We start from the raw sequence: 57,671 nt of genomic DNA on the forward strand, positions 1-57,671 counted from the left end.
GGAGGCCCGCCACTGCTCGGCCGTGAGCGCCCAGAACAGGTGCCGGACCAGCTCGGGGTAGGCCTGCGCGTCCACCTTCGGGTGGTCGAAGTCCCGGGTGGGGTCGCGGCGCAGCCCGATCTTGTCCATGACCCGCCGCGAGGCGGTGTTGCCGACGGCGGTGAACGACACCACCTCCTGCAGCCCGACCTCCTCGAACCCGTGCCGGAGCGCCTCGCGGGCCGCCTCGGGGGCGTACCCCCGTCCCCAGGCCCCCCGGGCGAGGCGCCAGCCGACCTCGACCCCCGCCCCGGAGGGCAGGAAGTCGGCCGGCCACAGCCCGGTGTAGCCGATGAACTCACCGGTCTGCCGCACCTCCAGGGCCCACAGCCCGTAGCCCCGGTCCCGCCAGCATGCGCCGATCCGGTCGGCGAAGGCGTCCGAGCGCTCCCGGCTCATCGGCCCCTGCAGGTGGCGCACCACCTCGGGGTCGCGGTTGAGCGCGGCGAAGAGCTCCCGGTCGGCCTCGTCGAAAGCCCTCAGGACCAGACGCCGGGTATGCCGGACCGGCGCCCCCGACGGTGCGCTCACAGCTCGCCGAGGACGGCCGCCCGCAGGGTGTCCAGGCCGACGCCGCCGACGTCCAGCGCGCGGCGGTGGAAGGCCTTGAGGTCGAAGGCGTCACCCTCGCGCTCGCGCACCTCGTCGCGCAGCTCCAGCCACAGGCGCTCGCCGATCTTGTAGGCCGGTGCCTGACCCGGCCAGCCCAGGTAGCGGTCGAGCTCGAAGCGCACGAAGCCCTCGTCCATGTTGACGTGGTTGTTGAGGAACTCCCAGGCCTTGTCGTAGGTCCACGGCCCGCCCCCGACCTCCTCGGGCGCGTCGAAGCCGCAGTGCACCCCGATGTCGAGGACGACGCGGGCCGCCCGCAGCGACTGGGCGTCCAGCAGGCCCATCCGGTTGCCGGGGTCCTCCATGTAGCCCAGGTCGGCCATGAGCCACTCGCTGTAGAGCGCCCAGCCCTCGCCGTGCCCCGACGTCCACGACGCGAGCCGCCGCCACCGGTTGAGCAGCTCGGAGCGGTAGACGGTCTGCCCGATCTGCAGGTGGTGGCCCGGGACGCCCTCGTGGTAGACGGTCGTCAGCTCGCGCCAGGTGGAGAAGCGGGTCACGCCCTTGGGCACCGACCACCACATCCGGCCCGGGCGGGAGAAGTCCTCGGACGGGCCGGTGTAGTAGATGCCGCCGGTCTGGCTCGGCGCGATCATGCACTCGATGCGCTGCACCGGCCCCGGCACGTCGAAGTGCACGTCCGCCAGCTGGGCGACAGCCTCGTCGGCCTTCACCTGCATCCACTCCCGCAGCGCATCGGTGCCGTCGAGCTGGTAGGCGGGGTCCTCGTCCAGCAGCGCGACCGCCTCCTTGACGCTCGCCCCGGGGCGGACCTGCTCGGCCGTCTCCTCCATCATGCGGGTGATGCGGGCGAGCTCCTCCTGCCCCCAGCGGTAGGTCTCCTCCACGTCGATCGTGGCGCCGAGGAAGCTGCGCGAGCGCAGCGCGTAGAGCTCCCGGCCGCACGCGTCGGACTCCGGCGCCTGCGGCGCCAGCTCCTCCTCGAGGTATGCCGCGAGGGCGGCGAACGCCTGCTTGGCGCCGGTGACCGCGGTCCGCAGGTGGGTGCGCAGCTGCTCGGGCCGGTCCTGCGCCTCCCGGAGCAGGGCGTCGAAGGTGCTCGCCTCCTCCCCGGCCTGGTCACGGCACTGCTCGGCCACCGCCACGACCTGCCGGCGGGGCACCACCTGGCCGCGCTCGGCTGACCAGCGCAGCGCATCGATGTACTGCTGCACCGCGTTGGGGACGGCGTCGAGGCGGGCGACGACGTTGCCCCACTGCTCGTCGGTGTCCTTGCCCATGATGTCGAAGATGTCGCGGATCGCCTGGGGGCTGGAGGCGATGACGTTGAGGTCGACCGGGGCGCGGCCCTCGAGGACGAGGTCGGCCTGCTCGACCTCCAGGCCGAGCCGCTCGCGCAGCGCGGCGGCGGTGACCCGGTCGGTGTCGTCCTGGGGGACGAGGCGGTCCAGCTCGGCGAGGGTGCTCGCGGACTGGTCGCGCAGCGCCCGGATCCCCTCGACCGACAGGTCGTCCATCCGGTCGTCGAGCCCCGCGACGCCCAGGTAGGTGGCCTCCATCGGGCTCAGCGCCACGACGGCGTCCAGGTGGGCCTCGGCGAGGCGGTCGATCTCGGTCTGCGGGCGCGTCTGCTCGGTCACAGTGCGTCAACCTACCGCGAGGAGCACCGGCGGGCGCACGGCATACCGTGTGCGCATGACCCAGCGCGTGCGCTCCACCAACGTCGCCCGCCCCAAGCGCGACCCCAGCGGGAGGTACCGCCGCACCGGTATCGACAAGCGTCCGGTCACGGGGGTCGAGGTGTCGGCTCCGGGGCCGAGCTACGGCGACGGGTCCGGGGTCGCCGGTGACCACGTGGGGGACGTCAAGCACCACGGCGGCGCGCAGAAGGCCGTCTACGCCTTCGCGCGCGAGGAGCTGGACTGGTGGGAGGGCCACCTGGGCAGGGGACTGCCCGACGGCTGGTTCGGGGAGAACCTGACCACCGAGGGGCTGGACCTCGAGGCGCTCCTGCTGGGCCAGCGGCTGCGGGTGGGGCAGGAGGTGGTGCTGGAGGTGTCCGTGCCGCGCACGCCGTGCGCGACCTTCGCGGCCCACATGCAGGAACCGGCCTGGGCGCGGCGGTTCACCGAGCGGGGACGGTGCGGCGTCTACCTGCGGGTGGCCGTCCCGGGCCCGGTCGCTCCGGGCGACGTGGTCGAGCTGCTCTCGCCGCCGGAGCACGACGTCGACATGCGCACCGCCTTCGCCGCCGCCATGGGCGACGACGAGGCGGCGCGGCGCGTGGTGGCGGCCGCCTGCCTGCCGGCGATGTACCACGACAGGCTCGTCCAGCGGCTCGGGAGGCGGGCCCCGCTGACCTGACCGGCGCTGCTCAGCGGGGCAGGGCGGAGGCCCGCCAGCCTCCGGGTCCCACGCTGGGTCGGGGGCGGGCGAAGCGGGACCGGGCGGTCCACAGGGTGCGCCGCGCGGGCGCGGGCGCCGGCTCCCCGGAGGCCGCCGCCAGCACGACGGTGAGGGCGGCGAGCTGCTGGGGCGTGGGGTTGCCGCGCTCCACGCGGATCGTCGGGAGCGAGGGCGCGTCCTCGGCGGGGCTCACGTCGCTGCTCACAGCGGGATGTTCCCGTGCTTGCGGGGCGCCCGGGTAGAGCGCTTGGAGCGCAGGTGGCGCAGCGCCCGGGCGACCTGGACCCTCGTCTCGGCGGGCTCGATGACCGCGTCGACGTAGCCGCGCTCGGCCGCGACGTAGGGGTTGGCGAGGGTGTCCTCGTACTCCTGGATGCGGCGGGCCCGCTCGGCCTCGACGTCGCCTCCCGCGTCGGCCACGGCCTGCAGCTGCTTGCGGTAGAGGATGTTGGCCGCGCCCTGGGCGCCCATCACCGCGATCTGGGCGGTGGGCCAGGCCAGGTTGACGTCGGCACCGAGGTGCTTGGACCCCATGACGTCGTAGGCGCCGCCGTAGGCCTTGCGCGTGATGACGGTGACCAGCGGCACGGTCGCCTCGGCGTAGGCGTAGAGCAGCTTGGCGCCGCGGCGGATGATGCCGCCGAACTCCTGGTCGGTGCCGGGCAGGAAGCCCGGGACGTCGACGAAGGTCAGGATCGGGATGTTGAACGCGTCGCAGGTCCGCACGAACCGTGCCGCCTTCTCCGAGGCGTCGATGTCCAGGGTGCCGGCCAGCTGCATCGGCTGGTTGGCCACGACCCCGACCGAGCGCCCCTCGACCCGGCCGAAGCCGACGACGATGTTGGGGGCGAAGAGCTCCTGGACCTCCAGGAACTCCTCGTCGTCGAGGACCGCACGGATGACGGTGTGCATGTCGTAGGGCATGTTGGCCGAGTCGGGGACGAGCGTATCGAGCTCGCGGTCGGCCTCGCTGACCTCCTCGTCGGGCTCGACGGCGAAGTCCGGGGGGTCCTCGAGGTTGTTCTGCGGCAGGTAGGCCAGCAGCTCGCGCGCGTAGTCGAGCGCGTCGTCCTCGTCGCTGGCCATGTAGTGCGCCACCCCGGAGGTGGTGTTGTGGGTCCGGGCGCCGCCGAGCTCCTCGAAGGTCACGTCCTCCCCGGTGACGGTCTTGATGACGTCGGGGCCGGTGATGAACATGTGCGAGGTCTGGTCGACCATGACCACGAAGTCGGTGATCGCGGGGGAGTAGACCGCGCCGCCGGCGCACGGGCCCAGGACCAGGGAGATCTGCGGGACGACCCCCGAGGCGTGGACGTTGCGCCGGAAGATCTCGGCGTAGAGGCCGAGGGCGACCACGCCCTCCTGGATGCGCGCCCCGCCGGAGTCGTTGATGCCGATGACGGGGCAGCCGATCTTCATCGCCAGGTCCATGACCTTGACGATCTTCTCGCCGAACACCTCGCCCAGGGAGCCGCCGAAGACGGTGAAGTCCTGGGAGAAGACCGCGACCGGCCGACCGTCGACCGTGCCGTAGCCGGTGACGACGCCGTCGCCGTAGGGGCGGTTGCGCTCCTGCCCGAAGGAGGTGGAGCGGTGCCGGGCCAGGGCGTCCAGCTCGGTGAAGCTGCCCTCGTCCAGCAGCGCCTCGATGCGCTCCCGAGCGGTCTTCTTGCCCTTGGCGTGCTGCTTCTCCACGGCCTTGGCCGACCCCGCGTGCACGGCCTCCTCCACGCGTGCCCGGTGGTCGGCCAGGCGGCCGGCGGTCGTCCGGAGGTCGGGACCGGCGTCGCTGGCGGGGCTGTCGGCCTGCTGGTCGGCGCTGAGCGGTTCGGTCATGGATCCCAACTTAGCCTTGCCCCCATGGACATCCTGCGTTGGGCCGCGCCGGAGTGGCACGCCACGGTCGGCTCCACCAACACCGAGGCGCTCACCGACCCGCGCCCGGGCCGCGTCGTCGTCGCCGACCACCAGAGCGCCGGCATGGGCCGGCGAGGCCGTCGCTGGAGCTCGCCGCCCGGCACCGGTCTGGCGGTCAGCGCCGTCGTGCCCCCGGTGCCCCAGGAGCTCATGGGCTGGGTGCCGCTGGCGGCCGGGTTGGCCCTCGTGCAGGCCCTCGCCGACAGCCGCTGGCCCCTCGACGCCGCCCTGAAGTGGCCCAACGACGTCCTCGCGCCCCTGCGCGAAGGCGCCACCGCCCAGGCGCCGGTGCTGGAGACCGTCGGTCGGCGCTGGGGCAAGGTCGCCGGGGTCCTGGCCCAGGTCGCGGGCGACGGCGCCGTCGTGGTCGGGACCGGCGTCAACGTCGACCACGCCGCCGACCAGCTGCCCGTCCCGACCGCGACCTCCTGGCGCCTGGCCCGCGGGGGAGCACCCCTGCCCGCGGGGGCGCGCGAGGCGCTGCTCACGGCATACCTGCAGCACCTGGCCACCTGGCACGGCCGGCTCCTGGCCCAGCAGGTGCGGCCGCTGCGCACCGCCTACCGCGGCGTCTGCCTGACCCTCGGCCGGCCCGTGGTGGTGCACCGCCCCGACGGCGGCACGACCTCGGGCACCGCGGTCGACGTGGACGATGCGGGGGCGCTGATCGTCGGCGGCGCGGAGGGGCGCACCCTGCACCACGCCGGTGACGTCGAGCACCTGCGGCCCCAGTAACCTTCGCTGCATGGACGCACCCTCGATGCTGCAGGTCACCCGGCACGGCGACGGCGGGCACGTCGTGGAGCTGGCCCTGGACCGCCCGTCGGCGATGAACGCGATCAACGACCAGATCGCCCGCGAGATCACCGCGGTCACCGCCGACCTGGCCGCGGACCGCACGGTGCGCGCCGTCGTGGTGACGAGCACGCACGAGAAGGCGTTCTGCGTGGGGGCCGACCTCAAGGAGCGCAACACCTTCACGGATGCGCAGATGATGGACCACCGGCTGGTCACCCGGCAGGCCTACCGGGGGGTGCTCGACCTGCCCGTGCCCGTGGTCGCCGCGGTCGAGGGCTACGCCCTCGGCGGGGGTATGGAGATCGCGCTCTCCTGCGACCTGCTCGTGGCCGGGGAGCGGGCGACGCTCGGCCTGCCCGAGGTGGGGGTCGGCGTCATCCCCGGCGGCGGGGGGACCCAGCTGCTGACCCGGCGGGTGGGCTGGTCGCGGGCCGCCTCGATGATCTTCACCGCCCGGCGGCTCGGCGCCGCCGAGGCCCGCGAGCTGGGCGTCGTCGACGAGCTGGTCCCGGCCGGGACCGCCCGGGACCGGGCCCTGGAGCTCGGCGCGCAGATTGCGGCGAACTCCCCGGTGGCCGTGCGCAACGCCAAGAAGGCGATGCGTCTGGGCATGGGCACCGACCTGGCCTCCGGCCTGGAGATCGAGGACGGCTGCTGGCGGGCCACCGCGTTCAGCCAGGACCGCGCCGAGGGGGTCGCGGCCTTCGTGGACAAGCGCGTGCCAGACTGGCCCGGGCGCTGAGTGCCGCCCATACTGGCTGCCTGCCGACGAGGGAGGACGACATGACGAGGGTGCTCCTCGCGGAGGACGACCCCACGATCTCCGAGCCGCTGGCGCGAGCCCTGCGGCGCGAGGGTTATGTGGTGACCATCGCCGACGACGGGCGCGCGGCGCTCGCCGAGGCCGTCCGCGAGCCCGGGCACGACCTGCTGGTGCTCGACCTGGGCCTGCCCCAGCTCGACGGCCTGGACGTCTGCCGCTCGATGCGCGACGCCGGGGTCCGCACCCCGGTGCTCATGCTCACCGCACGCACCGACGAGATCGACACCGTCGTCGGCCTGGACGCCGGTGCCGACGACTATGTCACCAAGCCCTTCCGGCTCGGCGAGCTCCTCGCCCGGGTCCGCGCCCTGCTGCGGCGCGGGCCGGAGGCGCCGGCCAAGCGGGGCGGCGGCGCCCTGCGCATCGACGTGCAGGCCCGGCGGGTCTTCCTGCACGACGAGGAGATCCGGCTGACGACCAAGGAGTTCGACCTGCTGCGGGTCCTGATGCGCGAGGAGGGTCGGGTCGTCTCCCGCGACCTGCTCATGCGTGAGGTCTGGGACAGCTGGTTCGGCTCCACCAAGACCCTCGACATGCACGTGTCGGTGCTGCGCCGCAAGATCGGGGACGACGCGCACGACCCCCGCTACATCGTCACGGTGCGCGGGGTCGGCTTCCGCTTCCAGAACGACCCTGACGGGACGGACTGACCCCCGTTGCGCGCGGTCCTGCGGGAGCTCGCGGTCCGGATCGCCCTGGTCGTCGCCGCGACGGCACTGGTGGCCGGGGGGCTGGCCTCCTGGATCATCGTCGAGCTGCGCGGCGGCCCCTTCGAGGAGGCCCGGACCCCGCTGTGGGTCCTCGTCGCGACCGTCCTGGGAGCCTCCGTCCTCGTCGTCGCCGTGACGGTGCCCGTCGTGCGGTCGCTGGCGGACCGGACGGCCGAGACCGTCGCCGACCCGCTGCGCCGCCTGGCCCACCGCACCGACGAGATGGCCTCCGGTGGCTTCGCCCTCGACCCCCAGACCCGGCCCGGCCGGGTCGTGCTGCCCGAGCCGTGGCGGGCGGGCATCCGCGAGATCGACGCCGTCGCCCGGGAGATCGACCGCCACCACAGCACCTTCGCCAAGGCGCTGGTCTCCGAGCGCTCCTTCGCCGCCGACGCCTCGCACCAGCTGCGCACCCCGCTGGCCGCGCTGCTGCTGCGGCTGGAGGAGATCGCGCAGTCGCAGGACCCGGCCGAGGCGCGCGCCGAGGCCGAGATCGCCATCGGGCAGGTGGAGCGGCTCACCGGGGTCGTCGACGAGCTGCTGCGCCGCACCCGCGCCGGGCACGCCACCGGCGGCGCCCTGAGCGCGGTGGACCAGGTGCTGGCCGGCCTGGACGAGGAGTGGACGCCCTCCTTCACGGAGCGTGGCCGCTCCATCGAGCTGACCTGCGAGCGCGGCATCATCGTCGACGCCAGCGCCTCGGCGCTCTCGCAGGTGCTCAACACGCTCGTGGAGAACGCGCTCGTGCACGGTGACGGGCGGGTCGAGGTCCATGTCGCGCGCTCGGGCCCCTCGGCGGTCTTCCGGGTCAGCGACCAGGGCCCCGGCATCCCCCCGCACCTGGCCCGGACCGTCTTCGACCGCGCCGTGACGACCGGGCAGGGCACGGGCCTGGGGCTGGCCGTCGCGCGGGAGACCTCGGAGACGATCGGCGGCCGGCTGGAGCTGGTGCAGGTGCGCCCGCCGGTGTTCGCGCTCTACCTGCCGCTGGCCCAGACGCCCTGAGGCTCGCGGGGCTCGTCCAGCTCGTCGCGCTCCTCGGCCTCCAGCTCCCCGCGGAAGACGAACGTGCGGTAGGCCCAGAACCGGAAGAGCGTGCCGAGCACCAGCCCGACGCCGTTGCCGGCGATGTTGTCGGCCAGCTGGCTGTGCAGGTCCAGGACGTAGCGGGAGAAGCCCAGGCAGGCCAGCGCGATCGCCAGCCCCAGCGCGTTGAAGACGACGAACAGGCCCAGCTCGTGGGCGACCGCCGCGCGGCGCCGGTGCCGGAAGGTCCACAGCCGGTTGCCCAGCCAGGAGAAGACGGTCGCCACGCTCGCCGACACGACCTTGCCGGCCAGGGGCTGGCCCTCGAGCGGACCGTCGAGCACGCCGGGCAGCCCGAAGACGAGCAGGTTGTAGAGCAGGGTGTCGAGGACGAACGCCACGGCGCCGACCGTGCCGAACTTCGCGACCTCGCGCGACAGCGTGTCGTAGAGCAGCCGCAGGCGCCAGGCGATGCGCGCACGGGGCGGGGGCGGGGTCACGGCCGAGAGTCTACGGTCCGGCGCTGGGTAGGGTCTGGGTCGTGACCTCGACACCTCAGCCTCCCGCCCCGCTGCGTGCCGAGGGCGGCTTCCCGGTCGTCGGCATCGTCGGCGGCGGCCAGCTCGCCCGCATGTGCCAGCCCCCGGCCGTCGCCCTGTCGGTGACCCTGTCGGTGCTGGCCGAGTCGGAGACCGCCAGCGCGGCCCTGGTCGTGCCGCACAGCCCCGTCGGCGAGCACACCGAGCTCGAGGACGTGCGCGAGTTCGCCCGGCACTGCGACGTGGTGACCTTCGACCACGAGCACGTGCCGGCCGACGTCCTCGCCGCCCTGGAGGCCGAGGGTGTGGCCCTGCACCCCTCGCCGGCCGCCCTCGTCTTCGCCCAGGACAAGCTGGCGATGCGGCGCCGGCTGACCGAGATGGGCATCCCGTGCCCGCGCTGGGCGCAGGCCCGCACCCGCGAGGACGTCGAGACCTTCGGCCGCGGGGTGGGCTGGCCGCTGGTCGCCAAGACCCCGCGCGGCGGCTACGACGGCAAGGGGGTGCGGGTGTGCCGTGCGGCCGCCGAGCTCGACGACTGGCTCGCGGTCGTGGGAGAGCCCGGTGCCCTGGCCGACGGCATCCTGCTGGAGGAGGCGGTCGATTTCACCCGCGAGCTCGCGGCGCTGGTGGCGCGCAGCCCCTCCGGGCAGGCCGCGGCCTGGCCGATCGTGCACACCGTCCAGGAGGGCGGCATCAACACCGAGGTGCTCGCGCCGGCGCCCGACCTCGACGACGCGACGGCGCGGGCCGCGACCGAGGGTGCGCTGCGCATCGCCGGCGAGCTGGGCGTCACCGGCGTCCTCGCCGTCGAGATGTTCGAGGTGCGCGACCCGGCCACCGACGAGACGGCATACCTCGTCAACGAGCTGGCCATGCGCCCCCACAACAGCGGGCACTGGACCATCGAGGGCTCGGTCACCAGCCAGTTCGAGCAGCACCTGCGTGCGGTGCTCGACCTGCCGCTGGGCGACCCGTCGGCACGCGGCCCGTGGACCGTCATGGCCAATGTCCTGGGCGGGGACTACGAGGACCTCTACCCGACCTACCGGCACCTCATGGCCCGCGACCCCGGCCTGAAGATCCACCTCTACGGCAAGGGCGTGCGGCCGGGTCGCAAGCTGGGGCACGTCACCGTCTACGCGGGGCCCGGCGGGAGCGGCCCCGAGGAGCTGGAGGTGCTGCGCGAGAGGGCGCGGCACGCCGCGGACTACCTGCGAGGAGTGGTGACCGAGTGAGCGAGCACACGCAGGACCGGCCGCTGGTCGGCCTGGTCATGGGCAGCGACAGCGACTGGCCGGTGATGGAGGCCGCGGCGCAGGTGCTGGAGGAGTTCGACGTGCCCTTCGAGGCCGACGTCGTCTCCGCGCACCGGATGCCGGACGAGATGATCGCCTACGGCCGGCAGGCCGAGGAGCGCGGGCTGCGCGTCATCGTCGCCGGTGCCGGCGGCGCGGCCCACCTGCCCGGGATGCTGGCCTCGGTCACCGTCCTGCCGGTCGTCGGCGTGCCCGTGCCCCTGAAGCACCTGGACGGCATGGACTCGCTGCTGTCGATCGTGCAGATGCCCGCCGGGATCCCGGTGGCGACGGTCTCGGTGGCGGGATCCCGCAACGCCGGCCTGCTCGCGGTCCGGGTGCTGGCCGCCGGCGAGGGGGAGCGCGCCGCCGCCTGGCGCGAGCGGCTCGCCCGCTTCGCCGAGGACCTGCGCGACCAGGCCCACGCCAAGGGCGAGAGGCTGCGGGAGCGGCGGCAGGGCTGAGCGCCGCACCGCCAGGCTGTGCACGAGCCACTCCGGTGAGTGGCAGATGCACGCCGAGCGCCGGTATGCCGTGCACGAGCCACTCGGGTGAGTGCGTCGTGCACCCCGCCCGCCGCGACCGGGCCTGGCCGGGGCACTACGTTGGGGCCCATGCGCTTCGGACTCTTCGTGCCCCAGGGCTGGCGGCTGGACCTCGTCGGCATCGCTCCCGAGCAGCAGTGGGGGGTGATGCTCGACCTCGCCCAGCGCGCCGACGCCGAGGAGGGGTGGGAGTCGCTGTGGGTCTACGACCACTTCCACACCACGCCGGAGCCGACGCAGGAGGCCACGCACGAGGCCTGGACGCTCATGGCCGCCTTCGCCGCCGTGACCGGGCGCGTGCGGCTGGGGCAGATGTGCACGTGCATGAGCTACCGCGAGCCCACCTACCTGGCCAAGGTCGCCGCGACGGTCGACGTCATCTCCGGCGGCCGGGTCGAGATGGGCATCGGCGCGGGGTGGTACGAGCACGAGTGGCGCGCCTACGGCTACGGCTTCCCGGGTGCCGGTGAGCGCCTGGCCCGGCTGCGCGAGGGCGTGGAGATCTTCCGCCAGATGTGGACGACCGGCTCGGCCACCCTCGACGGCGAGCACTACCAGGTCGACGGCGCCCTGTGCTGGCCCCGGCCCCTCCAGGGGACCGCGTTCCCCGGGTCCGAGCGCAACGGCATACCGGTGTGGGTGGCCGGCGGGGGTGAGCGCAAGACGCTGCGGATCGCGGCCGAGCACGCCGACTACACCAACTTCGACGGCAGCCCCGAGGGCTTCGCCCACAAGTCGCAGGTGCTGCGCGGCCACTGCGAGGACCTCGGGCGCGACTTCGGCTCGATCGTGCGCAGCGCCAACTACAACGTCGTCATCGGCCGCGACGAGGCCGAGGTGGCTGACCGGCTCGCCGGCATCAAGGACCGGATGCTGCGCGGGGGCCTGACCGAGGACGCCGCGGAGCAGCAGATGCAGAGCCTGCGCCGCCAGCCCGCGGTGGGCACCCCGGAGCAGATCGTCGAGACCCTGCGCGGGCTCGAGGCAGCGGGTATGACGTACGCGATCACCTACTGGGCCGAGGCCGCCTACGACACCTCCGGGATCGAGCTCTTCGAGGACGAGGTGATGCCCGAGCTGGGCGGCTGACGCGTGCGTCAGGTGCGGTGCGGGAGCCGCCCGGAGCACCAGTAGGCTGCTGGGTATGAGCGACTTCGACCTGTTCCGGATCAGCGAGGATCACGAGGCCCTGCGCGAGGCCGTGCGCGAGGTGGCCGACGAGCAGATCGCCCCGCACGCCGCGTCGGTCGACGAGGAGAGCCGGTTCCCCGACGAGGCGCTCAAGGCGCTGGTGGCGACCGACTTCCACGCCCCGCACATCGCCGAGGAGTACGACGGGGTCGGCGCCGACGCGCTCGCCACCTGCATCGTCATCGAGGAGGTGGCCCGCGCCTGCGCGAGCTCCTCGCTCATCCCGGCGGTCAACAAGCTCGGCACGATGCCGCTCATCCTGGCCGCCAGCGACGAGATCAAGAGCAAGTACCTGCCGCCGGTCGCCCGCGGCGAGGCGATGTTCTCCTACGGCCTGTCCGAGGCCGGGGCGGGGTCGGACACAGCCGGGATGACGTGCAAGGCGGTCGAGCAGCCCGACGGGTCGTTCGTGCTCAACGGGCAGAAGTCGTGGATCACCAACGCCGGGGTCTCGGAGTACTACACGGTGCTGGCCGTGACCGACCCCGAGGGCCAGCGGGGCCGCAACGTCACCGCGTTCGTGGTGGAGAAGGACGACGAGGGGTTCACCTTCGGCGCACCCGAGAAGAAGCTCGGGATCAAGGGCAGCCCGACCCGTGAGCTGCACTTCGACAACTGCCGCATCCCCGGCGACCGCATGGTCGGGGCACCGGGTGAGGGCCTGAAGATCGCGCTGCGCACCCTGGACCACACGCGGGTCACGATCGGTGCGCAGGCCGTCGGCATCGCCCAGGGCGCGCTCGACGCGGCCGTGGCCTACGTCAAGGAGCGCAGGCAGTTCGGCAAGGCGATCGCGGAGTTCCAGGGGGTGCAGTTCATGCTCGCGGACATGGCGATGAAGCTCGAGGCGGCGCGGCAGATGGTCTACGTCGCCGCGGCCAAGTCCGAGCGCGGCGACGCCGACCTGCCGTTCTTCGGCGCGGCGGCCAAGTGCTACGCCTCGGACGCGGCGATGGAGATCACCACCGACGCGGTGCAGCTCTTCGGCGGCTACGGCTACACCAAGGACTTCCCGGTCGAGCGGATGATGCGCGACGCCAAGATCACCCAGATCTACGAGGGCACCAACCAGATCCAGAGGGTCGTCATGGCCCGCCAGCTCCTCAAGGGCTGAGCCGGCCATGCGGGGCGCGGCCGGCACGGTGGCCGAGTTCCACCGGCTCCACGAGGCCGGCTGCTTCGTGATGCCCAACCCCTGGGACGTCGGCAGCGCCAGGGTCCTGGAGGACATGGGCTTCCCGGCGCTGGCCACCACCAGCTCGGGCTTCGCGTGGACGCTGGGCCGCCCCGACACGCGTGCGCCCTTCGAGGCCGTCCTGGAGCACCTGCGCGCCGTCGCCTCGGCCGTCGACGTCCCCGTCAACGCCGACCTCGAGGACGGGTATGCGGTCGCGCCGGAGGACGTCGCCACCAACATCGGGCTGGCGGTGCGCACCGGGGTGGCGGGCCTGTCGGTCGAGGACTCCTCGCGCGGCGGCGAGGACCCGCTGCTGGACCGTGACCTGGCGGTGGCCCGGGTGGCGGCCGCCCGCGAGGAGATCGACCGCAGCGGCACCGGCGTGCTGCTCACCGCCCGCTCCGAGGGGTTCGTCGTGGGCCGCCCGGACCTCGAGGAGACGGTCCGGCGGCTGCGGGCCTACGCCGACGCCGGGGCCGACTGCCTCTACGCCCCCCGCATCACCACCGTCGAGGAGATCCGCGCGGTGGTCGGTGCCGTGGCTCCCCGGCCGGTCAACCTGCTGGTCAACGCACCGTTCGTGACGGTGGACGAGGCCGCGGACCTGGGTGTGCGCCGGATCAGCGTGGGCGGCACGCTCGCCCGGGCCGCCTGGGGCGGGTGGCTGGGGGTGGCCCGGCAGATCGCCCAGGACGGGACATTCACGGGCTTCTCCGACCTGCCCGACGTCGACGCGCTGCACCGCGAACGTCCCTGACGAAGGCTCGTGCCGTTCTGTCGTGACACGCCTGTCGCCCCGGCGACAGGCGTGACACGACAGCGGCGCACGGAGGTCCTCGGCGCGGAGGACGGGGGTCCTCGGCGCAGCAGCGCCGCGCCGGGATAACGCCTTGCCCTCGCCACCGGCGGTCGGCCACGCTGGCCCGATGAGCGACCAGCAGTGGCGAGAGCTCGCCGACCACGCCGCCCGCCTCGAGTCCGAGCAGCACTTCTCCGGGGTCCTGCGCGCCACGCGCGGCGAGGAGGTGCTCTACGAGTCCTGCCACGGGCTCGCGGACCGGGGCTGCGGCATACCCGTCACCCCGTCCACGCGCTTCGCCACGGCCTCGCTGAGCAAGATGTTCACGGCCGTCGGGGTGCTCGACGCGGCCGGCCGGGGCGAGGTGGGGCTGCACGACGCCGTCGTGGACGTCCTGCCCGTGGACCGGCGGCCCGCGACGCTGCGCGCAGATGTCACCGTGCACCACCTGCTGTCGCACACCTCGGGCATCGCGGACTACGCCGAGGAGGACGAGGACCTGCCCGGCTACCAGGCCGACTACGGGGCGATCTGGACGGACCTGCCGAACTACCGGGTGCGCGACGACCTCGACATCCTGCCCCTGTTCGCCGACCTGCCCCCGGTCTGCCCGCCGGGCACCGCCTACCACTACAGCAACGCCGGCTACGTGCTGCTGGGCATCCTGCTCTCCCACGTCTCCAGCCTGCCCTTCGCCGAGGCGGTGACCACCCGGGTGATGGAGCCGGCGGGGATGACCGCCAGCGGCTACCCGGCGATGGACGAGGTCCACCCCGACGTCGCGACCGGCTACCTGCCGCCGCTGTCGCCCGGTGGTCCGTGGCGCACCAACGTCTACTCGGTCCCCGCGCAGGGCGGAGGTGACGGGGGCGGGGTCGTCACGGCGCAGGACGTCGAGCGGTTCCTGCGCGCGGTCGCCCGGGGCGGGGTATGGCGTGGCGTCACGCCCGAGGACGTGCTCACGCCGCGCGCCGACGTGAACCGGCGGTGGGCGGTCGGCTACGGCGTGGAGATCCGTCACGACGGCGTCTTCGGCAAGGACGGCGGGGACCCCGGGGTGGCCGCCGTGTCGCGCTACCGTCCGGGGACCGACACCTCGGCGGTGGTGCTCGCCAACGTCGACTGGGACACGGTGGAGGGGCTCCCGGACCTCGCGAACGCCCTCATCGACGCGGCGATGCCGGAGGCCTGAGCCGACGGGCCCGGTCGGCCGTCAGCCGCCGGTGCTGGCGTCGTCGTCGCCCTGGTCGTCCGTGCCCTCGTCCGCGGGGTCCGCGTCGGCCGGGGCCTCGTCCCCGCCGTCCTCACCCCCGCCGTCCTCTCCCGCCCCGGTCTCGAGGCTCTCGGACCGGCATCCCGTCGTCGACGTGGTCTGCGTGACCCGCTGCACGATGAGCGCCTCGGTGCCGCGGCGGGCGACCTGCATGGTCTCCTGCTGCACGATCGTGCAGGGGCCGTAGGCGTAGGTCGCCGTGGCCACCGTCTCGACCACGCCCTGCCCGAGCTCGCGCGAGCCGTCGACGGTCACCTCCACCGACTCCAGACCCTCGGCGATCGCCTCGTCGACCGGCACCCCCTCGACCATGTACTGCCTCGCCGCGGCCAGGCCCTCGTCCTGGAGGGCCGTGTAGAACGCGCGCACGGTGCCCTCGGCCTCCTCCGTGCTGACCGGCTGGTCCTGCGTCGCGGTCGTCGTCGGGGAGGGGCTCGCGTCGTCCTGCCCGGGCAGGCCGCCGGAGGCGATGGTCCACACCAGCCACGCCAGCAGGGCCACGAGCGGGATCGCGACCAGCCACACCAGCACGGAGGTGCCCCGGCCACCGCTCCGGCGCCCGGCCGGCGGCGCGGTCCGGCGCGGACCGGCGACCGGGGCCGCAGGACCCGCGTGACGCGCGTCCGGCGCCGACTGGGGGCGTGCGGCATACCCGTGGTCGGCGACCCCGGGCCCCCCGCCGGCCGAGGGACCCCCTCCGCCGGAGCGGGCCGGCTGGACGGGGACCTGGCGGGTGGTCTCCGGACCGACCATCTGGGTGCGGTCGGCATCGCTCCGGCCCTCGTCCGCGGCCCAGGCGGCGCCCGCCGCCGCTCCCGCTGCCGAGCCGGCCGCGGCGCCGGCCGCGGTGCCCGCGGCGGCACCCGCCGCAGCGGCGCCACCCCCGGCCCCGGGCCGTCCCTCGGCGAGCTCCGTCAGGGCCTGGGCGGCACGCTCGGCCGTCCACCGGCGGGAGGGGTCGGGGTCGAGCATGCCGCGCAGGACCGGCTCGAGCGGCCCGGCGAGCCGGGGGGCTCTGGGGGTGTCGCGCGCGATCATGTGCAGCTGCGCCACCGGGTTGCCCGCGTCCGGGTAGGGACGTCGCCCCTCGACCGCCGCGTAGAGGGTCGCGCCGAGCGCCCACACGTCCGAGGCGGCCGACGGGTCCTCACCGCGGGCCAGCTCGGGGGAGAAGTAGGCGGCCGTGCCCGAGACCATGCCGGTGCGGGTGAGCTGGTGGTCGTCCTCCGCGCGGGCGATGCCGAAGTCGGTGAGCTTGGCGTCGCCGCCGCTCTCGTCGGTGAGCAGCACGTTGCCCGGCTTGACGTCGCGGTGGACCACCCCGGCCCCGTGCGCGGCGGCGAGCGCCGTCGCGACCTGGGCCCCGATCCGGGCCACCTGGGCCACCGGCAGGGCCTGGCCCCTGTCGAGCACGGTGGACAGGGCCGGGCCGGGGACGTACTCCATGACGATCCACGGGAAGTGGTCGTGCACGAAGGCGTCGTAGACCCGCACGACCTTGTCGTGCGCCAGGGCCGCGCTCGTCCTGGCCTCGCGCAGGCCCCGGGTCACCAGGACCTCCGCGTCCGTCTCGCCGGCCACCCGCTTCAGGGCCACCTCACGCCCCAGGTGCTCGTCCAGGGCCAGCCACACGATGCCGCCACCGCCCCGGCCCAGGGTGCGCAGGATGCGGTACCGCCCGGCGACGATCTCCGGGTCGTCGCCGACCGGGGTCTCGCGGGTGGTCTCCAGGTCGGGATCGCGCTCCTCCGGCACGAGCATCACCTCCAGGTGGTGGCGGACGGTGTCGACCCTAGCGGTCTGCGAAGGCAGGAGCCCTCGCAGGAGGGGACGGCACGTGTCCGGGGTGGGCGGGTCGTCGGGTCCTTCTCCTCCGGGTCTGCTCAGGGCTCGACGGTCACGGGCCGGCCCTCGCGCAGCGCGCTGAAGAGCTCTGCCGCGCCGGCCTCGTCCCAGAGCACGGTGCTGCCGACGTTGGTGGGGTGGTTGGGGTTGGCGACGGGCACGGTCAGGGAGTGGCCGCCGCCGCCTGCGATCGTCCGCATCGCCAGGGCCATGCGGCCCGCCTCCAGCATCGAGGTGTCCTCGCCCAGGGCCAGCGCCTCCCCGGTCGTGGTGCCGACCGAGTGCAGCCGCAGCGGGTTCAGCACCGTCGCGGGGCTGGCCATCTGGTTGACGAGGGCGGACAGGAACTGGCGCTGCCGCTCGACCCGGCCGAGGTCGCCGCGCTGGTCGCTGTAGCGCATCCGCACGTAGCCCAGGGCCTCCGGGCCGGTGAGGTCCTGGCACCCCGCCTGCAGGTCGATGTGGGCCTTGTCGTCCTGGACCGGGGCGTCGAGGCACATGTGGACCCCGCCCACCTCCTCGACGACCCCGACGAAGCCGCCGAAGCCGATCTCCATGTAGCCGTCGACCCGGATCCCGGTCGCCTGCTCCACCGTGTCGACCAGCAGCGCCGGCCCGCCGGTGGAGTGCGCGGCGTTGAGCTTGTTGGGACCCTGGTCCCGGATCGACAGGTAGGAGTCGCGCGGGAGGCTGACCAGCGTCGGGTCACCCATGGTCGGCACGTGCAGCAGCATGACGGTGTCGGCGCGCGATCCCTCCGCCTGGCCGGTCCCGAACTCGCTGCGCTCCTCGTCGGTGAGCTGCTCGCGGCTGTCCGTGCCCACCAGCAGGTAGGCGGCGCCGGAGGACCCGCCGGGGCGGTCGGCGACGTCCGGCGTGGCGTCGACGCGGCTGACGCTGCCCCAGACCAGGGCGACGACCACGATCATCGTCACCAGGTAGGCCACGAGCAGGAAGGTCAGCAGGGCCATGAACCGGCGGAACCCGTAGCGCGCGCGGCGCCGGGGCGGTCGCCCGCCACCGCCGGGACGGGGACGAGCAGGGTGCCCCGGATGAGGCCCACCGCCCGCTGCGCCGCGTCGCACGTCGCGGGACCGGTCGTCGCGGGGGCGGGGACGGCGCTCGTCGTCGTCGTAACCGTGATCACGGCGACGGTCGTCCTCGGACCGCCCGCGGCCGCGGGGCCGCGGGACCCAGTCGCCGTTGTCGTCGTAGTAGCCGCGGGCACCGTGGTCCGCCTCGTAGCCCCCGTCGCCGTAGCCTCCGTCGCCGTACACGGGGTCGTCGTCACCCTGGCCGTCGTACCCGCCCCGCGGCATGGCCTGCGTGGGCTCGGGGTCCTCGTCCCGCCAGCTCCAGCCGCCGTCGTGGGACTGGCCGCGCGGGACGGCGCGGGTCGGCTCCGCCTCTCCGCGTCCCTGACGGGGGGAGCGGGGCACGGGGCGGGTCCAGTCGTCCTGGGGGTTGTGCGGCACGAGGTCAAAGAGTAGGCCAGCGGTCTGGCCGCCTGCTGGGAGCGCAGGGTCTCCCGGCGTTTCCCGCCCTCGGGCGCGGGTACCCTCTCCGGGTGAGCAGCAGCCCGCAGACCTCGGCCGCAGGCACGGCATACCCGCCCGTCTCGGTCATCATGCCGATCCTCAACGAGGAGCACCACCTGCGCGAGGCGGTCGGCTCGGTGCTGGCCCAGGACTACCCGGGCGGGCTCGAGGTGGTGGTGGCGGTCGGCCCCTGCCGGGACCGCACCCATGAGGTCGCCGACGCGCTCGCCGCCGAGGACCCGCGCGTGGTGGTGGTGGACAACCCCGGCGGCCGCACGCCCGACGGGCTCAACGCCGCGATCGCCGCGAGCACCCACCAGGTCGTGGTGCGGATGGACGGGCACGGGGCGCTGTCGGAGGGGTACATCCGCCGGGCCGTCGAGGTGCTGGAGGAGACCGGCGCGGCCAACGTGGGCGGGGTGATGCTGGCCGAGGGCACCGGCTACCTGCAGCAGGCCGTGGCGGTCGCGATGCGCTCGCCGCTGGGGATCGGTGCGGCCCGCTTCCACGTCGGCGGGGACGCGGGCCCGGTCGACACCGTCTACCTGGGGGTCTTCCGCCGCGAGTGGCTCGAGCGGGTCGGCGGCTACGACCCCGCCTTCGCCCGGGCCCAGGACTGGGAGCTCAACCACCGCATCCGCGAGGCCGGGGGCACCGTCTGGTTCACCCCCGAGCTCACCGTCACCTACCGCCCGCGCGCCAGCCTGCGCGACCTCGCGCGGCAGTTCTACACCACCGGCCAGTGGCGTCGGCAGGTCGTCCGGGCTCACCCCGGCACGCTCAACCTGCGCTACCTCGCCCCGCCGGTGGCCACCGCGGCCGTCGCCGCCGGCGCGGTCGGCGGGCTGGTCTGGCGGCCGCTGTGGGCGCTGCCCCTCGGGTATGCCGCGGCCGTCACCGCGGGGGGCGCCTGGGCGGCGCGGGCCGAGCGACCGGCGGTCGTGGCCCGGATGCCCGCGGTCCTGGCGGTCATGCACCTCACCTGGGGCGCCGGGTTCCTGCGCGGCACGCGCGCACGCTCCTGACGGTCCGCACCCCCGGCCCACCTCCCACCACGCAGGTATGGCGTGCACGCGACCTGCGCGTGCACGCCATACCTGCGTCGGCGGCCCCGGGTCAGCGGTCCTGGCCAGGGGGCGGCGGCGGTGGGGTGTCCGGACCGGGCGGCGGGGGAGCGGCCGGCCCGGGCGGGGGTGTGGCGCCTCCGGGAGGCGGGGGCGGCGTCCCCTGACCCGGCGGCGGGGGCGGCGCGGCGGGACCGGGCGGTGGCGGCGTGCTGGAGGGCGGGACGACCGGTCCGGCGCCGGTGGTCGACCCGTCCTCCTGACCCGCGACCTTCCCGCGTGCGGTGCGGGCGGCCTGCTCGGCCTTGGCGATCTTGTCGGCGTACCGGCCGCCGGTGCGCTGGTCGACCGCGGCGCCGGTCTTCGCGATGGCGTCGTCGATCGTCGAGCCGTGCTTGCCGGCGAGCTCGGCGGCCTGGTGCCTGGCCTGCTCGGCCGCCTTCTTGACGTTGTCCAGGAAACCCACGTGGTCCTCCTCGGTGCTGCGGGCGGATGTGCCCATCATGCAACGCCGCGGGGACCCGTGGGGTTCCGGAGCCTCGTGCGAGGGGTCTGCTCAGCCCTCGTGCGGAGACACCGGCTCGGGCGTGGGCTCGTCCACCGCGACCGTGAGCTCGGGCTCGGTCTTGTCCACGACCTCCTCGACGCTGACGCCCGGGGCCACCTCGCGCAGGACCAGGCCGTCGGGGGTCACGTCGATGACGGCGAGGTCGGTGATGATGCGCTGGACGACCTGCAGGCCGGTGATCGGCAGCGAGCACTCCTGCACGATCTTGTGGCTGCCGTCCTTGGCGACGTGGTCCATGAGCACGATGACCTTCTTGGCGCCCATGACCAGGTCCATGGCGCCGCCCATGCCCTTGACCATCTTGCCCGGGATCATCCAGTTGGCGATGTCGCCGGCGGCCGACACCTGCATCGCGCCCAGGATCGCCGCGTCGACCTTGCCGCCGCGAATCATCCCGAAGCTGGTCGCCGAGTCGAAGATCGAGGCGCCCGGGCGCAGGGTGACGGTCTCCTTGCCCGCGTTGATGAGGTCGGGGTGCTCCTCGCCCTCGTAGGGGTAGGGGCCGACGCCGAGGATGCCGTTCTCGGACTGCAGCACCAGCTCGACGTCGTCGGGGACGTAGTTGGGCACGAGGGTGGGCATGCCGATGCCCAGGTTGACGTAGTCGCCGTCCTTGAGCTCGGCGGCCGCGCGGGCCGCCATCTCCTCACGGTTCAGTGCCATGGCTCAGGCCTCCTCGGTGGTGGTGCCCGGGCGCGGCCGGGTGGTTCTCTTCTCGATGTCCTTGTCGGCCGCCTGCTCAGGGGTCAGGGCGAGCACCCGCTGGACGTAGATGCCGGGCAGGTGGACCTCGTCGGGGTCGATCTCGCCGGGCTCGACCAGCTCCTCGACCTCGGCCACCGCGACACCGGCCGCCATCGCGCACAGCGGGTTGAAGTTGCGGGCCGAGCGGTTGAAGACGAGGTTGCCGTGCCGGTCGCCCTTGGCGGCCCGGACCAGGCCGAAGTCGGCGAAGATCGAGTCCTCGAGCACGTACTCCCGGGTGTGCCCGCGCACCGTGAACTCGCGCTTCTCCTTGGGCGGCGACTGCTTGACGACGTTGCCCTCGGCGTCGTAGCGCCACGGCATACCGCCCTCGGAGACCTGCGAGCCCACGCCGGTGGGCGTCCAGAAGGCGGGGATGCCTGCGCCGGCGGCGCGCATCTTCTCGGCCAGGGTGCCCTGCGGGGTCAGCTCGACCTCCAGCTCCCCGGCCAGGTACTGGCGCGCGAACTCGCGGTTCTCACCCACGTAGGAGGCGATGACCCGGCTGATGCGGCCCTCGGCCAGCAGCAGTCCCAGCCCGGCGCCGTCGACACCGCAGTTGTTGGAGACGACCTGCAGGTCCGACACGCCGCGCCTGAGCACCTCGGTGATCAGCACCGTCGGGATGCCCGAGAGGCCGAACCCGCCGACGGTCACGGTCATGCCGTCGGTGAGGCCCTCGACGGCCTCCGCTGCAGAAGCGACTACTTTGTCCATGGCCGTGAGGGTACCGGGCGGCGCACCGGCCTCCGGAGGCCGCCCCTGGAGCTGCCGTGGCCCTGGTGGGACGCGGTATGAGGCCAGGCCGGGCGGGCAGGGGCAGGCCGGGCCCGCTCAGGCCGGGAGGGCCGTCGGGCTGCGGTGGTCCACACCCTCGGAGACCAGGCGCGCGTCGGCGCCCTGCCCCGCGTGGGCGGGGGCTGCGCCGCGCACGAGCACCGCGGACCCGTCGGCCGCCAGCACCTGCAGCACCTGGCGCACGAGCAGGCCTGGGTCGGTGGTGGTGAGGAGCGTGCGGGCGCCTCGCGGCAGCTCCTCCAGGCCCTCGAGCAGCTCGGCGTAGCTCACCCGGTCGCCGCCCTGGACCAGCGCGATGTCCTCGGGCCCCGGCTCGTCCCAGGCGGTGAAGTCGTCGGCGTAGGAGGCCAGCTCCGCAGCCTCGTCCATGACGCCGGAGCGCAGCTCCGCGCCGAACTCCCGGGACAGCGCCGGCAACGTCACGGCCACGACCTCGTCGCTGTCCCCGGCGACGTCGCTGTCGGGGTCGGTGGTGACGAGGACATCGGCGCCCTCGTGGACGTCGACGGTCAGCGTCGCCCCCACGGACCACACGGCCAGGGCCCAGTAGGCCAGTCGCCAGTGCGGGCTGGGCAGGTCGACCAGCACCACCGACCCGGGCTGGACGTCCAGCCCCTCCTGGAGGGCGTTGGCGGCCTTGGCGACCCAGGTACGGAGCACGCGGCGGGAGATCTCGATCCGCTCGCCGCGCCCCTCGTCGGTGTCGTCGTAGAAGGTCAGGGCCGGACGGGTGGCGTCCGCGGAGACGGCGTCGTCGAGGACACGGGCTGGCAACTGCACGGCAAGAAGGTTAGCCGGTGGACGACGGCTTGCGCGGAGCACGTCGTCGGATGCACAGTGGTGCGCCGTGACAGCCGTCCCGCTGGTGCGCCGTGCGGGCGCCCAGAGAGGTCCCACCACCGTGCCATCCCCGTCGTCGCCGGCGCCAGCGCGCTCCTCCCGTCGCGCGTGGAGACCGTCGCGACAGGTCGACGTGGGCGCCACGTGGGGCGTGCTCCGCAGGGGTGCGGGTGACCCCGCCTGGCGGGTGACCGGCGGGAGCCTGTGGCGGGGGATCCGCACGCCGCAGGGGGCCGTCACGCTGCGCACGCAGAGCCGTCCCGCAGACGGGCTGGTGCTGGCCGAGGCGTGGGGGCCGGGGGCGGAGTGGGCGCTCGACCGGCTGCCGGCGATGCTCGGCGAGGAGGACACCGGTGCCGGAGCGTTCGTGGCCCACCACGAGCCGGTCGCCCTCGCCGCGCGGCGCTTCCCCGGGTGGCGGGTGCCCCGGACCGGGCTGGTCATGGAGTCTCTCGTCCCCGCGGTCATCGAGCAGAAGGTCACGGGCCAGGAGGCGTTCTCCGGGTGGCGGCGGATCGTGCAGCGCTTCGGCGACCCCGCGCCCGGCCCGGGGGCCGCGCTGGGTCTGACCGTGCCGCCGGACCCGCACACGCTGGCCCAGGTGCCCTCCTGGGAGTGGCTGCGCGCCGGTGTCAGCCCGCAGCGCTCGGACACCGTGATGCGGGTGTGCCGCCTGGCCGACCGGCTGCGCGACCTGCCCGACCTGGATCTGGTCGCGGCCCGGCGGCGGCTGGTCAGCGTCCCCGGCGTCGGCGTGTGGACGGCGGCCGAGACGGCGCACCGGGCGCTCGGGGACGCCGACGCGGTGAGCTTCGGCGACTACCACGTCGCGGCCAACATCGGCTGGGCCCTCACGGGCCGGCCCGTCGACGACCAGGGCCTGGTGGAGCTCCTGCGGCCCTACGGGCGCCAGCGTTACCGGGTGCAGCGCCTCCTGGAGCTCTCCGGCGCCCTGCGGCCGCGCCGCGGCCCGCGGATGGCGCCGCGGCGTCACCTGCCGATCGGCTGAGGAGCCCGTACCGGCCGGACCGGCCCTGTCGGACCGACCTCCGCCAGGCCACCCACCGGACCGCGTGACCCACCGTCCGACCTGGCGGCACACCTCGAGGGCGTGCTCGCCCTCCGTGGGTCGACATCGCCCAGCTGGACGATGTCGACCGACGCAGGGCGACCGCGCCGTGACGCGTGGTGCTGAGGTGCTCCGACTGGCGTCGGGGGCGTCGGGCGGGCTGGCCTCAGCCGGCCGGCACCGCGTCGTCGGTCGCGGACGGCGCCGCCAGCTCGACCGCGACCCCGACGTCGACCTGCTCACCGGCGAGCGCGACCTCCAGCCGTGCCGCGACGCGGCCGGCGAGGACCGGGTCCTCCGAGCTCACGGCATACCCGTCCGCCGGTGAGCCCGACACCGTGACCCCGGGGGCCTGACCGTGCAGGGCCAGGCGCACGGCACGGCCGCCGCGGACCAGGTCGTCCTCGGGCCGGACCGACGGGATGCCGACGTCCACCGCGGCCCCCGTGCCGGGCAGGACGCCGAGGGCCGTGCGCACGGCCTCGACCCGACCCAGGCCGAACCAGTCGGTCGGCCCGGTCCGCACCAGCGAGCGGGCGCCCGGCCCGGTCCCGTCGTCCAGGTGGTCGCCCATCCCGCGCACGACCGCGGCGGCCACCCCGCCCAGCTTGCCCTTGACGAGGTCGGCCGCGGCGGCCAGCTCGTCGGCGAGGGCGCGCGCGGTGACCGACAGCGCCCGCCCGTCAGCGTCGCTGCCGCCGCGCAGGTCGTCCAGGACGCGCAGGCCGTGCGAGCCCAGCGCGAGGTCGGTCTGGCCCTCGCGCCAGGGCCGCCCGGCGGTGTCGCTGAGGACCACGGCCACCTGCTGGGGTATGCCGTGCTCGGTCACCAGGACGGTGTGCAGGTCCCGCGCCACCGCGTCGGGGTCCTCCGGCAGCACCAGCACGCCGCCGTCCGGGCCGGTGTTGGAGGCGTCGAGACCGGCCGCAGCCATCACCGGCCCGGCGACGGCCTCGACGATCCGGGTCGTGCCGCTGCCCGGGGTGGCGCGCTCGGCCACCACGCGGCGGCTGTGGCGCAGGACCAGCCCCTCCCGATCGGTGCCGTCGGGCTCGCGCAGGCCGAGGGCCTTGGAGACGACCTTGCTGGAGACCACGAGCACGTCACCCTCGCGCAGGCCTCCGAGCGGGGCCAGGGCGGTCGCCAGGAGCGCGGGCAGGTCGGCACCGGTGACGACCTCGGGGACACCGTGGACCGGCAGCACCTGGACGGTGCCGACCGGGAGCGAGGCGCTCACCGGGCGTCCGCCGAGAGGTCGCGTGCGAGGTCGAGGGCGGCACCGGCGATGCGGGCCGCGCCCTCCGTGTCGCGCATCAGCAGGTCGAGGTGGCGCACGGTGACCCGGGCGGGGGAGGCCGAGCCCGCGTCGGCGTCGTCCACCAGCCACCCGTCGAGGAGGTCGGCGTAGAGGCCGGCGACGCCCGCGGCCGACACCTCCACCCCCAGCGGTGCGAGGCAGGCGTCGGCGTGTCCACGGACCGGCCGGCCTCCGATGATCGGGCTGACACCCACCACGGGGGCCCGGGTGCCGCGCAGGGCGTCGCGGACGCCGGGGACGCCGAGGATGATCCCGATCGAGACCACCGGGTTGCTCGGCGGCAGCAGGACCACGTCGGCCTCCCGCACGGCCTCCAGGACCCCCGGGGCGGGGGTGGCCTGGTGCAGCCCGGCGACGGTGAAGCGACGGGCCGGCAGGCCCGCCCCGTGCCGCACCCACCACTCCTGGAAGTGGATCGCCCGCTCACCCCCGTCCCCGTCGTCGACGACCACGTGCGTCTCGATGGGGGTGTCGGTGGCCGGGAGCAGCCGCACGCCCTGCCCGGGCAGCCCCCAGCGGGCCGCCAGCCGGGCGGTCACCTCGCTCAGGGTCGCGCCCTGTGACAGCCAGAGGCTGCGCGCGACGTGCGTGCCCAGGTCCTTGTCGCCCAGGCCGAACCACTGCGGCTGCACGCCCAGGGCGCCGAGCTCGTCCATGACCCGCCGGCTGTCCTCCTCCCGCCCCCACCCCTGGCCCTCGTCGACCGCGCCGCCGAGGGTGTAGAGCAGGGAGTCCAGGTCCGGGCACACCCGCAGCCCGAAGAGGGTGATGTCGTCGCCGGTGTTGCCCACGACGGTCACCCTGTGGTCCCCTTCCACCCCGTCCCGGGAGAGGGCGTGGACGAGCCCACGGACGAAGCGGGCGCCGCCGACGCCTCCGGACAGGACGGTGATCTGCATGTGCTCATTGTGAAGAATCGAGAGGCAATAGCAGATCTGGGGTTGACTCCTGAGGATGACACGCGTGTAATTCGGGGTGTCGTGACTTTGCGTTCGAAGGCAGCTCGGGCGTCGGGGCGGCGGTGGGACACGTGTTGGCATAGGTCGAGGAGGAGCCGTGCACGAGCTGGAGCTGATGTCATTGCTGAACGGGGTCGACGACGTCGAGGAGGCGTCGTGGCAGGAGCGCGCCCTGTGCGCGCAGACCGACCCCGAGGCGTTCTTCCCGGAGAAGGGCGGCTCGACCCGGGAGGCCAAGAAGGTGTGCGTGGGCTGCGAGGTCCGCGCCGAGTGCCTGGAGTACGCCCTGGCCAACGACGAGCGCTTCGGCATCTGGGGCGGCCTGTCGGAGCGCGAGCGGCGCAAGCTGAAGAAGCGCGCCGTCTGAGGGTGGCCCAGCCCCGTCAGCCGGCACCCGCGACCCGATGACCTCGTCCACGACGGTCTCCCGGCCCGCGCCCGGGACCCGTCCGGGACGGGCCCGGGTCGACGACGTGACGGTCGTCGTCCTGACGCACCCGCACGGGCCTCCGCTCGACGACCTGCTCGACGCCCTCGCCGGGCAGCGCCGGCGCCCGCAGCGGCTCCTCGTCACCGGTCTCGACCCCGAGGGTGAGGAGCTGGCCCGGGCGCACGAGCACCCCCTCGTCGCCCGCGACCGCGTGCCCCTGCTCGTCCGTGACCCCCTGCCCCTGGACAGGCACGAGGTCGAGGCGGGCGAGCCCGCGCTGTGGCGCGTGGTCGAGGACGCCCGCGAGGCGCTGCCGGTGCATGCGGACCACTGGATCTGGCTCCTGCAGGACGACAGCCTGCCCGAGCCGGGGGCCCTGGAGGCCCTGGTCGGGGCGGTGCGCCGCAACAGCCGCGTCGGTGTCGTCGGGCCCAAGCTCGTCCGGCTCGACGACCCTCGTCTGCTCGTCGGCGTGGGGCACCACCTCACGGTCGGCGGGCGCGCCGCCGACCTCCGGCAGGCAGCCCTGGTCGACCAGGGGCAGCTGGACCGGCGCCAGGACGTCCTGGGCGTCCCGCTCGCCGGCTCGCTCGTGCGCAGCGACCTGCTCACCGAGGCGGGCGGGCTTGACCCCGCCTTCGGCGGCGACGGCGTCGCCGGCCTGGACCTGGGCTGGCGCACGCACCTGCTCGGGCAGCGCGTGGTCGTGGCCCCCGACGCCGTGGTCCGCCAGGGCGACGCCGGACTGGGCGTGGTGGACCCGCGGCGCACCCGCGTCCGGCAGCGTCAGCTCGCCCTCTCCCGCGGGTCGGTGTGGTCCGCCCCCTGGCGAGCCCTCGGCATCGCCCTGTCCAGCACCCTCGCCGCACTGGTGCTGCTGCTCGTCAAGCGCCCCCGCGAGGCCGGCGACGAGTGGGCGGACGTGCGCGCCGTGCTGCGCCCGGGCCGCGGGCTCGGCGCCCGGATGCGCTTCCGCTCCCGCCGCACGGTGAGACCGCGCGACCTGCGCGGTCTCTTCGTGCCGGCCGCCAGCGGGTGGCGCAGCACCCTCGACACCGTCGGCGAGGCCGTCGACCCCCGTGACCGCACCGCCCGCGAGCGCGCCCTCAACCAGCACCGGCGCAGCGGCGGCACGGACACCGGACCGGTCTCGGAGGAGTTCGCCGAGCTGGACGCCGAGGGCGCGCGCCGCCGCCTGTGGAGCTGGCCGCTCGCGCTCGCCCTGCTCGGTGCCGTCGCGCTGACCGGATGGCGGTGGCGCGACCTGCTCCCCGCCCTCGCGCCGCACGGACCCGGCGTGACCGGCGGCGAGCTCGGCTCCGCCCACACCGGGTCGGCGGGACTGTGGCGCTCGGCGCTGGACGGGTGGCGCGGTGACGGCCTCGGCCACGACCGGGTCGCCGAGCCGTGGTTGCTCCCGCTGTCGGCCGTGACCCGTCTCGTCGAGGCCGTGGGCGGCCCCGACTTCGCGCCGGCCACCGCCGGTGTCGCGCTCGGCTGGCTGCTGGTGGCCTGCGTGCCCGCCGCCGTGCTCACCGCATACCTCGCCCTGCGCCGGGTCTCCCGGCGGCGGTGGCTGCGGGCCGGGCTGGCCCTCGGGTGGGCCGGGCTCGCGCCGCTGACCGCGGCGGTCGGGGAGGGCCGCGTCGGCCCCGCCGTCGTGCACGTGCTCGCGCCGCTGCTGCTCGCCGGGTATGCCGTGTCCGCCACCCGTGCCGGAGGCGTGCGGCGGACCGCCGCCGTCTTCGCCACCGTGATCGGCGTGACCCTAGCCGTGCAGTGGGTGCCGCCGGTGCTGGTGCCGGCGACCCTCGGCGGCCTGGCCCTGCTGGTCCTCGGCCGGGGCTCGGCACGCTGGCGTGGTGCCGCGCTCGCGGTGCTGCCCTGGACGCTGCTGCTGCCGTGGCTGCCCGCCGTCGTCGGCGCCCCCGTGCGCCTGCTCGGCGGCGCGGGTGCCACGCTGGCCGGTCCCGACTTCCCGAGTGGTCCGGAGGCCTGGCAGGTCCTGCTGCTGCAGACCGGCCCAGTTGACGGTGCATCGCTGGCGGCCACGCCCTGGGTGACCTGGTTGACGGTGCCGCTGTGGCTCGCCGCCCTCGGTGCGCTGCTCACCCGGGGACGGGCGGTCCGCCGCGCGACCGTGCTCGTCGCCGCAGCCGTCGTGCTGGTCGGCACGGCGATGCTGCTCCCGCGCCTGGCGCTGGGCACGTTGCCGCCCGGGCACACCGAGCAGGGCGAGGTGGTCACGACCTGGCCGGGGACGATGCTGTCGTTGGCCGGGGCGGCCCTGCTCCTGGCGGCCGGGCTGGGCCTGGACCGCCTGCTGAGGGTCGCGGGCCGGATCCACGCGCAGCGTCGGCGCCGCCTGGAGGAGGGCCGGTCGAGCACCGGCGCCACGGACGCCGGTCACGGTGCGCCGGTGCCGTCGTGGCTGCGCGGTCCCGGCGCCTCGGCAGCAGCCGTGGGTGCCGTGGCGCTGGTCGTGCTGGGCGCTCTGGTGCCCCTGGGCCTCACGACGGTCCGGGAGGCGCTGCCGCTCGTCGCCGCCGCCGACCCGCTGCCCGCCGTCGCCGCAGAGCAGGCCCGCGGGCCGGCCGCGGTGCGCACGCTCGTGCTGGCACCCGTGGAGGAGGGCGCCGCCGACCCGGCCGGGGAGGAGGCGCAGACCCGCTCGCTCGACGTCGACCTGCGCGGTGACGAGCCCGAGCCCGCCCGCATCCTGCGCGACCGCGCGGCCGAGCTGGCGACCGGGGTGCCCGCCGCGGGCCGGCTCGCGGACGCCGCGTCGGCCGTGGCGGGCGAGGCTGCCCCGACCGAGGCCGTGGCCGCGCTGCACGACCTCGCGGTCGGCTACGTCCTCGTCGAGGCCGACGCGCGCCACCCGCTCGTGACCCAGGTCGACAGCCTTCCCGGCCTGAGCCGGGTCAGCAGCCCGGAGGGTCAGGTGCTGTGGCGGATGACCGACAACGATGCCGCACGCGTCCGCGTGGCGGGGCCCGACGGTCGGACCCTGCAGCGTCTGGACGTGACCGGCCCGCACGCGGCGGCGTCCGGGCAGGTGCAGGACCTTCCGGAGGGGGCCGCCCTGCGGGTCTCCGAGGGGCAGGGCTGGCACCGTCAGGCCACCGTGCACGTCGACGACCGGCCTGTCGTGATCCAGCCCGACGGCCGGGTCGACCTGCCGACCGGGACGCACCAGGTCGACGTCGCGGTCCGGACGCCGCTGCTGGCGTGGCACGTGCTGGCCCTCGTGCTCGGCGTCGTCATCGCCTTCCTGGCGCTGCCCTTCGGCCGCGTCGAGGCCGACCGCGAGGAGGAGGTCCGATGAGCGAGCCTTCCGGGCAGCACGGGGCTGCCAATCCCCACGACGACGGCCAGGGTGCCGACGCCGCCAGTACTCCTGTCGGCGCCCCCGCCGCCTCTGCCGACACCACCCAGGCTCCTGCCGGTGAGAGCCCGCGGGGATCGTCCGGAGCGCTGCGCGCGCTCTCGTCGCCGTGGTGGCGCGTGGGCGTCGCCGTGGCGGCGGTTGGCGCCCTCACGTGGGGCGTCACCGCCTCCGACGCCGCGCTCCGGCTGGGGGAGGACGCCCCGGGTGACGGGGCAGCGGCCACCGCGGGCGCGCAGGCCGGGGCCTACGTGCAGACCGCGGTGCTCGCCTGCCCGGGCACCGTGCCCTGGCTGGACGACGAGGCGGCATCGAGACCCGCCGTGGACGTGGTCGCCCTTGGCCCCCCGGCCTCCGTGCTGGGGCAGGCACCCCCGGCGTCGGGCGACGACGCCTCGGGCACGGCGGCGCCGGACGACGCTCATGCGACCTCCGTGCCGGACGAGGCCTCTGCCACGTCTGCACCGGACGAGGCCGCGTCGACGGCCGCCCCGGACGAGGCCGCGTCGACGGCCGCCCCGGACGACGCCGCGTCGACGGCCGCCCCGGACGACGCCGCGTCGACGGCCGCTCCGGACGAGGCCGCGTCCACGTCCGCTCCTGACGGGACCTCCGTGCTCCGCGCCACCGACCCGGCGAGTCTGTCGGTGGACCTGGAGCACGGCATACCCGCCGGGATCTCCCTGGAACGGGCCTCGTCCGCGCTGGTGGAGGCCTCCGGCACGATCGCTCCCGGGGTCGTCGGAGGCCAGCTCGGCCTGGGCACCGAGCCCGGCTCCCGAGGCCTGACGCTGGCGGGGTGCGTGCCGGCGGGGGAGGCCCAGTGGCTCGTGGGCGGCGGGTCGGCGCCCGGCCGCGCCGAGCAGCTCGTGCTGACCAACCCCGGCCCCGACCCCGTGACGGTCGCCGTCGCCGTCTGGGGGGCGGAGGGCCCGGTCACCACCACCGGCGCGGGCAGCATCGTGGTGCCCGGAGGAGGGCGCGCCGTCGAGCTCCTCGACGGGCTGGCGCCGGCCGTCGACGCACCGGTCGTGGGCGTGACCGCCACGGGCGGGCCGGTCGTCGCCCACCTCGCCGAGACCTACCGCGACGGCACCACCGACCGGGGGACCGAGGTCGTCCCGCCGGTGGCGGCGCCCGCCACCGACCTCGTCGTCCCGGCGCTGCCCGCGGCGCCCGAGGGGCACGAGCGGCAGGTCGTCCTGCGCGTCGCGGCGCCTGGGGACCGGCAGGCCGTCGTGGAGCTCACGGCCCTGACGCCCGAGGGTGCCGTGCGCCTGAGCGACCAGGTCACGCGCGTGCCCGCCGGCTCCACGGTCGACCTGGCGCTCGACGACCTGCCCGAGGGTGCGACAGCCCTGCGGCTGCGCGCCGACGAGCCCGTCACGGGCGGTGCACGGCTGGAGGTGCTCCCGGCCGAGGACGACCCGCTGGTCGTCGACCCCGCGACCGCCACCGCCAACCCCGCCGAGGGCGACGCCGCGACCGCGACCGACGGTCCGGACGGCGACGGCGACAGCGATGGCACCGAGCAGGGCGAACCTCTGCTCAGGGCCGCGGGCGACGTCGCCTGGGTCGGTGCGACCGCGCCCGCGGGCGGGCCCGCCGGGCTGGCCCTGCCCGACCGGTCGGGCGTGCCCGGTGCGGCGGCCGCCCTGGCGCTGAGCGCCGTCGACGCGACGACCGCGTGGGTCACCTGGGTCGACGAGGAGGGCACGCAGACGTCCCGGTCGGTGGAGCTGCCCAACGACACGACAGAGCTGGTCGCACTGCCGCCGGAGGCCAGGGCCGTGTGGGTCGGCACGACCGGCGGGGCAGGGGTCGCGTCAGCGGTGCACGTGACCGGGGGCGACGACCGGGGACCTCTTGTCGCGTCGAGCACCGTCCCGCAGCTGCCCTGGACGCGTCAGGTCACCCAGGTCCGTCCCGCCGTGCCCTGAGCCCGGCGTCGCCGGGTCAGGCCAGGTCCTCCGGGTCACGACCCAGCATCCGGGCCACCTGCTCGGCCATCACCTCGTAGACGATGGCCGCGAGCTCGGTGTCGTCGTGGGCCCGCTGGGCGATCGGTCGGCGGTAGAGCACCAGCCGGGCGGGCAGCGTCCGCTCGGCCGGGAACAGCCGCCCCAGCGGCACCCCGTGCTCCCAGGGCGCAGGGTCGGACGGGGGCACCTCCTCGACGGCCAGCTCGACGCCGAGCTCGTGCTCCAGGCGCCGCTCCAGCATCTCGGCCGCGTCGAGCACGAGGTCGTCGAAGCGGGTGCTGCGCGAGGTCATCACCGGCACCGGCGGCCAGGCCAGCGGGCCCCGCATGCCGTGCCCGCGACGGTCCCTCCTCGTGCCCACGCGTCGACACTATCCCGACGCCCGGCCCGGAGTGGTGCCGCAGGTTTGTCGGACGGTCGGCCTATGGTGGACCCCGTGACAGCCCTCCGCCAGTGCTCCAAGACCACGTGCGTGCGTCCGGCGTCGTCGACGCTGACGTACGTCTACGCCGAGCAGACCGCGGTGCTGGGCCCGCTGGCGACCTACGCCGAGCCGCACTCCTACGACCTGTGCGAGGAGCACGCGACCCGGCTGACCGCACCGCGCGGCTGGGACGTCGTGCGCATCGAGCTCCCGGAGGGTCAGCCACGTCCTCCGGTCGACGACCTGGCCGCCCTCGCCGACGCCGTGCGCGAGCACCGCGGGTCGGTCGTCCACGTCGAGGCCGGCGCCCGCGAGGCCACCACGGGGGCGGGGGCGACCGTGACCGAGATCGCGCGCCGCGGCCACCTGCGGGTCCTGCGGGACCGCTGATCCGCCCCCGACCCGACGGCACCCCGACGGTGCGTCGCTACTCTTGGCTGCTGTGAGCCCGGTCAACCTCTCCGACGTCGTCAAGGCGTATGACGTGCGCGGTCTTGTCCCCGAGCAGCTCGACGGCCGCGTCGCACGGGCCCTGGGCTCCGCGTTCGCCCAGGTGGTCGCGCTGCCGGAGGGGGAGCAGGGGGTCGTGGTCGGGCACGACATGCGCGAGACGTCTCCGGAGCTGGCGCGGGAGTTCGCCGCCGGTGTCGCCGCCCAGGGCGTCGACGTGACCATGATCGGGCTGTGCTCCACCGACGGCCTCTACCACGCCAGCGGCTCGCTGGACCGGGCCGGGGCGATGTTCACCGCGAGCCACAACCCGGCGCAATACAACGGGATCAAGCTGTGCCGGCGCGGCGCCCGTCCCGTCGGCCAGGACTCCGGCCTGGCGGAGGTGCGTGACCTGGCCCAGTGGCTCCTGGACCGCGGGGCGATGCACGACCTGCCCTCGCCCGGGCGGGTCGGCAGCGTGACCGAGACCGACCTGCTCGCCGACTACGCCGCATACCTACGCTCCCTGGTGGACCTGCGCGGCAGCCGCCCGCTGACGGTCGTCGTCGACGCCGGCAACGGGATGGCGGGCCTGACCGTGCCCGCGGTGCTGGGGGCCGGTGGGCTGCCGCTGGAGGTGGTGCCGCTCTACTTCGAGCTCGACGGCACCTTCCCCCACCACGAGGCCAACCCGCTCGTGCCGGAGAACCTGGTGGACCTGCAGGCCGCCGTCGTCGAGCACGGCGCCGACCTGGGGCTGGCCTTCGACGGGGACGCCGACCGGTGCTTCTTCGTCGACGAGCGCGGCCACGTGGTCGACCCCAGCACCGTCACGGCGCTCGTGGCCGACCGCGAGATCGCCAAGGAGGTGGCCGCCGGCCGGGAGGCGGCCGACGTGGCCGTCGTGCACGGCGCGATCGTCTCCCGCGCCGTCCCCGAGACCATCGCCGCGGCGGGCGCCCGCGCCGTGCGCACCCGGGTCGGGCACAGCTTCGTCAAGGCCGTGATGGCCGAGCACGAGGCCGTCTTCGGCGGCGAGCACTCGGCGCACTACTACTTCCGCGACTTCTGGTACGCCGACACCGGCATGCTCGCCGCGCTGCACGTGCTGGCGGCGCTCGGGGAGCAGGAGCACCCGCTCTCCGAGCTCGTCGCGGGCTACGCGCGCTACGTGGCCTCCGGGGAGATCAACTCGACCGTCGGTGACGCGGCCGCCGCGACCGCCCGGGCCCGCGCCTGGGCGCAGGAGCAGGGGGCGGTCGCCGACACCCTCGACGGTGTCACGATGACCCGGGAGGGGGCGCCGATGTGGTGGTTCTCCCTGCGTCCGAGCAACACCGAGCCGCTGCTGCGGCTCAACGTCGAGAGCGACGACCGGGCGACGATGGAACAGGTCCGGGACACCGTCCTGCGACTGGTGCGACAGGAGAGCTGAAGAGATGGCACGTCCGGAGTACGAGTCCTGGGTCCGCGAGATCCTGCGCTGCCCGGTGGGCAAGCACCCGTTGGTCGACGTCGAGGACGAGCAGGGCGCCCCCGCCCTGCAGTGCGCCGAGGACTGCGACGGCCCGGGTCGGCGCCGCCGCTACCCGGTCGTCGACGGCATCCCGGTGCTGCTGGCCGACGACGCGACCGTCGTCTCCGTCTGAGGGGCAAGGACGTGGCGCCCTACATCGACGAGGCCCTGCTCGACGACCCCGACGAGCTGAGCCGCAAGGACTCCCGCTCGACCCTGCGGGCGCTCGCCTCCGCCGGGGCACAGGTCCGCGAGGCCCTGCACCTGTCCCGGGAGGCCGGCATCGACCGGCTGGCCGACCAGGAACGGCCGCGCTCGGTGCTGGTCGCGGCGATCGGGGGCAGCTCCATCGTCGCCGACGTCCTCGAGCTGCTCGCCGAGCCGGGCTCGCCGGTGCCGGTCCAGGCCCGGCGCAACCTGCCCCTGCCCGGGTGGGTCGGGCCCCTCGACCTCGTCGTCGCCGTGTCGCTGTCGGGCCGGGCGCCCGGCCCCCTGGCGGTGGCGGCGGAGGCCGCCCGGCGCGGTGCCTCGCTGCTCACGGTGGGCCTGGACGACTCTCCGCTGGCGGAGGTGACCCGGCGCGCCCGCGGCACCCACATCGGGATCGGCCGCAACCGCACCAGCTCCCGCACCGCGCTGTGGACCCTCCTGGCCCCGGTACTCGTCGGTGCCGACCGGCTCGGTCTGCTCGACGCCCCCGAGGAGTCGCTGCTGGCGGTCGCCGACCGGCTCGACGAGCGCGCCGAGGAGCTGCGGCCCTCCTCCGAGGCGTTCGTCAACCCGGCCAAGCTGCTGGCCGTCCAGCTGGCCGAGACCGTCCCGGTGGTTCTGGGGGACGGTCCCCTCGGCGGGGTGGCGGCCGCGCGGGCCTCCTCGATGCTGGCCCGCACCGCGCGCATCCCCGCCCTGTGGGGCGAGCTGCCCGACGCGGCCAGCGGCATCGTCGCCTGCTTCGACGGGCCCTACACCGCCATCGGCGGACGCCGCCCGGGCACCTACGACGACAGCCGCATCCGCCTCGGCGACATCGACACCAGCGGCTGGGAGCCGCACCACTTCGACGAGCCCGACGGCGAGCTGCTGGAGCGTCCGCGCGGACCGCGGGGCACGGCGGGGCGCGACCTCTTCGCCGACCCCTACCTCGACGGCCCCGCGCCGCCGCAGCTGGGCCTGCTCATGCTCCGCGACGCCCCGGCGCAGGCGCCCACGCCGGAGACGGTCGAGGCGGAGACCCTGACCGACGCCGTGCTCACCACCGCCCGCGACGCGGGGGTGCGGGTCATGGAGGTCCGCGCCGGAGCCGGTGACCCCGTCGTGCGCCTCGCCGACCACGTCGCGATGGTCGACTTCGCCGCGACCTACCTGGCCATCGGGCTCGGACTCGACCCCTCCGTCAGCCCGCACGTGGCCGACCTGCGCGACCGGACCAGCTGACGAGGCGTCTGCCAGACTCGACCCCGTGAGCAACGCCGCCCCCGACCGCGCCGACGACCCCGTCGCACGCCATACCCGAGCCGTCCGTGACCTGGAGGGTGGGATCGAGCGCGACTTCGAGCGCAACCTGTCCTACGGGGAGTACCTCGACCTGCACACGGTGCTCTCGGCGCAGCACCCGCGCGCGGTGCCGCCGCGCCACGACGAGCTGCTGTTCATCATCCAGCACCAGACCTCCGAGCTGTGGCTCAAGCTCATGCTCCACGAGCTCACGTCCGCGCGGGAGCTGCTCCGCAGCGACGACCCGCAGCCGGCGCTCAAGCGCCTGGCGCGCGTCAAGCACATCCAGCACACGCTGACCGAGCAGTGGTCGGTGCTGGCCACCCTGACGCCGAGCGAGTACGCCCTGTTCCGCTCCTTCCTGGCCACCGGGTCGGGCTTCCAGTCCTGGCAGTACCGGGCCGTGGAGTTTTCGCTGGGCAACAAGAACCCCGACATGCTCCGCGTCTTCGCCCACGACCCCCAGGTGCACGCGGAGCTGGAGCGCCTGCTGCACGAGCCGAGCCTCTACGACGAGGTGCTGCGCTGGCTCGCCCGGCGCGGCCACCCCGTCCCGGCGCAGGTGCTCGAGCGCGACCTGACGCGTCCCTACGAGGCGAACGAGGGCGTCGTCGACGTCTTCGCCGCCGTCTACGCCGACCCGGCGCGGCACTGGGCGGAGTACCACGTCGCCGAGGACCTCGTCGACGTCGAGGACAACTTCCAGGTATGGCGCTTCCGGCACCTGAAGACGGTCGAGCGCATCATCGGCTCCAAGCGGGGCACCGGCGGCAGCTCCGGCGTGCCGTTCCTGCGCCGGGCGCTGGACCTGACCTTCTTCCCCGAGCTCTACGACGTCCGCAGCCGGATCCAGGACGTCACACCGGACGGCTACCACGGAGGAGACGGCTCGTGAGCGGTGAGCGCAGCGGCAACGGCGGAGGCGGAGGCGGAGGCGGAGGCGTGGTGACGGTGTCGGGGGCGGCACCCACCCGCGCCGACGCGCTCGCGCTCGACGCGGCCGACCCGCTGGGCGGCTACCCCGACCGCTTCGAGCGGGCGGAGGGCGTCGTGGCCTACTTCGACGGCAACTCCCTCGGGCGCCCGGTGGCCGGCGTCGCCGAGGCGATGGCAGGCTTCGTCCGCCACGACTGGGGCACCCGCCTCATCCGCAGCTGGGACGAGGGCTGGATGCGGTGGCCCGAGGAGGTCGGCGACCTGGTCGGCCGGGTCGCCCTCGGCGCGGCGCCCGGGCAGACGGTCGTCGCCGACTCCACGACGGTGCTGCTCTACAAGCTCCTGCGTGCCCTCGCCGACCACCAGCGCGCGCTCGACCCGGCGAGGACCGAGATCGTGCTCGACCGCGACAACTTCCCCTCCGACCGCTACGTCGCCGAGGGCGTGGCCGCCGAGCGCGGTATGGCGCTGCGCTGGATCGAGGTCGACACGGCCGCGGGCGTGACGCCGGAGCAGGTGGCGGAGGTCGTCGGTCCGGCCACGGCGGTCGTGCTGCTGTCGCACGTGGCCTACCGCTCGGGTTGGGTCGCCGACGCCGAGGAGATCACCCGCCTGGCCCACGACGCCGGCGCGCTGGTGCTGTGGGACACCTGCCACTCCGCGGGGTCGGTGCCGGTCCGCGCGGACGACTGGGGCTGGGACGCCGCGGTGGGCTGCGACTACAAGTACCTGGGCGGGGGTCCCGGGGCGCCGGCGCACGCCTACCTCGCCGCCCGGCTGCACGACCTGCCGACGCTGCGCCAGCCGGTGCAGGGCTGGATGGGCCGGCGCGACCCGTTCGCCATGGCCCAGGGCTACGAGCCGGAGCCCGGCGTCCGGTCGCTGGTCAGCGGCACCCCGCCGGTCGTCGGCATGGTCCCGCTGCGCCTGTCGCTGCAGCTGCTCGAGGAGGCCGGCATCGAGGCGGTGCGCACCAAGTCGCTGCGGCTGACCGACCTGGCCTGGGCCATCGTCGAGGACTGGCCGGCCGGGACCGGGGTCACCGTCGGCAGCCCCCGCGAGCACGCGCGGCGCGGCGGGCACATCACGCTGCGCCACCCCGACTTCCAGGCCGTCAACCAGCGGCTGTGGGAACGCGGGGTGATCCCCGACTTCCGGGCGCCCGACGGTCTGCGCCTCGGCCTGGCCCCGCTGTCGACGCGCTTCACCGAGGTCTGGGACGGTCTGGCCGCCGTCCGCGAGGAGCTCGAGCGCCTGAGGTGAGCCAGGCCGGGGAGAGGCACGGGCAGGGGGCTGCCGTCGAGCAGCCCTGGGTGCTGCACGTCGACCTCGACCAGTTCATCGCCGCCGTCGAGGTGCTGCGCCGCCCCGAGCTCGCCGGCCGTCAGGTGGTCGTGGGCGGCCGCGGCGACCCGACCGAGCGTGGCGTGGTCTCCACCGCGTCCTACGAGGCGCGCGAGCTCGGCGTCGGCTCGGGTATGCCGCTGCGCGTCGCGGCGCGCAAGGCGCCGGAGGCGGTGTTCCTGCCCGTCGACCACGCGGCCTACGACGCCGCGTCCGCGGAGGTGATGGGCACCCTGCGGGCGGTGCCGGACGTCCGGGTGCAGGTGCTCGGCTGGGACGAGGCGTTCGTCGGCGCGGTGACCGACGACCCCGAGGCGCTCGCCCGCCGCCTCCAGGGCGACGTCCTCGAACGGACCCGCCTGCACTGCTCGGTCGGGATCGGCGACACCACGGTCCGCGCGAAGATCGCGACGGGGTTCGGCAAGCCGCGCGGCGTCTTCCGCCTGACCCGCGAGAACTGGCTGGCCGTCATGGGCGACCGGCCCACCGTCGACCTGTGGGGCGTGGGCCGGCGCATCTCCGCGCGGCTGGAGGGGCTGGGCGTGCGCACGGTCCGCGAGCTGGCGCACGTGGACCCGGAGGTCCTGGTGGGGGAGTTCGGGCCGCGCATGGGTCCCTGGTACCGCCAGCTGGGCCGTGGCGAGGGCGCCCGTGAGGTGGACGACACGCCGTGGGTCGCCCGCGGGCACAGCCGGGAGCGGACCTACCAGCAGGACCTCACCGACCCGGCGCGGATCCGGCAGGAGGTCCGCGACCTGGCCGCCACCGTGCTCGACGACGTCGCCGCGGAGGGGCGCCCGGTCGTGCGGGTCACGCTCAAGGTCCGCTACGCCCCCTTCCTCACCCGCAGCTACGGGCGCAAGATCCCTCCGACGCACGACCGGGCGCCGGTCACCGACGCCGCCCTGGCCCTGGCCGGGCGCATCGAGCCCGACCGCCCCGTGCGGCTGCTCGGCGTGCACGCCGAGATGGCGATGCCACACGGCTCGAGGGACGGGACGACACCCACGCGGGCCGCGTGGTAGCGCCATCTACCCTGGCAGGGTGACGGACAGCACCCACTACGACCTCGTGATCATCGGCAGCGGCTCGGGCAACTCGCTCGTGACGCCGGACTTCGAGTCCAGGCGCGTGGCCGTCGTCGACCGGGGCAGCGGCAGCGCCGACGCCTTCGGCGGGACCTGCCTCAACGTGGGCTGCATCCCCACCAAGATGTTCGTGTATGCCGCAGAGGTGGCCGGGACGGTCCGCGACGCCGCGCGGTTCGGCATCGACGCGACCCTCGACGGCGTCCGGTGGCCCGACATCCGCGACCGCATCTTCGGCCGCATCGACCCCATCAGCGAGGGGGGACGCGACTACCGTCGCGACGCCGACCACACGGAGGCCTACCTCGGTCACGCCCGCTTCGTCGGCGACCGCGAGCTCGAGGTCGAGATCACCCTGCCCGGCGGCCGCCACGAGGTCGGCACGACCCAGCGGATCACCGGCGACCAGGTCGTCATCGCCACGGGGTCCCGCCCGCGCGTGCCCGACGTCATCCTCGGCTCGGGCGTGCCCTTCCACACCTCTGACACGGTCATGCGCATCGAGGAGCTGCCCGCCACCATGGTGATCGTCGGCGGCGGCGTGATCGCGGCGGAGTTCGCGCACGTCTTCTCCGCGCTCGGCGTGCACGTCACGGTCATCACCCGCACCGAGCGCCTGCTGCGGGTCCTGGACACCGAGCTGTCCCAGGCGTTCACCGACCTGGCGCACGAGCGGTGGCACGTGCACACGAACGCCCAGCCCACGGCTGCGCGGCGCGCCGGTGACGGCGTCGAGCTGGACCTGGCCGACGGCACCGTCGTCAGCGGCGAGCTGCTCCTGGTCGCCACCGGCCGGCGCCCCAACAGCGACGACCTCGGCCTGGAGGCGGCCGGGGTGCGGGTACGCGAGGACGGCCGTGTCGAGGTCGACGAGCACGGGCGCACCAGCGCCCCCGGCGTATGGTCCCTCGGCGACGTCAGCTCGCCCCACCAGCTCAAGCACGTGGCCAACCACGAGGCACGGGTCGTCGCGCACAACCTGGTCCACCCCGAGTCCCTCCTCTCCTTCGACCACCGCTACGTCCCCGCGGCCGTCTTCAGCGAGCCGCAGGTGGCCACGGTCGGCCTCACCGAGGAGCAGGCCCGTGAGCAGGGCTATGACGTGACGACCAAGACCCAGCGCTACGGCGACGTCGCCTACGGCTGGGCGATGGAGGACACCACCGGCCTGTTCAAGGTCGTCGGCGACCGGCGCACCGGGCACGTGCTGGGCGCGCACGCCATCGGCCCGCACTCCTCGAGCCTGATCCAGCCGGTCATCCAGGCGCTGAGCCTGGGCGGTCCGACCGGTCCGCTGACCGCCTCGCAGCTCGCGCGCGGGCAGTACTGGATCCACCCGGCGCTGTCGGAGGTGCTCGAGAACGCCCTCCTGGGCCTGGAGGTGGCGCCCTACCAGGACGCCACCGCCGACTACGACCCGGAGGGCGAGCACGTCACGCCGTAGCGGCGCCTGGCGGGACCGACCAGCACGGACACGTAGCATGAGCAGCATGTCCGTAGCAGCAAGCACGAGCACCCCGCACACGCTGTCGGCGAGCGACACCGCGCTGCCCCACAAGGTCCGCGACCTCTCCCTCGCCGAGCAGGGCCGGCACCAGATCCGGCTGGCCGAGCACGAGATGCCGGGGCTGATGACGCTGCGCGAGCGGTTCGGCGACCAGCAGCCGCTGGCCGGCGCCCGCATCGCCGGCTCGCTCCACATGACCGTGCAGACGGCCGTGCTCATCGAGACCCTCGTGGCGCTCGGCGCGCAGGTGCGCTGGGCCTCCTGCAACATCTTCTCCACCCAGGACGAGGCGGCGGCCGCGGTCGTCGTCGGCCCGCACGGCAGCCCGCAGGACCCCCGGGGCGTCCCGGTCTTCGCCTGGAAGGGCGAGACGCTGGAGGAGTACTGGTGGTGCACCACCCAGATCATGCTCTGGCCCGACGGTCAGGGCCCCAACATGATCCTCGACGACGGCGGTGACGCGACGCTGCTGGTGCACAAGGGCCGGGAGTGGGAGCAGCTCGGCGCGGTCCCGGGTGCGCAGCCGGAGGACCCCGAGGAGTGGAAGGTGATCCTGGAGACGGTCCGCGCCGGCCTCGCCGACCACCCCACCCGGTGGACCGACGTGGCCGCGGGCCTGCGGGGCGTGACCGAGGAGACGACGACCGGCGTGCACCGGCTCTACCAGCTGCACGAGGCCGGCCAGCTGCTCGTCCCCGCGATCAACGTCAACGACTCGGTCACCAAGTCCAAGTTCGACAACGTCTACGGCGTCCGGCACAGCCTCGTCGACGGCATCAACCGGGCCACCGACGTGCTCATCGGCGGCAAGGTCGCGGTCGTCTGCGGCTTCGGCGACGTCGGCAAGGGCTGCGCCGAGGCGCTGCGCGGCCAGGGCGCGCGCGTCATCGTCACCGAGATCGACCCGATCTGCGCCCTGCAGGCCGCGATGGAGGGCTACCAGGTGGCCCGGCTCGACGACGTCATCGGCCAGGCCGACTTCGTCGTCACCGCGACCGGCTGCAAGGACGTCGTCACGGCCGAGCACATGCGCCGCCTCAAGGACAAGGCGATCGTGGGCAACATCGGCCACTTCGACAACGAGATCGACATGGCCGGCCTGGCCCGCGTCCCCGGCGTGCAGCGCACCGAGATCAAGCCCCAGGTGCACGAGTGGACCCTGCCGGCGGAGACCGTCGACGGCGCGGACCGCCCGCAGCGCTCGGTCATCGTGCTGTCCGAGGGCCGGCTGCTCAACCTCGGCAACGCCACCGGCCACCCCAGCTTCGTGATGTCGACCAGCTTCGCCAACCAGGTGCTGGCCCAGGTCGAGCTCTTCGGCAGCCCCGAGGACTACCCGCTCGGCGTCCACACCCTGCCCAAGGAGCTCGACGAGGAGGTCGCCCGGATCCACCTGGGGTCCGTGGGCGCCGACCTCACCGAGCTGTCCAAGGAGCAGGCCGCCTACCTCGGGGTGGACGTCGCCGGGCCCTACAAGCCCGACCACTACCGCTACTGACCCGGCACCACCCCATACCCCGCCCGTGCAGGAGGAGCAGTGACCGCCAGCGTTCTCGTGGTCGACGACGACCAGGCCCTTGCCGAGATGCTCGGCATCGTGCTGCGCAAGGAGGGGTATGACGTGGCCACCTGCGCCGACGGCGGGCGGGCGCTGGCGATGTTCCGCGAGCTGCGCCCCGACCTGGTGCTGCTCGACGTCATGCTCCCGACGATGGACGGCATCGAGGTCGCCCGGCAGCTGCGGGTGGAGTCGGGCGTGCCGATCGTCATGCTCACCGCCCGGACCGACACCAAGGACGTCGTCGCGGGCCTGGAGGCCGGCGCCGACGACTACGTGGTCAAGCCCTTCAAGCCCCAGGAGCTGCTGGCGCGCATCCGCGCCCGGCTGCGACGCGTCGACACCGGGGGCGACGGCCGGCTGCAGGTCGGTGACGTCGTCATCGACGTGGCCGGTCACGAGGTGACCCGGGCGGGGGAGCGCATCCCGCTGACGCCGCTGGAGTTCGACCTGCTCGTCGCGCTGGCCAGCAAGCCGACGCAGGTGTTCGACCGCGAGTCGCTGCTGGAGCAGGTCTGGGGCTACCGGCACGCCGGCGACACCCGCCTGGTCAACGTCCACGTCCAGCGTCTGCGGTCCAAGATCGAGAAGGACCCCGAGAACCCCCAGATCGTGGTGACCGTCCGTGGTGTCGGTTACAAGGCCGGCCACCCCTGAGGCGCCGGTCGTCGCCCCGCCGGTGAGCGAGCGGCCCGCGCCGCCGCGTCCCGACCCGGCCGGGTCCCGCCTGGCCGCGTGGTGGCACGGGTCGCTGCGCGTCCGGGTCATCAGCATCACCACCCTCGTGGGTCTGGCGCTCGCCGCGATGCTCGGCACGGTGCTCTACCAGCAGATCGGCGAGGGCCTGGTCGCCCAGGCGGTCGACAACGCCCAGCGCGACGCCTCCCAGCAGGTCGCCCTCGCCCAGGAGGCCTTCGACTCCACCGACCGGCGCGACGACACCGGTCTGTCCCTCGCCGCCGACAACCAGATGCAGTCGATGGCCGGGGGCAGCGCCGAGGAGGGTCGGCGCGTCGTGCTGTGGCCGGCGCTGGACAACGAGCGGGGCGCACCCATCAGCGGGCGGTCCCTCGGCGCCAACGTGACCGACATTCCCGAGGGCCTGCGGGAGGCGCTGCGCGCCGACCCCACCAACCAGCACGTCGTGGTCGTGCCCATGTCGCTGGCCGGCCAGGAGGAGCAGGTCACCTCGGTCGTCGTCGGCTCACGTGTCAGCCTGGTCCGCGCCGGTGCCTACGACCTGTTCCTCGTCTACCCGCTGCTGCGCGAGCAGGAGACCCTCGACCTGGTCCGCCAGCTCTTCGTCGCGGCCGGCATCGCGCTGACCCTGCTCGTCGCCGGGGTCGGCTGGCTCGCGACGCGCATGGTGACCCGTCCGGTGGAGGAGGCGGCGGTGGTGTCCCACCAGCTGGCCCTGGGCCACCTCGACGAGCGGCTGCCGGTGCAGGGCACCGACGAGCTGGCCCAGCTGGCCACCTCCTTCAACACCATGGCCGACTCCATCCAGCTGCAGATCCGCGAGCTGCGCTCGCTGTCGCAGCTGCAGCAGCGGTTCGTCTCCGACGTGTCGCACGAGCTGCGGACCCCGCTGACCACGATCCGGATGGCGGGGGAGATCCTCTACGCCTCGCGGGAGGACTTCACCATGCCGGTGGGCCGCTCCGCCGAGCTGCTCCAGCAGGAGCTCGACCGCTTCGAGGAGCTGCTGACCGAGCTGCTGGAGATCAGCCGCTACGACTCCGGCGCGGCCACCATCGAGCGGCACCGCGAGGACGTCGTGGCGCTGGTGCGCGCGGCGGTGGACGGGGTCGGCGCGCTCGCCGACCGCCTGGGTTCCGAGCTGGTGGTGCGAGCCCCTGCCGAGCCCGTGGCCGTGCTCATGGACGGCCGCCGCGTCTCCCGGGTGCTCCGCAACCTGCTGTCCAACGCCGTCGAGCACGGCGAGGGGCGGCCCGTCGTGGTCTCGGTCTCGGCCACCGAGCAGGTCGTGGCCGTCAGCGTCCACGACCACGGCATCGGCCTCGACGAGCAGCAGCAGGCCCACGTCTTCGACCGGTTCTGGCGGGCCGACCCCTCGCGCGACCGCACCACGGGCGGCACCGGCCTGGGGCTGGCCATCGCCCAGGAGGACGCCCGCGTGCACGGCGGCTGGCTGCAGGTGGGCAGCGCCCCGGGGGTGGGCACCTGCTTCCGCCTGGTGCTGCCGCGCCAGGCGACCTACGTCATCGCCGAGCCGCCGCCACCGGTCGGGCACCCCGCAGGCCAGCACGGCGCCGACCACGACCACCAGGTGCCGCCCGTGGTGCTGGCGCTCGCCACCCAGGGGGAGGAGCAGCCATGAGGTCCCAGAGGCCTACCCGCCCTACCCGCCCCACCCGTCCGGCCCGTCCGGCGCTCGTCGCGCTGCTCGTCACGGTGGTGCTCGTGCTCACCGGGTGCGCGGCGTCGTTGCCGACCGACCCGGTGCCGCGGCCCGGGCTGTCGGTCGACGTGCAGCCCAACCCGGACGTGCAGCACTTCCTCCAGCAGCCGCAGCCGGGCGCGAGCCCCGCCGAGATCGTCGAGGGCTTCATCCGCGCCAACGTCGGGTTCGCCGACGACGAGGACGTCGCCCGCACCTTCCTGACCCCCTCGCTGGCCAGCGAGTGGGTGCCGACGCGCAGCGTGCTGGTGCTCGAGGGCAGCCCCACCTTCCGCGGGGAGGGTGACGAGGTGAGCGTCACCGCGGTCGTCACGGGCCACATCGACGCGGCCGGGGTGCTCACGGAGCGCACCGGCGAGACGGTGCAGACGTTCTCCCTGGCACGGGTGGACGGGCAGTGGCGCATCGACGGCTTCCCCGAGGACTTCGGCCTGTGGCTGACCGTCCCCGACCTCGGCCGGGCCTTCCGCGACACCCGGATCTACTACCTGGACCCGCACCTGGACCACTTCGTGCCCGAGGTCCGCTGGCTCGCCCGCGGGGAGGGGTTGACCACCGCCGTCACCCGCGCCCAGCTGGCGCCGGTGCCGCGCCACCTGGAGGGGGCGGTCCGCACCGGGGCCTCGCCCGACGTGCACCTCGCCGTCGGGGCGGTCCCCGTCGACCCCACCAGCCAGGTGGCCACGGTCGACCTGCAGGGTCAGGGCCTGGGGGAGGACCCCGAGCGCATCCTCGACCTACGGGCCCAGATCGGTCATGCCCTGCTCGGGCTCGGCGGCGTCACCGCCGTGGAGCTGCGCCTGGGCGGCCGCAACCTGCTGCCGGACGGCGAGGGTGCGGTCAACTCCGCCTCCGAGCTGGGCTACACCGAGGTGCAGCGCACGGCCGAGCGGGCGCTGCTGCGCATCGGGGAGGTCTTCGCCCTGGTCGACCCGACGTTCTACAACCTGCGCAACCTGCCCGCCTCGGCGTCCTCGGCCGTGGACCTGCCCCGGCTGGGGACGGAGTGGACCGGCGTGGCGGTGACCGAGGACCTGGCGGAGCTCGCCGCCGTCTCCACCGACCGCTCCCGGTTGTGGCGCTGGCGCGACGGCGAGGAGAACGTCAACGAGGGCATCGGTGACGGCCTGACCGACCCGAGCTACGACCCGCACGGCAGCCTGTGGGTCGCGGGTGTCGCCCGCAGCCAGGGCAGCCCCCGGGTCTGGGTGGTCGACGGCACCGACATCTCGGCCGTCGCGCGCCCGGTCGACGTGCCGTGGCTGGGTGACGACCAGCGGGTCCAGACCTTCCGGGTGTCCCCGGACGGCACGCGTGCCCTTCTCGTCGTCGCCGAGGGGACGGACGACAGCCGGCACCGGCTGCTCGTCGCCGGCATCGTGCGCGACTCCGAGGGCCGCGCGACCGCACTGGCCCAGCCGATGGCGGCGGCACCGACCCTCGTCGCGGTCGGGACCGCGCGGTGGGCGACCACCTCGGAGATCGTCGTCACGGGCCGCCGGGTGCAGGACCAGCGTCCGGTGCCGTTCAGCGTCCCGCTCGGCGGCTGGCTCGACGAGCTCGGTGAGCAGCCGGGGCTCGTGGACGTGCTGGCCGTGCCCACCGGCCAGGGGTTCACGCCGGTGGTGCGCACCGAGGACGGGCGCTTCCACACCCGCGAGGGCTCCTCGGGATGGTTCGGTGCCCGCAACGGTGACGAGCTGATCATCCCGGGCACCTGACCCGGTCCCTGCGGGCCGGGCGGCCCTGTGGACGGACGAGGGCCCGCGGTGACGGCGTGCCGCACCCTGAGGGGTATGCCGTGGCGCCCGTGGGAGGACGTGCTCGCCCTCGTCGAGCTCGCGGCCCCGTCGGCGTGCGCCGGGTGCGGGCGGGCAGGGCTGCGGTGGTGCCCGGCGTGCGCGGCGGACCTGGCCGGGACGGCCCCCCGCACGTGGACGCCGACCCCGCGCCCGCCCGGCTTCCCCCCGACCTGGGCGGGACCGGCCTACGAGGGTGCCGTGCGGGCGGCGGTCGTGGCGTGGAAGGACGGTGGGCGTGCCGACCTCACGGGCACGGTGCTCGCCCCGGTGCTGCGCGACGTCCTGGCGGCGGCGCTGGCCGCCTCCCCGGACCACCGGGCCGCCGTGGCCCGTGGGTCGCCCGTCGCGCTCGTGCCGGCCCCGTCGGCGCGCCGCAGCACCCGTCAGCGGGGCGAGCACCGGGTCCGCAGCCTGGCCGCCGCGGCCGTCCGCGGCGCCGGGCCGCTGCGGGTCGTCGACGTCCTGGAGCTGTCGCGACGGGTCGCCGACCAGGCCGGGCTGGGAGCCGCGCAACGTCGGCGCAACCTGCAGGGCGCGGTGCGCGTCCGTCCTCGTGGGACGCCCGCCGTGGCCGGTCTGCCGTGCGTCCTGGTCGACGACGTCGTCACCACGGGGGCCACCCTCAGCGAGTGCGCGAGGGCGCTGACGGTGGCGCGCAGCGGCCCCGTCGTGGCCGTCACCGTCGCCGCCACGGCGCGCCGCAGCAGGCCATCGCAGGCCGCGGCACCGGCCCCGGCGGGCCGACTTTCGGTTCCCAGGAGGGCGGACTAATGTGACTGCATGGAGCACCTCTCGCAGATGGCCAGGGGGTGATGCGGTTGGACCAGGCGCCATGACGACGCCAACGAGCACCCACCACCTGAAACCCTGTATGGAGGACTCATGGAACTCACCGTGACCGGTCGCAAGAAGGACGTGGCGGAGCGCTTCCGCCGTCACCTCGAGGACAAGCTCGACAAGATCCCGCAGCTGGCGCCGCGCGTGCGCCGCACCGAGGTCGTCCTGACCCACGAGGCCAACCCCCGCCAGGCCAAGGAGGCCGAGCGCTGCGAGATCACGTGCTACGTGGGACGTACCGTGGTCCGCGCAGAGGCCGCCGCCGACGAGGAGTACGCCGCCGTCGACCTGGCCATGAGCAAGCTGACCGAGCGGCTGCGCAGGATGAACGACAAGCGCCGTATCAGCCACACCGGCAAGCACCGCCTCCCGTCGGTCGCCGAGGCCACCTACGGCCTGCCGACCGAGCCCCTCGCCGCACCGTCCGACAACGGCTCGCGGCCGCCCTCCCCGGAGGAGGCGCTCGACGCCGAGCTGCAGACCCAGGGCAACAGCCCCATCGAGATCCGTGAGAAGACGCACGCCTCGAGCCCGATGACCGTGGGGCAGGCACTGTCCCGCATGGAGCTGGTGGGCCACGACTTCTTCCTCTTCCACGACGTCGACACCGACCGCCCGAGCGTCGTCTACCGCCGCCGCGGCTGGTCCTACGGCGTCCTCCGGCTCGACGTGGACCACGACGGTCCCGGCGAGGAGGACGACCTCGGCGCCGCCACGCCCGAGGCCGTGGCCTCCTAGCACCGCATGCCCCTCGAGGACGGGCCCGTCACCCGCAGGTGACGGGCCCGTCCCGTCCTCCCGGCCCGTCGAGGGGGCCCTGTCACCGGTGCGTGGCACAGTGGCGCGCATGGCGACGCCCAGCCCGAGCCCGACCGTCCCCGCACGAGCGCCCACGCTCTCGCTCGCGCAGGCCCGCCGGCTGGCGCTCGCGGCGCAGGGCTTCGCCGACCCCCGTCCCGCACCGGGCGCCGCCACCATGCGGCACGTCACCCGGGTGGTCGACCGGGTGCAGGTCGTCCAGATCGACAGCGTCAACGTCCTGACCCGCTCGCAGTACCTGCCGTTCTTCTCCCGGCTCGGCCCCTACGACCCCGCCCTGCTCGACCGCGCCCGCGACGGTGCGGGCCCCAGGGCGCGCACCGGTCGGCGCCTCGTGGAGTACTGGGCGCACGAGGCCTCGCTCGTGCCGCCCTCGACCTGGCCGCTGCTGACCTTCCGCATGGAGCAGGCGCGGGAGCGGGCGTGGAGCCGCTCCTTCGCCCAGACCCACCCCGAGCTGCTCGAGGCGGTGCGGACGGTGGTGCGCGAGCACGGCCCGCTCACCTCCCGGGAGGTCGAGGCCCACCTGCCGCACGGGGCCGGCCGCAGCGACGAGCAGTGGGGGTGGAACTGGTCGGCGGTCAAGCACTGCCTGGAGCTGCTCTTCTGGTCGGGCGAGATCACCTCGGCCGGGCGCACCACGTCCTTCGAGCGCCGGTATGCCGCACCCGAGGTGGTGCTGCCCGCCGAGGTCGTGGCCCGCCGCGAGGCGCTGGCGCACGAGGACCCCCAGGAGGCGGTGACCGAGCTGCTGGGCATCTCGCTGCGCGCGCACGGGCTCGGCACGCAGCGCTGCCTCGCCGACTACTTCCGGATCCGCGGGCCGAGGGTGGCGCGCGGGCTGGAGGAGCTGGAGGCGCGCGGCGAGGCGGAGCGCGTGCGGGTCCCCGGGTGGACCGACCGGCCGGTATGGCGTGTGCCGGGGATGCGGGTGCCGCGCCGGGTGCCCGGGGCGGCCCTGCTCAGCCCCTTCGACTCCCTCGTGTGGCAGCGGGAGCGGACCGAGGGCCTGTGGGGGATGCGCTTCCGGCTGGAGATCTACGTGCCCGCCCCGCAGCGGCAGTACGGCTACTACGTCCTGCCCTTCCTGCTCGACGAGGAGCTCGTGGGCCGGGTGGACCTCAAGGCCGACCGTGCCGCGGGGGCGCTGGTAGCGAGGGCAGTGCACTGGGAGCCGGGGGTCGACATTCGTCGTGCGGCTCCCGCCCTGCAGGAGCAGCTGGAGCTGATGGCGAGGTGGCTCGGCCTGGCCAGGGTGGACTTTGCCAAAACGTGACCAGGTTTTCCCGGTGCGGACCGCTGTGGCCCCTGTCCCCGGCCCGCGAAGGCTTCTAGGGTCGGTCAGTGGTGCGCCCGTGCGCACCGTCTCCCGAGAGAAAGAAACGCAATGATGCATCCCTCCCGGCCAAGGACGGCCGTGGCGGTGACAGGGGCAGCGACGCTCCTGGCCAGCCTGCTGGTCCCGACAGCGGCCACCGCCGACGAGCACGAGATCTTCATCAGCGAGATCCACTACGACAATGCAAGCACCGACGTCGGAGAGGCGATCGAGGTGCAGGCCCCGGCCGGCACCGACCTCACCGGCTGGACGCTCGTCCTCTACAACGGCAACGACGGTTTGACCTACGGCAGCGCGGCCGCGGTGGGTGGGGTCGTCCCGGAGGCCGGGGTGCTCGTCGTCAACTACCCCGTCAACGGCCTGCAGAACGGTGCGCCGGACGGTGTCGCGCTGGTCGACGGTGCAGGGCAGGTCGTCGAGTTCCTCTCCTACGAGGGGGAGATGACCGCCGCCGGCGGACCGGCGGAGGGCATGGCCAGCACCGACATCGGGGTCGTGGAGGCCGGCTCGGACCCGGCCGGGCTGTCGCTGCAGAAGGTGGACGGCGCCTGGACCGGCCCGGTCACCGCGACCTTCGGCGTGCGCAACGGCACCGTGACCGACCCCGACCCGGACCCCGGCCCGGCGCCGGAGCTGTGCGACGTCGCCGTGACCCCGATCGGGGTGGTGCAGGGCGAGGGCGACGCCAGCCCGCTGGACGGTTCTCCCGCCCTGGTGCGCGGCACGGTGGTCGGCGACTTCCAGACGGGCGGCTTCAACGGCTACTTCGTCCAGGACGGCGGTGACGCCAACCCCGCCACCTCCGACGGCATCTTCGTCTTCGCCCCCAGCGGCACCGACGTGGCCGTGGGCGACCTCGTCGGGCTGTCCGGCACCGTGGACGAGTTCAACGGCCAGACCCAGCTGACCGACGTGCAGGTCGAGGTCTGCGACACCGACGTCGCCCTGCCGGCGCCGGTCGAGCTGACGATGCCGGTGCTCGACCACGAGCGCTACGAGAGCATGTACGTCACCTACCCGCAGGACCTGGCCATCCTGGAGTACTTCAACTACGGCCGCTTCGGCGAGATGGTCCTCGGCGTGGGTGACGGCACCCTCCGTCAGCACCAGCCGACCGCCGTCCACGAGCCCGGCTCCCCGGAGGCGGTGGCCCTGGCCGAGCACAACGCCACCCACCGCATCACCCTCGACGACGGGCTGAGCCCGCAGAACCCCCCGGTGCTGCGGCACCCGAACGGTGAGCCCTTCTCGCTGGGGAACAGCTTCCGCGGCGGGGACGTCGTCTCCAACCTGACCGGCGTGCTGGACTACCGGTTCGACCTGTGGCGGGTGCAGCCGACCGAGGGCGCGGACTACACCCCGCAGAACCCCCGTCCGGCGGTGCCGGAGGTCGGCGGGACCACCACCGTGGCCTCCTTCAACGTCCTCAACTACTTCACGACTCTCACCTCCGAGGACCCCCAGGCCCGCGGTGCGGACACGGAGACCGAGTTCGCGCGTCAGCAGGCCAAGATCGTGGCCGCCATCAACGAGATGGACACCGACGTCGTCGGGCTGATGGAGATCGAGAACAACGGTGACGTCGCGGTGGGCAACCTCGTCGACGCGCTCAACGCCGACGCGGACGACGCCGGGAAGTGGGCCTTCGTGTCCACCGGCGTCATCGGCACCGACGCGATCGCCCAGGCCTTCATCTACCAGCCGGCCCGGGTGACCCCCGTCGGAGAGGAGGCGCTGCTGGACTCCAGCGTCGACGCGCGCTACCTCGACGAGTACAACCGCCCCGCGCTGGCCCAGACCTTCGAGGACACCGTGGTGGGCGGGCAGGTGACCGTGGTGGTCAACCACCTCAAGTCCAAGGGCTCGGGATGCGACGCGGTCGGCGACCCGGAGGACCCGGACGGGCAGGGCAACTGCAACGGGGTCCGCACCCAGGCCGCGCAGGCCCTCGCGGACTGGGCCTCGGCTGACCCCACCGGCACCGGGGCCGAGCACGCCCTGGTCATCGGTGACCTGAACTCCTACGACAAGGAGGACCCGATCGAGGCGCTGACCGCGGCCGGGTACTCCGACCTGCTGCTGGAGTTCGTCGGCGAGTACGCCTACAGCTACGTCTTCGACGGCATGCTCGGCTACCTCGACTACGCGATGGCCAACGCGGCGCTGGACGACCGGGTGACCGGCGCGGCCGCGTGGGCGATCAACGCCGACGAGCCGTCCGTCCTGGACTACGACATGTCGTTCAAGCCGGACGAGCAGGACGCGCTCTATGCCCCGGGTCCCTACCGCTCCAGCGACCACGACCCGGTCCTGGTCGGGCTCGACCTGACGCAGGAGCCCGCCCCCGGCGTCGACGTCACGCGCTGGAACGGTGACAACCGCTACGAGACCGCGGCCGTCATCGCCGAGCAGTTCGGCGAGGTCGACACGGTCTACGTCGCCACCGGCGTGACCGCGGCAGACGCCCTCGTGGGCGCCTCGCCGGCCGCCAACGGTCTGGTGCCGGGCCTCATCGGCATGGCCACCGCTCCGGACGGGTCCGCCGCCCCGGTCGTGCTCGCCAAGCCCGACCGGCTTCCGGCAGCCACGCGGGGACTCATCGAGGCCGTCGACCCGGCCAACATCGTGATCCTGGGCGGGCCCGGCGCGGTGAGCGCCGCCGTCGAGCAGGACCTGGAGCAGTACGGCGAGGTGGCCCGCGTGGCGGGTGCCAACCGTTACGAGACCGCCTCGCTGCTCTCCGACCTGTTCGGCACCAGCGACGTGGTCTTCCTGGCCAGCGGTGGCGACCGGTCCTTCGCCGACGCCCTCGCGGGCTCGGCGGTGGCAGGTGGGCTGGGTAGCCCGGTGCTGCTGACCAAGACGGACCGGCTGCCGTCGACCACCCGGGACGCCCTGGTCGAGCTGTCCCCGTCGCGGATCGTCGTCCTGGGCGGCGAGCTCGCGGTGTCCGACGCGGTGCTGGATGAGGTGCGGGCCGCGACCGGCGTCGAGGACGTCGACCGCGTGGCTGGTCCCGATCGCTACCAGACCGCGCTGGCGGTGTCTGCCGAGTTCGTCGCGTCCAGCGACGTGGTCTTCGTGGCGACCGGTCGCACCTACCCGGACGCGCTGACGGTGGCCGCCTACGCGGGCGCCGTGAGTGCCCCGGTGCTGCTGACCCGACCCGACGAGCTGCCGCGCGGGCTCCTTGACGAGCTCGACCGGCTGCAGCCCGGCACCGTCGTCGTCGTCGGCGGCGACGGCGCGGTCTCGACGGAGGTCGAGCAGGCGCTGGAGGACTGGGCCGCCCAGCCCTGAGCCCAGCACCGTCCCGACGGGGCGTGGACCGCATGGAGCGGCCACGCCCCGTCGTGCTGTCTGCGTGCCGCCGCTGGGATCTCCCAGGTCGGGGCGGTTAGCCTAGGCAGGTGGCCAACCTCTTCGAGAAGATCCTGCGCGCCGGCGAGAAGTCCGCGCTGCGCCGGCTGGAGTCCATCGCCAAGCAGGTCAACGCCCTCGAGGAGGACTTCGAGGGCCTGACCGACGCCGAGCTGCGCGAGGAGACCGACAAGTTCAAGAAGCGCCTGGCCGACGGGCAGACGCTGGACCAGCTGCTGCCCGAGGCGTTCGCCGCCGTGCGCGAGGCGTCCAAGCGGACCATCGGCAAGCGCCACTTCGACGTGCAGCTCATGGGCGGGGCCGCGCTGCACCAGGGCAACGTCGCCGAGATGCGCACCGGTGAGGGCAAGACGCTCGTGGCGACGCTGCCGTCATACCTCAACGCCCTCACGGGCAAGGGCGTCCACGTCATCACGACCAACGACTACCTGGCGCAGTACCAGTCCGAGCTCATGGGCCGCGTCCACCGCGCTCTCGGCCTGGAGACCGGTTGCATCCTGTCGTCCATGACGCCCGCGCAGCGTCGCGAGCAGTACGCCATGGACATCACCTACGGCACCAACAACGAGTTCGGCTTCGACTACCTGCGCGACAACATGGCCTGGTCGCTGAAGGACCTGGTCCAGCGCGAGCACCACTACGCCATCGTCGACGAGGTCGACTCGATCCTCATCGACGAGGCGAGGACGCCGCTGATCATCTCGGGCCCGGCCGACCAGGCCACCAAGTGGTACACCGAGTTCTCCAAGCTGGTGCGCCGCCTCGAGCGGGGTCAGGCCGGCGACCGGCTGCGCGGCGTCGAGCCGTCGGGTGACTACGAGGTGGACGAGAAGAAGAAGACGGTCGGGGTCCTGGAGGCGGGCATCGAGAAGGTCGAGGACTACCTCGGTATCGACAACCTCTACGAGTCCGCCAACACCCCGCTCATCGGCTACCTCAACAACGCGATCAAGGCCAAGGAGCTCTTCGAGCGCGACAAGGACTACGTCGTGATGGACGGCCAGGTGATGATCGTCGACGAGCACACCGGCCGCATCCTGCCCGGTCGCCGCTACAACGAGGGCATGCACCAGGCGATCGAGGCCAAGGAGGGGGTGGAGATCAAGAACGAGAACCAGACCCTGGCAACGGTGACCCTGCAGAACTACTTCCGCATGTACGACAAGCTCGCGGGCATGACCGGCACCGCCCAGACGGAGGCGGCCGAGCTGCACTCCATCTACAAGGTGGGCGTGCTGTCCATCCCGACCAACATGCCGATGATCCGCAAGGACCAGCCCGACCTCGTCTACCGCACCGAGGAGGCCAAGTTCACCGCGGTCGTGGACGACATCGCGGGCCGCCACCGCATGGGTCAGCCCGTCCTCGTGGGCACCACGTCCGTGGCCAAGTCGGAGTACCTCTCCGAGCAGCTGCGCCGCCGCGGGGTCAAGCACGAGGTGCTCAACGCCAAGCACCACGAGCGGGAGGCGGCCATCGTCGCCGAGGCGGGCCGCCGTGGCGCCGTGACGGTCGCCACCAACATGGCCGGCCGAGGCACCGACATCATGCTCGGGGGCAACCCCGAGTTCCGCGCCGTCGCCGCGCTCAAGGCGCAGGGCCTGGACCCGCACGACACCCCGGAGGAGTACGAGGCCGCCTGGGACCGGGCCCTGGCGCAGGCCGAGTCGTCCGTCGCCAGCGAGCACGACGAGGTCACCGCTCTGGGCGGGCTCTACGTCCTGGGCACCGAGCGGCACGAGTCCCGGCGCATCGACAACCAGCTGCGTGGTCGTGCCGGGCGCCAGGGAGACCCGGGCGAGAGCCGTTTCTACCTCTCGCTGCAGGACGACCTCATGCGCATGTTCAACGCGGCCATGGTCGACCGGGTGATGGCCACCACCGGTCTGTCCGACGACGTGCCGATCGAGTCCAAGATGGTCTCCCGCTCCATCGCCAGCGCCCAGTCGCAGGTCGAGGCGCAGCACTTCGAGACACGCAAGAACGTGCTGAAGTACGACGACGTCCTCAACCGCCAGCGCGAGGTCATCTACGCCGAGCGGCGCCGGGTGCTCGAGGGCGAGGACCTGCAGGAGCAGGTGCGCCACTTCGTCAACGACGTGGTCACCGACTACGTCACGGTCGCGGGCGGCCAGGGACTGGCCGACGGCATCGACCTGGAGCAGCTGTGGGAGGACCTGGGCCAGCTCTACCCGGTCCAGATCACGGTCGAGGAGGTCGTCGAGGCCGCCGGCGGACGCAATGCGGTGACGACCGAGCTGCTGGTCCAGGAGCTGACCTCCGACGCCCAGCACGCCTACGACGAGCGCGAGGAGGCGGTCGGTCCTGAGCTCATGCGCGACGTGGAGCGCCGCGTCGTGCTGCAGGTCCTCGACCGCAAGTGGCGTGAGCACCTCTACGAGATGGACTACCTCAAGGAGGGCATCGGCCTGCGCGCGATGGCCCAGCGCGAGCCGCTCGTGGAGTACCAGCGCGAGGGATACCAGCTCTTCCAGGCGGTGATGGAGGCGATCAAGGAGGAGTCGGTGCGCTTCCTGTTCCGCGCGGAGGTCAAGCGTGCCGAGGAGCCCGAGCAGCCCGCGCAGCAGCAGCTGACGTTCGTGGCGCCCAGCGAGGACGGCTCCGCCGAGGCACGACGGGTCCGCGCCGACGGCAGCCTGCCGGAGGAGGACCAGGCGTCCGCCTCCGCGGGCTCTGACGGCGCCTCCGGCAACCGTGCCGAGCGCCGCCGGGCCCAGCGCAGCCGCTAGCCCAGCTCCCAGGCGGTGATGAGCCACCGCCCGTCCACGCCGCTCATCCGCAGGGCGAGCGCACGCACGCGGCCGTCCACCCAGACCACCGCCGCGATCTCGCAGACGCCGTCGGCGGGGGAGCAGGGGTGCACCGAACGGACGACCGGTGGACGTCCGGAGCGGCGGCCGCGGCGTCGTGCCAGCAGGCCCCGGCGGTGCGCCCGCTCCCGGATCTCCGGCACGACCCAGCGCGAGAGCTGGTCGGGGGAGCGCACCCCCTCGTAGGCCTCCAGCATCGCCTGGATCATGCGCCGGGCCCACGGCACCGGCTCGGGCAGGTCGGGGGTCGAGGTGGCCTGCGGCCCGAAGAAGGCGTCGTCGGCGCCGCCGCGGAAGTCGACCGCCAGGCAGCCCTGCACGTAGCGGGAGGGTGGCGGCTGCTCGACGTCCTCGTCCCAGTCCTGGCCCTCCGGCGCGGGGTCCGTCCGCGGTGCGGGCAGGACCCGCAGCACCGGTGGTGCGGCAGCCCGTCGTGCGTCCGTCCGGGAGACGGCGGCGCTCACCGTGCGCCCCCGGGAGCGGGCACCACCAGGCGCTGACCGGGGTGGATCAGGTCCGGGTCCGCGCCGATGACGTCTCTGTTGGCGGCATACCAGCGCGGCCACGCCTCGGCGACGTCCTGGTCGGTGGCGTGCTCGCCGAGGTGCCGGGCGGCGATGTCCCACAACGTGTCGCCGCGGTGCACGACGACCTCGTCCGTCGATGTCGGCGCCGCGGCCGTGCTCACCAGGCCCACCTGCGCCGTGGGCTGTCGGGCGGGTGCGGGTCGGGCCGTCGTGGGGGTCCACCCCGGGACGGGCACCTCACCGGCACCCGGGTCGTGGACGTCCTCGACGGTCGCCGGCACCGCTCCGGCTGTCCGCAGCTCGGGTGCGGCGGCGAGGACCGTCGGGTCCACCGTCGCGGTCACCCCTACGGGCAGCGGTGCCTCCGCGGCTGTCGCGGGGCCGGCGCCGAGGCCCGCCACCACCAGCAGCACGGCCGCGACCCGTCCGGTCAGTCCTCCGCGCGGACGACGCCCGTCATCGACCCCGTCCGGCCGGGCGCCTGCGGGCCGTGCCGACAGTGCCAGCGAGACCGAGGCGCTGCCCAGCACCACGGCCACCCAGGCCGCGAGCAGGCCCGCCGCCCCGGTCGCGAGAAACCCCACGCCCAGCTCGACGCCGACGGTCGCGGTGCCCGGCCACGCGGTCGCGGCGGTGCGCAGCAGCCAGACGGCCGCGACCCCGGTCAGCGCAGCCCCGGCTGCCCCCAGCAGCGCCGCCCGTGCAGATGTCCCCATCATCGGTTCCTCCGGTGTCGATGCGTCCGTTTGCGTGCGTTTGCGTCAAACTACGTCAGGAGGCGTACGCAGGGCAAGGGTCTCGTGCGGGCTGTGGACACCGGCACCCCGCTCCGTCTCCGACGGTGCTGTGGACGCCCACGGTCATGACCGACGCCCGTGCTGGCACCATGGCGCCATGCGCTGGGAGGACCTGTTCGTCGACCTGGAGGCCCAGCAGGCCCAGCTCGAGCGTCGCGACCGCGACCTCGAGGCGGCCGAGCACACCCGCGCCGAGCGCGGTCAGATCGAGCTGGTCCACCGCCTCCTCGGCGCGGAGGGGGCGGTGCTGCGTCTGCGCGTGCGCGGCGTGGGCTGGCTCGAGGCCACCCTGCGCGACGTCGGTGCCGACTGGCTCCTGCTCGACCACGGCGGCACCCTGGAGGCTCGCGGGCGGGAGATCCTCACCCCCCTGGCCGCGGTCACCGCGGTCGAGGGGCTGCCGCGGCGGGTGGGTGACCACGGCGTCGACGGCCGACGGCTCGGTCTGCGACCGGCCCTGCGGGCCATCAGCCGGGACCGCGCGGTCGTCCGGGTGCACGACCGCGAGGGTGACCACGTCACCGGCACGATCGACGCGGTCCTCGCCGACCACCTCGACCTGGCCCGTCACCCCGACGACGCGGCCCGCAGGGCGTCGGCGGTGCGGGGGCGGGTCAGCATCCCCTACGCCGCCCTCAGCCTCGTGCGCCGCCTCTGACGCGTGCCCCCGGCCCTGTCAGTCGAGGTCGCCGGAGCCCTGACGCAGGGTCTCGCGCGTCTGGGCGTACATGCGCTGGATGTAGGCCTCCAGCTCGCTGTTCTCGACCCGCCAGACCCCGCGCCCTCCGAGCTTGACGCCCTGGAGGTCGCCGGAGCGCACGAGCGCCTTCACCTGCGACAGCGAGACGTTGAGGGTCTCGGCCACGTCCGTCAGGGTGAGGAAGCGGGGAGCGGGCACGGCGCAGGTCCTTTCGCAATTCTTGACCCAGATTTTACTGACGCGTGGGCCTCTCTTGACCT

The 57,671-nt window shown here is 74.3% G+C and carries 51 protein-coding genes (1 of these 51 cut by a window edge); 34 read left to right on the forward strand and 17 right to left on the reverse strand.

Features of this window, described 5'->3' with window-relative positions; all coding sequences use genetic code 11:
• Together K330_RS0117475 and K330_RS0117480 are read right to left on the reverse strand one after the other, a co-directional pair.
• Positions 1 to 570: the 5' portion of a GNAT family N-acetyltransferase gene (locus K330_RS0117475; protein WP_022923106.1), read on the reverse strand. It extends 6 nt beyond the left edge of the window; only the first 570 of its 576 coding nucleotides appear in the window; it begins with the start codon at positions 568 to 570; the stop codon falls past the left edge of the window.
• Positions 567 to 2,252 (reverse strand): DUF885 domain-containing protein, encoded by a 1,686-nt coding sequence (locus tag K330_RS0117480; protein ID WP_022923107.1) that lies wholly within the window; start codon positions 2,250 to 2,252, stop codon positions 567 to 569. The genes K330_RS0117475 and K330_RS0117480 overlap by 4 nt, the downstream gene beginning before the upstream one ends.
• A 55-nt stretch (positions 2,253 to 2,307) precedes the next feature.
• Here K330_RS0117480 and K330_RS0117485 point away from each other — a divergent pair, with 55 nt between their 5' ends.
• A complete protein-coding gene (locus K330_RS0117485; RefSeq protein ID WP_022923108.1) occupies positions 2,308 to 2,976 on the forward strand; it encodes an MOSC domain-containing protein in 669 nt (222 codons plus the stop codon).
• Between the two features lie 10 nt (positions 2,977 to 2,986).
• On the opposite strand, the gene K330_RS0117490 is transcribed toward K330_RS0117485, so the two are convergent.
• Both K330_RS0117490 and K330_RS0117495 read right to left on the reverse strand, forming a co-directional pair.
• The gene (locus tag K330_RS0117490; protein WP_022923109.1) at positions 2,987 to 3,223 is read right to left on the reverse strand and encodes an acyl-CoA carboxylase epsilon subunit; all 237 of its coding nucleotides are present in this window, start codon (positions 3,221 to 3,223) and stop codon (positions 2,987 to 2,989) included.
• Complete coding sequence (locus K330_RS0117495; protein WP_022923110.1) at positions 3,220 to 4,854, reverse strand: acyl-CoA carboxylase subunit beta; 1,635 nt, start codon at positions 4,852 to 4,854, stop codon at positions 3,220 to 3,222. Before K330_RS0117495 ends, K330_RS0117490 begins: the two co-directional genes overlap by 4 nt.
• 24 nt (positions 4,855 to 4,878) lie before the next feature.
• Here K330_RS0117495 and K330_RS22140 point away from each other — a divergent pair, with 24 nt between their 5' ends.
• The 4 genes from K330_RS22140 to K330_RS0117515 are packed head-to-tail and all read left to right on the forward strand — an operon-like array spanning position 4,879 to position 8,271.
• A complete protein-coding gene (locus K330_RS22140) occupies positions 4,879 to 5,670 on the forward strand; it encodes a biotin--[acetyl-CoA-carboxylase] ligase (RefSeq protein ID WP_022923111.1) in 792 nt (263 codons plus the stop codon).
• Between the two features lie 10 nt (positions 5,671 to 5,680).
• Positions 5,681 to 6,475: an enoyl-CoA hydratase/isomerase family protein gene (locus tag K330_RS0117505; RefSeq protein WP_022923112.1), complete on the forward strand. Its 795-nt coding sequence runs from the start codon at positions 5,681 to 5,683 to the stop codon at positions 6,473 to 6,475.
• A gap of 41 nt (positions 6,476 to 6,516) precedes the next feature.
• Positions 6,517 to 7,206, forward strand: coding sequence for a response regulator transcription factor (locus K330_RS0117510; RefSeq protein ID WP_022923113.1), 690 nt, complete (start codon positions 6,517 to 6,519; stop codon positions 7,204 to 7,206).
• Positions 7,207 to 7,212: 6 nt separating this feature from the next.
• Entirely contained in the window at positions 7,213 to 8,271 is a 1,059-nt protein-coding gene (locus tag K330_RS0117515; RefSeq protein ID WP_022923114.1) for a sensor histidine kinase, read from the forward strand.
• On the opposite strand, the gene K330_RS22145 is transcribed toward K330_RS0117515, so the two are convergent.
• A complete protein-coding gene (locus K330_RS22145) occupies positions 8,244 to 8,792 on the reverse strand; it encodes a GtrA family protein (RefSeq protein WP_022923115.1) in 549 nt (182 codons plus the stop codon). The two genes, K330_RS0117515 and K330_RS22145, sit on opposite strands and share 28 nt — an antisense overlap.
• Positions 8,793 to 8,833: 41 nt before the next feature.
• Here K330_RS22145 and K330_RS0117525 point away from each other — a divergent pair, with 41 nt between their 5' ends.
• The 6 genes from K330_RS0117525 (at position 8,834) to K330_RS22150 (ending at position 15,033) form a co-directional block, all read left to right on the forward strand.
• A complete protein-coding gene (locus tag K330_RS0117525) occupies positions 8,834 to 10,069 on the forward strand; it encodes a 5-(carboxyamino)imidazole ribonucleotide synthase (protein WP_022923116.1) in 1,236 nt (411 codons plus the stop codon).
• A gap of 38 nt (positions 10,070 to 10,107) precedes the next feature.
• Positions 10,108 to 10,593 (forward strand): 5-(carboxyamino)imidazole ribonucleotide mutase, encoded by a 486-nt coding sequence (gene purE / locus K330_RS0117530; RefSeq protein WP_051145677.1) that lies wholly within the window; start codon positions 10,108 to 10,110, stop codon positions 10,591 to 10,593.
• Between the two features lie 150 nt (positions 10,594 to 10,743).
• On the forward strand, positions 10,744 to 11,763 hold the full coding sequence (locus K330_RS0117535; RefSeq protein ID WP_022923118.1) for an LLM class F420-dependent oxidoreductase: 1,020 nt from the start codon (positions 10,744 to 10,746) through the stop codon (positions 11,761 to 11,763).
• A 55-nt stretch (positions 11,764 to 11,818) separates the two neighbouring features.
• Positions 11,819 to 12,979: an acyl-CoA dehydrogenase family protein gene (locus tag K330_RS0117540; RefSeq protein ID WP_022923119.1), complete on the forward strand. Its 1,161-nt coding sequence runs from the start codon at positions 11,819 to 11,821 to the stop codon at positions 12,977 to 12,979.
• A gap of 7 nt (positions 12,980 to 12,986) precedes the next feature.
• Positions 12,987 to 13,799: an isocitrate lyase/PEP mutase family protein gene (locus K330_RS0117545; RefSeq protein WP_022923120.1), complete on the forward strand. Its 813-nt coding sequence runs from the start codon at positions 12,987 to 12,989 to the stop codon at positions 13,797 to 13,799.
• Between the two features lie 169 nt (positions 13,800 to 13,968).
• Positions 13,969 to 15,033, forward strand: a complete 1,065-nt coding sequence (locus tag K330_RS22150) for a serine hydrolase domain-containing protein (RefSeq protein ID WP_022923121.1) — start codon at positions 13,969 to 13,971, stop codon at positions 15,031 to 15,033.
• Between the two features lie 21 nt (positions 15,034 to 15,054).
• Here the strand turns inward: K330_RS22150 and K330_RS22155 are convergent, their stop codons facing one another.
• Together K330_RS22155 and K330_RS24405 are read right to left on the reverse strand one after the other, a co-directional pair.
• Positions 15,055 to 16,875: a serine/threonine-protein kinase gene (locus K330_RS22155; protein ID WP_022923122.1), complete on the reverse strand. Its 1,821-nt coding sequence runs from the start codon at positions 16,873 to 16,875 to the stop codon at positions 15,055 to 15,057.
• A 122-nt stretch (positions 16,876 to 16,997) separates the two neighbouring features.
• Positions 16,998 to 18,434 carry an LCP family protein gene (locus K330_RS24405; RefSeq protein WP_022923123.1) on the reverse strand — a complete coding sequence of 479 codons (1,437 nt, stop codon included), beginning with the start codon at positions 18,432 to 18,434 and terminating at the stop codon, positions 16,998 to 17,000.
• A gap of 92 nt (positions 18,435 to 18,526) precedes the next feature.
• Here K330_RS24405 and K330_RS0117565 point away from each other — a divergent pair, with 92 nt between their 5' ends.
• Positions 18,527 to 19,522 (forward strand): glycosyltransferase family 2 protein, encoded by a 996-nt coding sequence (locus tag K330_RS0117565; protein WP_022923124.1) that lies wholly within the window; start codon positions 18,527 to 18,529, stop codon positions 19,520 to 19,522.
• Positions 19,523 to 19,613: 91 nt separating this feature from the next.
• On the opposite strand, the gene K330_RS23015 is transcribed toward K330_RS0117565, so the two are convergent.
• The 4 genes from K330_RS23015 to K330_RS22170 form a co-directional block, all read right to left on the reverse strand.
• On the reverse strand, positions 19,614 to 20,063 hold the full coding sequence (locus K330_RS23015) for an antitoxin (protein WP_169448610.1): 450 nt from the start codon (positions 20,061 to 20,063) through the stop codon (positions 19,614 to 19,616).
• Between the two features lie 54 nt (positions 20,064 to 20,117).
• Entirely contained in the window at positions 20,118 to 20,792 is a 675-nt protein-coding gene (locus K330_RS23805) for a 3-oxoacid CoA-transferase subunit B (RefSeq protein WP_022923126.1), read from the reverse strand.
• A 3-nt stretch (positions 20,793 to 20,795) separates the two neighbouring features.
• Complete coding sequence (locus K330_RS23810; RefSeq protein WP_022923127.1) at positions 20,796 to 21,590, reverse strand: CoA transferase subunit A; 795 nt, start codon at positions 21,588 to 21,590, stop codon at positions 20,796 to 20,798.
• A gap of 117 nt (positions 21,591 to 21,707) precedes the next feature.
• Positions 21,708 to 22,451, reverse strand: a complete 744-nt coding sequence (locus K330_RS22170) for a TIGR03089 family protein (protein ID WP_022923128.1) — start codon at positions 22,449 to 22,451, stop codon at positions 21,708 to 21,710.
• 193 nt (positions 22,452 to 22,644) lie between these two features.
• On the opposite strand from K330_RS22170, the gene K330_RS0117590 reads away from it, so the two are divergent.
• Positions 22,645 to 23,520 carry a DNA-3-methyladenine glycosylase family protein gene (locus tag K330_RS0117590; RefSeq protein ID WP_040658358.1) on the forward strand — a complete coding sequence of 292 codons (876 nt, stop codon included), beginning with the start codon at positions 22,645 to 22,647 and terminating at the stop codon, positions 23,518 to 23,520.
• A 226-nt stretch (positions 23,521 to 23,746) separates the two neighbouring features.
• On the opposite strand, the gene K330_RS0117595 is transcribed toward K330_RS0117590, so the two are convergent.
• Positions 23,747 to 24,817 carry a coenzyme F420-0:L-glutamate ligase gene (locus K330_RS0117595; RefSeq protein ID WP_022923130.1) on the reverse strand — a complete coding sequence of 357 codons (1,071 nt, stop codon included), beginning with the start codon at positions 24,815 to 24,817 and terminating at the stop codon, positions 23,747 to 23,749.
• Complete coding sequence (gene cofD / locus K330_RS0117600) at positions 24,814 to 25,797, reverse strand: 2-phospho-L-lactate transferase (protein WP_022923131.1); 984 nt, start codon at positions 25,795 to 25,797, stop codon at positions 24,814 to 24,816. Before cofD ends, K330_RS0117595 begins: the two co-directional genes overlap by 4 nt.
• Positions 25,798 to 25,972: 175 nt before the next feature.
• On the opposite strand from cofD, the gene K330_RS0117605 reads away from it, so the two are divergent.
• The 3 genes from K330_RS0117605 to K330_RS22180 are packed head-to-tail and all read left to right on the forward strand — an operon-like array spanning position 25,973 to position 31,615.
• On the forward strand, positions 25,973 to 26,224 hold the full coding sequence (locus K330_RS0117605) for a WhiB family transcriptional regulator (RefSeq protein ID WP_029202837.1): 252 nt from the start codon (positions 25,973 to 25,975) through the stop codon (positions 26,222 to 26,224).
• 37 nt (positions 26,225 to 26,261) lie between these two features.
• Positions 26,262 to 29,615, forward strand: a complete 3,354-nt coding sequence (locus K330_RS0117610; protein ID WP_022923133.1) for a glycosyltransferase — start codon at positions 26,262 to 26,264, stop codon at positions 29,613 to 29,615.
• On the forward strand, positions 29,612 to 31,615 hold the full coding sequence (locus tag K330_RS22180; protein ID WP_156875869.1) for a DUF5719 family protein: 2,004 nt from the start codon (positions 29,612 to 29,614) through the stop codon (positions 31,613 to 31,615). The genes K330_RS0117610 and K330_RS22180 overlap by 4 nt, the downstream gene beginning before the upstream one ends.
• A gap of 16 nt (positions 31,616 to 31,631) precedes the next feature.
• Here K330_RS22180 and K330_RS0117620 read toward each other — a convergent pair whose 3' ends face one another.
• Positions 31,632 to 32,018, reverse strand: a complete 387-nt coding sequence (locus tag K330_RS0117620) for a metallopeptidase family protein (RefSeq protein ID WP_022923135.1) — start codon at positions 32,016 to 32,018, stop codon at positions 31,632 to 31,634.
• Positions 32,019 to 32,093: 75 nt separating this feature from the next.
• Between K330_RS0117620 and K330_RS0117625 the strand changes: the two genes are divergently transcribed.
• The 17 genes from K330_RS0117625 (at position 32,094) to secA (ending at position 55,306) form a co-directional block, all read left to right on the forward strand.
• Positions 32,094 to 32,471, forward strand: a complete 378-nt coding sequence (locus K330_RS0117625) for a DUF3499 domain-containing protein (protein WP_029202838.1) — start codon at positions 32,094 to 32,096, stop codon at positions 32,469 to 32,471.
• Between the two features lie 52 nt (positions 32,472 to 32,523).
• Positions 32,524 to 33,948: a phosphomannomutase/phosphoglucomutase gene (locus K330_RS0117630; RefSeq protein WP_022923137.1), complete on the forward strand. Its 1,425-nt coding sequence runs from the start codon at positions 32,524 to 32,526 to the stop codon at positions 33,946 to 33,948.
• A gap of 4 nt (positions 33,949 to 33,952) precedes the next feature.
• Entirely contained in the window at positions 33,953 to 34,162 is a 210-nt protein-coding gene (locus tag K330_RS0117635) for a Trm112 family protein (protein ID WP_022923138.1), read from the forward strand.
• Positions 34,163 to 34,173: 11 nt separating this feature from the next.
• The gene (locus tag K330_RS0117640; RefSeq protein WP_022923139.1) at positions 34,174 to 35,463 is read left to right on the forward strand and encodes an SIS domain-containing protein; all 1,290 of its coding nucleotides are present in this window, start codon (positions 34,174 to 34,176) and stop codon (positions 35,461 to 35,463) included.
• Between the two features lie 25 nt (positions 35,464 to 35,488).
• Positions 35,489 to 36,418, forward strand: coding sequence for a tryptophan 2,3-dioxygenase (gene kynA, locus K330_RS22185; protein WP_022923140.1), 930 nt, complete (start codon positions 35,489 to 35,491; stop codon positions 36,416 to 36,418).
• Between the two features lie 50 nt (positions 36,419 to 36,468).
• Complete coding sequence (locus K330_RS0117650) at positions 36,469 to 37,722, forward strand: kynureninase (RefSeq protein ID WP_029202840.1); 1,254 nt, start codon at positions 36,469 to 36,471, stop codon at positions 37,720 to 37,722.
• The gene (locus K330_RS0117655) at positions 37,719 to 38,828 is read left to right on the forward strand and encodes a DNA polymerase IV (RefSeq protein WP_022923142.1); all 1,110 of its coding nucleotides are present in this window, start codon (positions 37,719 to 37,721) and stop codon (positions 38,826 to 38,828) included. Before K330_RS0117650 ends, K330_RS0117655 begins: the two co-directional genes overlap by 4 nt.
• Before the next feature lie 19 nt (positions 38,829 to 38,847).
• Positions 38,848 to 40,335: a mycothione reductase gene (locus K330_RS22190; RefSeq protein WP_022923143.1), complete on the forward strand. Its 1,488-nt coding sequence runs from the start codon at positions 38,848 to 38,850 to the stop codon at positions 40,333 to 40,335.
• A 46-nt stretch (positions 40,336 to 40,381) separates the two neighbouring features.
• The gene (gene ahcY / locus K330_RS0117665) at positions 40,382 to 41,896 is read left to right on the forward strand and encodes an adenosylhomocysteinase (RefSeq protein ID WP_202804546.1); all 1,515 of its coding nucleotides are present in this window, start codon (positions 40,382 to 40,384) and stop codon (positions 41,894 to 41,896) included.
• 39 nt (positions 41,897 to 41,935) lie between these two features.
• On the forward strand, positions 41,936 to 42,613 hold the full coding sequence (mtrA, locus tag K330_RS0117670) for an MtrAB system response regulator MtrA (protein ID WP_022923145.1): 678 nt from the start codon (positions 41,936 to 41,938) through the stop codon (positions 42,611 to 42,613).
• A gap of 22 nt (positions 42,614 to 42,635) precedes the next feature.
• Positions 42,636 to 44,297, forward strand: a complete 1,662-nt coding sequence (gene mtrB, locus K330_RS22195) for an MtrAB system histidine kinase MtrB (RefSeq protein ID WP_022923146.1) — start codon at positions 42,636 to 42,638, stop codon at positions 44,295 to 44,297.
• Complete coding sequence (locus K330_RS0117680; RefSeq protein ID WP_022923147.1) at positions 44,294 to 46,099, forward strand: LpqB family beta-propeller domain-containing protein; 1,806 nt, start codon at positions 44,294 to 44,296, stop codon at positions 46,097 to 46,099. The genes mtrB and K330_RS0117680 overlap by 4 nt, the downstream gene beginning before the upstream one ends.
• 75 nt (positions 46,100 to 46,174) lie before the next feature.
• Positions 46,175 to 46,951 carry a ComF family protein gene (locus tag K330_RS22200; protein WP_022923148.1) on the forward strand — a complete coding sequence of 259 codons (777 nt, stop codon included), beginning with the start codon at positions 46,175 to 46,177 and terminating at the stop codon, positions 46,949 to 46,951.
• 111 nt (positions 46,952 to 47,062) lie between these two features.
• Positions 47,063 to 47,755, forward strand: a complete 693-nt coding sequence (gene hpf / locus K330_RS22205; RefSeq protein ID WP_022923149.1) for a ribosome hibernation-promoting factor, HPF/YfiA family — start codon at positions 47,063 to 47,065, stop codon at positions 47,753 to 47,755.
• 109 nt (positions 47,756 to 47,864) lie between these two features.
• Positions 47,865 to 49,112 (forward strand): winged helix-turn-helix domain-containing protein, encoded by a 1,248-nt coding sequence (locus K330_RS0117695; RefSeq protein WP_022923150.1) that lies wholly within the window; start codon positions 47,865 to 47,867, stop codon positions 49,110 to 49,112.
• A gap of 147 nt (positions 49,113 to 49,259) precedes the next feature.
• Positions 49,260 to 52,475, forward strand: a complete 3,216-nt coding sequence (locus K330_RS23020) for an ExeM/NucH family extracellular endonuclease (protein ID WP_169448612.1) — start codon at positions 49,260 to 49,262, stop codon at positions 52,473 to 52,475.
• Between the two features lie 110 nt (positions 52,476 to 52,585).
• On the forward strand, positions 52,586 to 55,306 hold the full coding sequence (gene secA / locus K330_RS0117710; protein WP_022923152.1) for a preprotein translocase subunit SecA: 2,721 nt from the start codon (positions 52,586 to 52,588) through the stop codon (positions 55,304 to 55,306).
• Here the strand turns inward: secA and K330_RS0117715 are convergent.
• Complete coding sequence (locus K330_RS0117715; protein ID WP_156875871.1) at positions 55,303 to 55,851, reverse strand: Rv3235 family protein; 549 nt, start codon at positions 55,849 to 55,851, stop codon at positions 55,303 to 55,305. The genes secA and K330_RS0117715 overlap by 4 nt on opposite strands.
• Positions 55,848 to 56,630 (reverse strand): LysM peptidoglycan-binding domain-containing protein, encoded by a 783-nt coding sequence (locus tag K330_RS22215; RefSeq protein WP_051145669.1) that lies wholly within the window; start codon positions 56,628 to 56,630, stop codon positions 55,848 to 55,850. The genes K330_RS0117715 and K330_RS22215 overlap by 4 nt, the downstream gene beginning before the upstream one ends.
• 178 nt (positions 56,631 to 56,808) lie before the next feature.
• Here K330_RS22215 and K330_RS0117725 point away from each other — a divergent pair, with 178 nt between their 5' ends.
• Entirely contained in the window at positions 56,809 to 57,369 is a 561-nt protein-coding gene (locus tag K330_RS0117725; protein WP_022923155.1) for a hypothetical protein, read from the forward strand.
• 18 nt (positions 57,370 to 57,387) lie between these two features.
• On the opposite strand, the gene K330_RS0117730 is transcribed toward K330_RS0117725, so the two are convergent.
• Complete coding sequence (locus K330_RS0117730; RefSeq protein ID WP_022923156.1) at positions 57,388 to 57,609, reverse strand: helix-turn-helix transcriptional regulator; 222 nt, start codon at positions 57,607 to 57,609, stop codon at positions 57,388 to 57,390.
• Between the last annotated feature and the right edge of the window lie 62 nt (positions 57,610 to 57,671).

Origin of the sequence: Ornithinimicrobium pekingense DSM 21552 (assembly GCF_000421185.1) — a bacterium.
Taxonomy (GTDB): Bacteria; Actinomycetota; Actinomycetes; order Actinomycetales; family Dermatophilaceae; genus Ornithinicoccus; species Ornithinicoccus pekingensis.

Coding starts and splice junctions, on each gene's coding strand:
- K330_RS0117485 (WP_022923108.1), top strand. CDS start 2,308: ATGACCCAGCGCGTGCGCTCCACCAACGTCGCCCGCCCCAAGCGCGAC.
- K330_RS0117495 (WP_022923110.1), bottom strand. CDS start 4,854: ATGACCGAACCGCTCAGCGCCGACCAGCAGGCCGACAGCCCCGCCAGC.
- K330_RS22140 (WP_022923111.1), top strand. CDS start 4,879: ATGGACATCCTGCGTTGGGCCGCGCCGGAGTGGCACGCCACGGTCGGC.
- K330_RS0117505 (WP_022923112.1), top strand. CDS start 5,681: ATGGACGCACCCTCGATGCTGCAGGTCACCCGGCACGGCGACGGCGGG.
- K330_RS0117510 (WP_022923113.1), top strand. CDS start 6,517: ATGACGAGGGTGCTCCTCGCGGAGGACGACCCCACGATCTCCGAGCCG.
- purE (WP_051145677.1), top strand. CDS start 10,108: ATGGGCAGCGACAGCGACTGGCCGGTGATGGAGGCCGCGGCGCAGGTG.
- K330_RS0117535 (WP_022923118.1), top strand. CDS start 10,744: ATGCGCTTCGGACTCTTCGTGCCCCAGGGCTGGCGGCTGGACCTCGTC.
- K330_RS0117540 (WP_022923119.1), top strand. CDS start 11,819: ATGAGCGACTTCGACCTGTTCCGGATCAGCGAGGATCACGAGGCCCTG.
- K330_RS0117545 (WP_022923120.1), top strand. CDS start 12,987: ATGCGGGGCGCGGCCGGCACGGTGGCCGAGTTCCACCGGCTCCACGAG.
- K330_RS22150 (WP_022923121.1), top strand. CDS start 13,969: ATGAGCGACCAGCAGTGGCGAGAGCTCGCCGACCACGCCGCCCGCCTC.
- K330_RS22155 (WP_022923122.1), bottom strand. CDS start 16,875: ATGCTCGTGCCGGAGGAGCGCGATCCCGACCTGGAGACCACCCGCGAG.
- K330_RS23015 (WP_169448610.1), bottom strand. CDS start 20,063: ATGGGCACATCCGCCCGCAGCACCGAGGAGGACCACGTGGGTTTCCTG.
- K330_RS23805 (WP_022923126.1), bottom strand. CDS start 20,792: ATGGCACTGAACCGTGAGGAGATGGCGGCCCGCGCGGCCGCCGAGCTC.
- K330_RS23810 (WP_022923127.1), bottom strand. CDS start 21,590: ATGGACAAAGTAGTCGCTTCTGCAGCGGAGGCCGTCGAGGGCCTCACC.
- cofD (WP_022923131.1), bottom strand. CDS start 25,797: ATGCAGATCACCGTCCTGTCCGGAGGCGTCGGCGGCGCCCGCTTCGTC.
- K330_RS0117605 (WP_029202837.1), top strand. CDS start 25,973: ATGTCATTGCTGAACGGGGTCGACGACGTCGAGGAGGCGTCGTGGCAG.
- K330_RS0117610 (WP_022923133.1), top strand. CDS start 26,262: ATGACCTCGTCCACGACGGTCTCCCGGCCCGCGCCCGGGACCCGTCCG.
- K330_RS22180 (WP_156875869.1), top strand. CDS start 29,612: ATGAGCGAGCCTTCCGGGCAGCACGGGGCTGCCAATCCCCACGACGAC.
- K330_RS0117635 (WP_022923138.1), top strand. CDS start 33,953: ATGGCACGTCCGGAGTACGAGTCCTGGGTCCGCGAGATCCTGCGCTGC.
- ahcY (WP_202804546.1), top strand. CDS start 40,382: ATGTCCGTAGCAGCAAGCACGAGCACCCCGCACACGCTGTCGGCGAGC.
- K330_RS0117680 (WP_022923147.1), top strand. CDS start 44,294: ATGAGGTCCCAGAGGCCTACCCGCCCTACCCGCCCCACCCGTCCGGCC.
- K330_RS22200 (WP_022923148.1), top strand. CDS start 46,175: ATGCCGTGGCGCCCGTGGGAGGACGTGCTCGCCCTCGTCGAGCTCGCG.
- hpf (WP_022923149.1), top strand. CDS start 47,063: ATGGAACTCACCGTGACCGGTCGCAAGAAGGACGTGGCGGAGCGCTTC.
- K330_RS0117695 (WP_022923150.1), top strand. CDS start 47,865: ATGGCGACGCCCAGCCCGAGCCCGACCGTCCCCGCACGAGCGCCCACG.
- K330_RS22215 (WP_051145669.1), bottom strand. CDS start 56,630: ATGGGGACATCTGCACGGGCGGCGCTGCTGGGGGCAGCCGGGGCTGCG.
- K330_RS0117725 (WP_022923155.1), top strand. CDS start 56,809: ATGCGCTGGGAGGACCTGTTCGTCGACCTGGAGGCCCAGCAGGCCCAG.